Raw genomic sequence first — 55,960 nt, 5'->3', positions numbered from 1 at the left:
ATCTATCGGAATTATCGCAGGTGCAACGAAAGGTATCGATGAAAATCAATCAAATGTTGTATCATCATTTGGTCTACGCCTTGTGTACGGTGCGACATTAGTAAGTATTCTATCAGCGATTATCGTTGGTGTTATGTTATAAAAAAAGATGGTCCTAGCTCATAGCTAGGGCTATTTTTATGGTAAATTTGCATGAAAAAACCAATTAATTAGGAATATATTAACATATAAAAATCTTTTAAAATTTATATTGCATTTCGTCTAGATAACGCTTACAATTTGATTTGTAGGTGGTATCAATTTCAGACTTTCAATTATGGTAGGAGAGAAGAAGCTACCTTTTATAAATTGCAATTTATGTAAACGCTTACTGATTTTAGATGACAGTTGAATAGTTTTAGGGGTTTTAAATTTTTTTAACAACAATGGTCAGACGTCATTCGTTATACGTTATACGACCAATAACTCGTGGGAGAAGTGGAGGATTCACATATGAAGTTCGTAATGTTTCTAGTCGGTTTACTTGTAGTGTTTGTACTAGGTTTCCTTATCAGTTCAGATCGTAAGAAAATTAAATATAAACCAATTGCACTTATGCTTGTCATTCAATTGGTACTTGCGTATTTCTTACTAAATACAAAGGTCGGATTCGTATTAGTAAAAGGAATCGCAGATGGATTTGGCGCTATTTTAAAATTTGCGGAAGCTGGGGTTAATTTCGTATTTGGTGGTCTAGCAAACGATGGACAAGCACCATTCTTCTTAACAGTATTATTACCGATTATTTTCTTAGCAGTATTAATCGGGATTCTGCAACATATTAAAGTTTTACCGATTATCATTCGTGCAGTCGGTTTCCTATTAAGTAAAGTTAACGGTTTAGGAAAACTAGAATCATATAATGCGGTAGCAGCTGCAATCGTTGGTCAAGGGGAAGTATTCATTACAGTAAAAGATCAACTAAGCAAATTACCGAAAAATCGTTTATACACACTTTGTGCATCTTCAATGTCTACAGTATCGATGTCAATCGTCGGTTCTTATATGAAAATGATTGATCCAAAATATGTAGTAACAGCACTAGTATTAAACTTATTCAGTGGATTCATTATCGTTCATATCATTAATCCATATGAAGTAAAAGAAGAAGACGATATTTTAGAATTACAAGAAGACAAGAAACAAACATTCTTTGAAATGTTAGGCGAATATATTATGCTTGGTTTCTCAATCGCTGTAACAGTAGCGGCGATGTTAATCGGTTTCGTAGCATTAATTACAGCAATTAACGGTGTATTCGATTCAATTTTCGGAATCACGTTCCAAAGCATTTTAGGATATATCTTCTCACCATTAGCATTCGTAATGGGTATTCCAACATCAGAGATGCTACAAGCAGGACAAATTATGGCAACAAAATTAGTAACGAACGAATTCGTTGCAATGCTTGACCTTGGTAAAGTAGCTGGTGATTTATCAGCTCGTACAGTAGGTATTTTATCTATCTTCCTTGTATCATTTGCGAACTTCTCATCTATCGGAATTATCGCAGGTGCAACGAAGAGTATCGATGGCAAACAAGCAAACGTTGTATCATCATTCGGTTTAAAACTTGTATACGGTGCAACGTTAGTAAGTATATTATCAGCGATTATCGTTGGGGTTATGCTTTAATAAATTAAGAAAAGCAATGAGCGTAGGCTCATTGCTTTTTTGTTTAACTTGCTTTATCCAAGTCTCTTTTAAAACGTGGTTTCTCTAAATAAGTTCCCAGTCTCCACGCATATTCCACTGGCCCCATTCGGTATTTTTGGAGCCAATAGGTGCTAACGAATAATTGAATCGTATAAATTCCGATGGTTAAAAGAATACCAAAGAAATAGCCAATTTTCTCGTATAAGCCAAATCCATATGCGTAAAAAATGGTTGTTGCGATAATAGATTGCGCTAAGTAATTACTAACGGACATTTTCCCCATGTTCGCCATGTATGTTAGTAGACGGGTTGCTTTTTTGTAATGGAATAATAAAATGATTGTGCTTCCGTAAAAGAAGGTCATAGTTACTGGTGTAAGGCCATCTTGTAACATAATTAAAAGCGGGTGCTTTACGAACATAGCTAAGATTTTAATTGTAAAAGAAAAGAGACCGGTGGCAAACCATATTTTTTTGACAGCAGGTATATGTTTATTGACCTCAAATAGCCAGCCTTTTTTCCCTACATACATTCCGAGTAGAAACAGTGGAGACATAAAAATTATTGCGAAAACTGATATGAAAAATAATCCGAATGCACCGTCAATTCCCATGTAATCAAAAGGATTTTCAGTCAATCTAAAGTTGACGTGATCCATATAGCTTCCAGTTTGATGGACTTTATGTTCTTTTTCAGTATAAGGTGCAAAATCATTTATATTTGTAGATGGATCAGTTTGATAAGACATAAGTGTAATAAGTGCGAGTAGAATAATCGCCCAAATGAGCAAAGTTTTCGGTTTTCGATTGATGAACATCATTAAGAAAATCCCAATTATTCCGTATGCAAATAAAATATCTCCCTCCCAAACAAAAGTGCCGTGAATGTAGCCGAGTAGTAAAAGAATGATAATACGTCTTATGTATGTGGGGAAGAATTTTTTTCCTTTTGCGATAATACTTTTTTGTAACAAAATAATGCTAAGCCCAAATAGAAAAGAAAATAGGGATATAAAGTTATGTGTGCCGAAGAATTGAATAAACCAATTAGCGCCTTTATCAAGATCGCCGAATAGATAAGTTGGTTTTTCACTGGTGAAGAACCCGAATTGAATTAATGTCATATTGACTAGTAAAATGCCAAACAAAGCGAAACCACGAATTGCATCAACAGCTTCTACACGTTGATTCATTTTTCCTCTCCTCGTATATTCGTTTTTATATTGAAAATAATACCATTTTATAGCTGGCACTATGTCAAATATGAGGAAATTTAAGGTGATTTTAAGATAGAGAGCAAACAAAAAAATCACCTCAATACATGTATTAAGGTGATTGAAATATTATTCAGCTGGAGGCGTAAATGTACGTTTCTCTAATTCAGCATCTAGCATAAACAGTGCGTTTGAATCGCTTGTAATACGTTTTAATTTTTGAATGATGCTATCGAATGAAGCTTCTTCTTCAACTTGTTCGTCAACGAACCATTTTAAGAATGTAATTGTTGCATGTTCACGCTCGTCCCAAGCGATATCAGATAAGTTATAAATACGTTTCGTTACTTCACGCTCGTGCTCAAGTGCGACTTCAAAAGCGTTTAATACAGATTCGTATTCGTTATTTGGATTATCAAATCCAGTAATAATAGCGCGTTCTCCGCGGTCATTAATATAGTTGTAAAGCTTCATTGCGTGGAAACGTTCTTCTTCAGCTTGTACAAGGAAAAAGTTAGCGAATCCATCATAGCTCTCAGCTGTACAGTAAGCAGCCATTGCCATATAAGCATGGGCAGAGTAAAATTCAAAGTTCATTTGTTCATTTAATGCGTCGTGCAATTTTTTTGATAACATAAAATCCCCCTTAGTATTGTGACAAGAATATTATACCATAATTGATAATATTCTCATTTAGATACTTCGAACCTTTTCGAAAGCTTTGTGACGTGTGCATCCATAATGTCTTGTAAGTCTAAATCATATTTTTGCGAAAGAATAATAAGGTTAGATAGTACATCGCCAAGTTCTTCTTTTAGTTCTTGTTTTAGCTCTTCTTCTGTTTTCGCATCTTCATCAGGGCGATCGCGGCCAATTTCAATAGCACGAACGACTCGTGAAACTTCCCCAACTTCCTCGGTTAAGAAATTTAAGCGAATAAAGGCATTATACTGTGACCAGCTTCGTTTTTCGTAAAATTCCTCAACCCATCTTTGAAATGCAACGATATCCATTTCTTCCTCATCTCCTCAATATGTTGTACAATGTTCATTGTATCATAACAATATATAGTTTCGGGGTGTAGGGATGAGAAAGATTTGTGTGTTTGCAGGTTCTAATTTAGGGGAGAGACCAGAATTTAAAGAGCAGGCAATTCAGTTAGGTAAAATGTTTGTTGAGAACGACTATGAGCTCGTATACGGTGGTTCATGTGTCGGATTAATGGGAGAAGTAGCAAACGAAGTTCTTCGTTTAGGTGGACGTGTAACAGGTGTTATGCCGCGCGGTCTATTCCGAGGAGAAATTGTGCATACAGGATTAACAGAATTAATTGAAGTAGAGACGATGCACGAACGTAAAGCTAAAATGGCAGAGCTTGCAGATGCTTTTATTGCGCTTCCAGGCGGATACGGAACGTTTGAAGAACTATTTGAAGTTGTATGTTGGTCACAAATTGGTATACATAATAAGCCGGTTGGTTTATTAAACATAAAAGGTTTTTATGGACCAATTTTGCAAATGGTTGAACGTGCAGCAGAAGAAGGATTTATGAATCCATCAAATAAAGAATTGATCGTTTCAGCAGAGACAGCAGATAAACTAATTCATGCAATCCAAAATTATGAGCGTCCTGTTTTGGGAACGAAGTGGAAGCAACTATCATAGCAAATACGGAAACACATGTCGTTTTAATTTAAGATGGCATGTGTTTTTAATTTGGTTAAATATGTTAATTTTTAGATGTAATGTTTTTGGAAAAGGAGAAAGAGATGGAGGAGTTTGTGTATTTAAGACCGGTTTTTAAAAGTATTTTAGCAGCATCTATTCTTGTTATGCTAATTGTTTTGAGACAGAAGAAAGAGTTGATTAATGAATTTTCACTTTGAGTTATCTCGGTATTGTGTATCGGTGTTTCCGCGATAACGTTGTTTATGTCTGGATTCATCGTTGATGAGTATAATCTAGCCGGAGATGTGCAGAGTTTTAACATGTTTATTGCGATTGGTTGTATTAGTGGTCTGAATTTCATTATTTATTACAGAAGGCAATAAAAAGAGGCATTCCATATTACTTTGGAATGCCTTTATCATTTTGATTGCTTTGTTTTTTATACAGGTACCAGCCACCCCAGCCGCCACCAATTGCTACGACAACGAGGAAAGCATAGTCCTTAACCTCGACACGTATATTGAAAATATTAGCTATAAGTAAGAGAATCCCAACTGTTATTAACGCAAAAAATGCTCTAATTAAGTAGTCTTTCAACTGAACCACTCCCGTCATTTAAGTAGTAAATGATGAATTTGGAAAAGCTAAAGGGTGTTGCCTATATTTTAACATAGATGAGATTGTAATATATTGATAAAAGTAGGGGAGAGGGGCGTGTTAATATTGTCGTGATTTGTCGATAAGTCGATATAATTGAAAAATCGCTGATATATTGGATGGAATCGCCGATATAATTGGAAAATCGCTGATATGTTGGGGGGAATCGCCGATATATTGGAAAAATCGCTGATATAAATTTCATGTACCAGCATGCGCGATCAATCTATAGAAAAAAGCGACTCTGAACGAGCCGCTTCCGCTTTAAATGATATCCAGCTCCGGTAGCTAGAATGTTCGGTGGCTTCGCTTTTTCCTGCGAGGCAAAGAGCGCCTCTACGTCAAAAGCTCCATCCCCCTCACATTCTGAGCGAGCCGCTTCCGCTTTTAAGTGATATCCAGCTCCAGCGGCTAGAACAGTCGGTTGTTTCACTCCTTCATTCGAGGCAAAAAGCGCCTCGTAATCAGGAGTTCCAACACCCTCCTGTTCTGAACGAGCCGCTTCCGCTTTTAATTATTATTGATTCAAGAACGCACGTAGCATCCAAGCGTGTTTTTCTAGTTCTGTGTAGATGCCTAGTAGTAGGTCAGATGTCATTTCATCGTCAGAGTCTTGAGCGATTTCCATGCCTTTTTTCAGTTCGACTAGCATCATTTCGTAGTCTTTCATGATTGCTTCGACCATCCCTTCTGCAGTTTCTCCGTATGCTGCTTCTTGAATAGAAGATAGTTCTAAGTATTCTTTCATTGTTGCTACTGGTTTGCCGCCAATTGCTAAAATACGTTCTGCAATTTCATCGATGTGAGTAGCTGATTCTGTGTAAAGTTCTTCGAATTTCTCGTGTAATGTGAAGAATTGAGGTCCTTTTACGTACCAATGGAAGTTGTGAAGTTTTGTGAATAAAACGCTCCAGTCTGCTACTTGTTTGTTTAATACTTCGATTACTTGTTTGTTCATTATGATCAATCTCCTTTTGAGTTGTTATGTGATATCAATTACTAATTTATAATAATTATAATCTAGTAATCTCTATAAATCAACCCTTTTGCTGGAATTAATTTGAACAAATTATGAACTGTTGTAAATAAAAGGCCCTATTACGGTGAAGTAATAGGGCCTTTGTTTGTTAAACAGCCTTTTGTTTTTCTTCTACATCTTGCCCATCCCAGCACTCTGTATTCTTTAAGCCAGGGATAGAGTTTGCAACGAAGACAGGATCTTTTCCTTGTTTCTTTTGCTTCAAATAGTCTACTAATGCAGCATAAGCAAATTTGCTAAGGAATGAGATGGCAATTAAGTTTGTGAATACCATTAGTCCCATGAATAAATCAGCTAAACTCCAAACTGTTTTAAGAGCAGCGATTGATCCGAAGAATACCATTCCGACAACTGCAACACGATAAATCATTAACCATGTTTTACTTTCTTTAATGAATGCGATATTTGTTTCACCATAATAGTAGTTTCCTAGAAGTGAACTGAAAGCGAATAGGAAAATAATAATCGCTAAGAAAGTGCTTGCCCACGGTCCAATTTGTGAACTTAATGCGTTTTGTGTTAATTCGATACCTTCTAAATTTGATCCTTTGTAAAGTCCAGAACATAATACGATAAATGCTGTTGATGTACATACTAAGAATGTATCTACGAAAACGCCTAATGCTTGAACAAGCCCTTGTTTTACAGGGTGAGATACATCAGATGTTGCGGCTGCATTAGGAGAGCTACCCATTCCTGCTTCTGTAGCGAATAAACCGCGCTGAATTCCGAACTTGATTGCTGCTCCAATACCACCAGCGATGGCTTGGTCTAAACCGAATGCACCATTAAATATTTCTATAAAAATGCTTGGTAACATACTGAAGTTGTTAATAACGACAAAAATAGCCACGCCGATATAAACGATTGCCATTGGCGGAACAATCATTTCTGTAATACGTGAAATGCTCTTAATGCCACCAAAAATAATAACTGCAACTAATAAGGCTAATAGAGCTCCTACGATTGTTCGCTCTAGTCCAAAAGCATTTTCAAACGCTATTGTTACTGTATTCGCTTGCACTGAATTGAAAATTAATCCGTACGCAACTGTAATAAGAAGTGAGAACCAGACGCCCATCCAGCGTTTGTTTAACCCTTTTTCCATGTAATATGCTGGTCCACCACGGAACCTACTGCCATCTTTTACTTTATAAATTTGCGCAAGTGTACATTCTACAAAACTAGTAGCTGCTCCGATAATTGCGATAAACCACATCCAAAATATTGCGCCAGGTCCACCCATTGAAATTGCTAATGCTACACCAGCTAAGTTTCCGATACCGATACGTGCTGCTGCACTTAAGCAAAATGCTTGGAATGGTGAGATGCTATCTTTCTTTTTTTCTTTTCGATTAAACCCTTTACTAATTAAGCTGACCATCTCACTGAAATGAGTAATTTGGACAAATTTTAATTTAAAAGAGAAGTAAAGACCGAAGCCGATTAGCATTGCAATAAGAATATATGACCATAAAATATTATTCGTTACCTCAAGGAATCTGCTAAAGATATCAACCATATAATACACTTCCTTTTTTTCGTAATAAGAAAATTATATGCAAAAAATATACGAGAATCAATTTTTCTAAAAAATTATGTTACTTAAAACTTTTTTATGTTATGATTATGTTACATCGTAATATTTTTAGAATTATTTACATTTTAAAAAACTAAATTTAAAGCGAGAAGGTGGGGATAATTTGAAAGAAGATTCTTTATGGAAAGTAAGCCTTCAGAGTTTGAAAATGAGAAGTAATATATTTTTTATCATTACATCTTTAAGTATCTTTTTAGGGTCCACTTATTATTACAATAAAAGATTTCCAAATCACAAATATCCTGAGTGGTTAGAATTTCTAAAGTTGATTGGATGAATAAAAGACAGAAAAACAGAAAATTAAAATAAATAAGTTATGGAGGAGCTAAAAATGAATATTAGAGAAAGTGAACTTCCGGGTATTGGTTATAAGTTTCAAATCGTTACGAAAGGTAATGAAAAGATGGTAATTGTCATTCATGATGATGGTCGTAGAGAAATGTATCATTTTGATTCAGACCATGAAGAAAGCATCTCAAGTATTTCACTACGTGACTCAGAGGCAAGACAAATCGCTGCAATATTAGGTGGAATGGTATATAAGCCTAGGGCGTTAGAAAATGTTGAGATGGTTTTTGAAGGTTTAGCGATTGAGTGGTTCAAAGTGGAGAATACAGCTCCAGCAATCGGAAAAACAATTGGCGATCTTGAAATAAGAAAAACATATAGCGTAACAATAATCGCGGTTATGAAGAAGAACATGAAGAAGCTATTTAATCCAGGACCAGAAACAGTAATTGAAGAAGGAGATATGCTTGTAGTTTCAGGTGAGAGAGAAGAAATTAAAAAAATCATTAATGAATTACTTTCAAATAGGGGGGACTGATTAGATGGATACGTTAATTTTTGAAGTTGGTACAGCTTTAGTTTTAGTGGCAATTGCAGCAGTAATTGCTGGAAAATTTAAATTCTCAGTAATTCCTTTTCTAATCGTTCTTGGAATGTTAGTAGGACCGCATGCACCGACAATAGGTGTTATCGATCTCAAATTTATTGAAAGTGCAAGTGTAATTTCCTTCCTTGGACGGATTGGGGTTCTATTCCTTCTATTCTATCTAGGATTAGAATTTTCAATGAAAAAACTAATTAAATCTGGACGCTCTATTGCGATTGGTGGAACGATTTATATTTTAATTAACTTTTCACTTGGTTTGTTATACGGATTTATAATGGGATTCCCATTACTAGAAATCTTAATTATTGCGGGTATTATTACGATTTCTTCTAGCGCTATCGTTGCTAAAGTGTTAGTGGACTTAAGAAGAACTGGTAATAATGAAACCGAATTAATTTTAGGAATTATTATGTTTGAAGATATATTCCTTGCTGTATATTTATCAGTTGTTTCTGGTTTAGTACTAGGGGATCACGCTTCCTTCTTAGGTGCCCTTACTTCAATTGGAATTGCTTTAGGATATATGCTTCTATTCTTTATAGTAGCTAGAAAGGCTACGCCGTTATTAAATAAATTGCTCAATATTAGCTCAGATGAAATCTTTATTATTGTAGTATTTGCTTCGTTATTCTTCATTGCTGGTTTTTCAGAAACAATTCACGTTGCAGAAGCAATTGGAGCACTTCTTCTAGGATTAGTTTTCTCTGAGACAGAGCATAGTGACCGAATTGAACATCTTGTTGTTCCATTTAGAGACTTTTTCGGAGCTATTTTCTTCTTCAGCTTCGGGTTAAGTATTGATCCGTTCTCATTAGGCGGAGCGATATGGTTAACGTTAGGTGCTGTCCTTCTTACAATAATCGGCAACTTTGTAGCAGGAATGATTGCAGGAAGACAAGCAGGATTATCTCATAAAGCATCAACAAATATCGGATTAACAATCGTTTCAAGAGGAGAGTTCTCCATCATTATGGCTAATATTGGTATCGCCGGTGGTTTAATGTCAGTCTTGAAACCATTCTCAGCACTATACGTGCTTATACTATCCATTTTAGGCCCACTTCTGACAAAGGAGTCGAAGAATGTATATAAATTCTTAAATAAAATCTTTAAGTGGGATATGAAGAAGAGCTGAATTTTTTTAAATCAAAGTACAAGATATTTATGAAAAAAGGGATTTATGTCGACATAGATCCCTTCTTTATTGGCATTTTTTCAAGGATGAAAGAATACGTTTAATATTTACTATATTGTGGCATACATATAGAAAAAGGGAGTTTGGAAAGGGGAATAAAGAAAAATGGAACTCCAGTTTCAAAATGTATATCAACAGGTAGAGAATTGGTATGTGTTGGATTCGGAGCTTCCTTGGGATGTCAAAAAGCTGAGAGAGGATTTGTGTTCTCTTATTGAAGTATGTAAAACACCCGTTATTTTTTGTGATACGTGTGATGCAAATGATGTACTTCTATCATTAGGGGAAGAGGAAGAAGAGTTCCTATTCCCAGTAGGTGGTTTTTATCATAAAGAAAAGAAATTAATTTTCGTTTGTATGTGGGAAGAGTATGAGCAAGTTCTCAAAACGCTACTGCATGAATTTCGCCATGCGATGCAGCATAAGAGAGATATATTGTATGTGGGAAGTGAACGGTACGAAGAGCGGTGGATTGAAAAAGATGCGAGGAAGTTCGCGGAGAGGAAATTGGATGAATATAAGAGTAGAAAGTTAATGTAAAGCATAGTGGAGAAATAGCGCTGTGCTTTTTATGCTTATTAAAAATAAGTATTTGACTTTTATTAAGTTTAGTTCTAAACTAATGATATGAAACGAGCGAGGTGATGAAATGAAAACAGAAGATAGACTAGGGCTACTATTATGGTTTCGTTTGTCACGCTTTTATAATAAGAGTATTCGTGAGACGAATCAGCATTTGAAAAAATGGAATATATCTGCCGCCCAGTTTGATGTGTTAGCTCAAGTTGGAGGACATAATCGTTTAACGCAGCAAGAACTTGGAAATAAGCTATTTGTTACGAAAGGAAATGTAACGCAGCTTTTAAATAAAATGGAGCAGCTTGAGTGGATTTTGCGTGAACAAGAGGGTACTACGAAATATATTTCTTTAACAGAAAAGGGAAGAGCTTTATATGAGGAAATCGTCCCACCTCAAGAAACGTTCCAAGCAGAGAAGTTTCATAATTTAAATATAGAGGAACAAAAGCAATTATTAACACTACTAAAAAAGTTACAGTAAGAAAAAAATCTTGAAATAAATCTCGAATTCGAGATAGTATGAGGTGAAGGATATGTTTAGAAAAGTTGATTATAAAAATATGGGCAGAGCAAATCATGGTTGGTTAAATACACATTTTCATTTTTCTTTTGCCAATTACTATAATCCAAATAACATGAACTTCGGAGCGTTACGTGTTATTAATGATGATCTAGTAGCGGCGCAAACTGGTTTTGATATGCATCCACATCGTGATATGGAGATTATTTCTTACGTTGTAGATGGTGCTTTAACACATGAAGACAGCATGGGAAATCGTGGAACGATTGAGCGTGGACATGTTCAATATATGAGTGCTGGCACGGGTGTATTTCATAGCGAGCATAATTTAGGCGATAAAACGCTGCGTTTATTACAAATTTGGATTTTACCAGACCGTGCAGATCATAAACCAAACTATGGTGAGTTTAAATTTGATTGGAGCAAGCGTGAAAATGAATGGTTCCATATGGTATCTTCAGTAGAAGGAAATGCACCAATTCAAATTCACCAAGATGCGAATTTATATTCCTTATCATTAAAGGCTGGAAAAGAAATTCATTTTCCAGTGAAAGAAGGCCGTCAATTGTACCTTGTACAAATTGAAGGAAGCAGTGTAATCAATGGTGAAAATCTTGTTATGCGTGATGCAGCAGAAGCGGTAGAAGAAGATATTCATATTGAAGCAAAAGAGCAATCTCATTATTTAGCAATTGAATTGAAAAAACAATAAAAGGTTTATAGAAAAGAGGACATCCGATAGATGTTCTCTTTTTTTGATTGGAATTGTCTGAAAAATGTTTCTCAAAATTTTGGTAGAGGTATCGGCTGGGAAAATAAGAATTGTATAAAAGTGTCAAAAATCTTTATGGGAATGGGGAATGTTATAGTGAAAAAGCAAGTCATTTCATCAGCATTAGCGTTAACTGTTATCGCAGGGGGATTTGGAGCGTTTGGGGCAACGACAACGAAAGCGGAAGAACAAAAAATTCAATATCATCAAGAATTTAAAACACCTGCATACATAGGTGAAGAATGGAAAGCACCGGAAGGACTAGATAAAAAAGAGACAGTCTTTCAATACTTAGAGAGTAAGAAAGATATGTTTAAATTAGCAGGAAATATTGAAAAGCATTTTAATATCGTTGGGGAAGAAAAAGACGCTGAATCTGATACGACACATGTGAAGCTAGTTGAAAAACATAATAACATTCCTGTGTACGGTTCTGATCAAACTGTTACACTTGATAAAGAGAATAATGTAAAAGCATTCTTCGGACAAGTTATTCCGAATTTAGATGATAAAAATATTCCTGCAGCTGCAAGCATTACTGCGGAACAAGCAGAAACGATTGCAAAGGCAGATATTGAGAAAGAAATTGGTAAAGTAAAGAGTTATGACGGTGTGAAAAAAGATTTATTTGTATATGAAAAGGACGGTAATTACTATCTTGCATACTTAGTTAAGGCATCGATTTCAAAACCAGCTCCAGGATATTGGCATTATTTTGTTGATGCAACGAATGGAAATGTTATTGAGAAATATAACGCTGTAGATAACATTACTGGATTTGGTTACGGAGTATTAGGTGCTAGACAATCATTTGAAATTGCTCAAGATACGAAAACAGGACAATTCAACTTGTTTGATGGTAAACGAGGACAAGGTGTTCATACATTTGATGCAGAAAATATGGACGAGAACTGGTTTAATTTATTCTCACAATGGCTTGGATATACAGGAGAAGAAGTTGAAAGTAAATCTAAGTTCTTCGAAGATAAAGCTGCAGTTGATGCGCATGTAAATGCGGGAAAAGTATATGATTACTACAAAAAGACATTTAATCGTAACTCTTTCGATGATAAAGGTGCGAAGCTTATTTCAACTGTTCACGTAGGTACAGCTTGGAATAACGCAGCTTGGAATGGTGTGCAAATGATGTACGGTGATGGCGATGGAAAAACATTCATTCCATTATCTGCTGGACTTGATGTTATCGGTCACGAATTAACGCATGCTGTAACTGAACATACAGCAAACCTTGTTTACAAAAATGAGTCAGGGGCGTTAAATGAATCGTTATCTGACATTATGGGTGTTATGGTTGAGAAGAAGAGCTGGGATTTAGGTGCTGACATTTATACACCTGATAAACCAGGCGATGCACTTCGTTCATTAAAAGATCCAGCGTCTATTCCAAACCCATTAAAACCAAGTGAAGGTTACCCAGATCACTATAGTAAACGTTATACTGGAACAGCTGATAATGGCGGCGTTCATATTAACAGTAGTATTAATAATAAAGCTGCTTATTTAGTATCTGAAGGCGGAGATCATTACGGCGTGAAAGTAACTGGAGTGGGCCGTGAAGCAACAGAAAAAATTTACTACCGTGCGCTTACGAAATATTTAACTGCAAACTCTGACTTCAAAATGATGCGTCAAGCGGCACTTCAGTCAGCTGAAGATTTATACGGTAAAAACTCTAAAGCTGTACAAGCTGTAACGAAAGCTTATGATGCAGTAGGTGTAAAATAATAAGAGAAAAGACCTGACGTCCTAGTCAGGTCTTTTCTTTATCCCGCTATCCGCAAATGATGAAATTTCCACTTTATTTAGTCGCGAATACCTAATGCGATTTTTGCCATACGTGACATACGTTCTTTCGACCAGGGCGGATTCCAAACGACATTTACTTCTATTTCATTAACTTCAGGTACGTTTGTTGATAATACTTTTTTAACGTCTGATACGATTTGCCCAGCCATTGGACAACCGATAGAAGTCATAGTCATCGTAATGACAGCATTATTATTTTCATCTGCTGTAACGTCATACACTAATCCAAGATTAACGATATCAACACCTAGTTCAGGGTCAATAACAGCTTCTAAATTGGCAAATAATTTATTTTCAAATGCTTCTTGTGACATAAGCAGCCCCTCCTACACTTTAATGATATCGATTCTCATTATAACGGAAATGAGCATAATGTGCAGGAAATGAGCTCAAAAAAATATCCCTCTTTCAAAGAAGGGATATTTTTGAACATCTATTCTGTTTTAAAATGAGATACGAGTTGATCTAACTCTTCAACTGTTTGTTTCATTTTTCTAGCAGTTACTGTCATTTCATTCATAACAATAACTTTCTGTTCAGCAGATTGTGCCGTTGCGGCAGTTTCGCTGGATACTTCAGTAGAGATAGAAGCGATGTTATTAAGTGAAGCATTCATTTCTTCAGCACTTGCAGCCATTTCTTCAGCAGTTGCTGATATATCTTGCATTTGAGTAGATACTTTATTTACTTGTTCCACAATTGTTGTGAAAGAAGTACCAGCTTCACGAATAACATTGATACCTTCAAATGCTTCAGAACGGCCTTGAGACATCATAGAGCTAGCAGTTTCTGTATCATTTTGAATTTGATGTAGTAATTGATTAATGTCTGTTGCAGCTGTTTTAGATTGTTCAGCAAGTTTTCGAACTTCGTCAGCTACGACAGCAAATCCTTTTCCGTGCTCGCCAGCACGAGCTGCCTCAATAGAAGCATTTAAAGCAAGTAAGTTTGTTTGCTCAGCAATATTAGAAATAGATTGTACAGCAGTATCAATATATTTCGTATGGGTGATTAGACGTTCAACCACTTCTGACGTAGCATTTACAGCTTTGTGTATTGTTGTCATTTGTGAAACAGATTTTTGGATAACCATACTTCCATCGCTAGCATGTTCAGATGTGGCAACAGCAAGTTCCGCTACAGATGAAGCAGATTCAGCGATGCGCTGAACACTTACTGCCATATCATCCATTGCAGTTGAACTTTCTTCCATACTAGAAGTTTGTGATTGAATACTTGCATTTAAGTTGGACATCGAGCTTTGTACTCTTAATGTCGCCTCACGTGATGTATTCGTTTTTTCTAGCATATTTTCAGAAGCGGTTTGTACTTCCACTGATGTTTTTTGAACACGATTAATGATATGTTGTAGGTTTTCTAACATTTTATTAAATGATGTTGCGATAGCACCTATTTCATCGTTGCTATTTACTTGTAGACGTGCCGTTAAGTCACCTTCTTGAGACGCTAATTCTTTTAGTTTCGTGTCAATTTGTTGAATTGGTTTCACAAGTTTACCAGAGAACCACCATGCAAGAATAATTGCAGCGACAATACAAATAACAAGTGATAAGAAAATAACATATTCAATTAAGAGTGCAGATTGGTCAATTTTTTCAATAGATTGTTCACGTAATTTAGCTTGTTCATTACTGTAATTTGTGAAGTCACCAATTACTTTATAGACCGTTCCGTTTTCTGAAGAAGCTACTTGTAAAGCTTCTTCCCATTTTTGTTCTTTTGCAAGAGTGAATACTTTTTCTTCAATGAACTTTCTCCAAGTAGACCCTAATTCCATTGTGCTTTTTACGGACGAAGAAAGATTTGGATTAGAAAGAAGTTTATCTTTTGAATCTTCAAGACGTTTACTCATCTGATTAAACTTGTCTAATTCGACTTGATCATGTTGTAGTAAATAACCCCTTAAAGCAGATAGCTGTACTTGATAAGCGTCTCCACGTTCTTTCAATTCTGTTGCCAGTGGAGAAATTTCTTTTTGTAATGTTTCAGCTTTACGAGATTGGTCAATAGCAAAAAATAAAATAAAAGCTAAGGCGATGCCAAATAAAGCGCAAATCGTTCCCATCATGAACATAAGTTTTTTTCTGATACTTACAAAATTCATATAATTAAAAGCCTCCTTTGTGAAATCTTAGTATTAGAATTAATAAATGTAAAAAATTGAAAGAAAGCTTTACTCCAGTTGGAATAAAGCTTTCTTATTTCCTTTAGGAATTATAGCAGACGGAATGAGAGATAGAAAGAGATATTTTAAAGTGAAAAAGGAGAACCTGTAAAACTTTCTTTCCTATACCTTTGAGCTTGTGTCATTTTCACTTTAAGCGTTTGTTTTGAAATGAGAGACGAGAACTTCAAGTTCTTGTACGATTGTTTTCATTTCAGATGATTTGTTAGCCACGATACTCATTTTGTTTACTTGATCACCAGCTGAATGTGCTGTTTGTAATGTTTCTGCAGCAACTTCATTTGAAATAGAGGCGATATTATTTAAAGCTGCGTTCATTTCTTCAGAGCTTGCAGCCATCTCTTCAGCAGTTGCAGACATTTCTTGCATTTGCGTAGAGACTTTGTTAATGTGGTTAACAATTTCTGAGAATGAAGATCCGGCAGTACGAATAACAGTAATTCCTTCAGAAGCTTCTGCTTGACCTTGTGTCATCATGTCATTTGCTATTTTAGTATCGGCTTGAATTTGATGCAGTAAATGGTTAATGTCAGTTGCGGCTAGTTGAGATTGTTCAGCAAGTTTTCGAACCTCATCAGCAACAACAGCGAATCCTTTTCCATGTTCACCAGCACGAGCTGCTTCAATAGAAGCATTTAAAGCGAGTAAATTTGTTTGCTCGGCGATATTCGAAATAGATTGAAGTGCAGTATCGATATGATTTGTATGTGTAATGAGTCGCTCAATTACTTGTGATGTAGCGTTAACAGCTTCGTTAATTGTGTGCATTTGTGTAATAGATTTCTCAATGACTTTATTCCCATCATCTGCTTTTTCTGAAGTTGTGACAGCTAAACTAGTAACAGAAGAGGCGGACTCAGCGATACGCTGAACACTTGTTGCCATGTCATCCATTGCAGTTGAACTTTCTTCAATGCTAGAAACTTGTGAACGAATATTGTGTTCAAGAGCATTCATAGTTTCTTGGGTCCTTGCGGTATTTTCCATAGAAGCAGTCGTTTCGATAAATACATTTTCGGAAGCTTCTTTTACACTTGTTGATGTTTGTTGAACTTGTTTTATTATATGCTGTAAGTTAGTGAGCATTTGATTAAAGGAATTTGCAATGTCACCTATTTCATCTTTACTTGTTACGTGTAATCTAGCCGTTAAATCTCCATCTTGAGAAGCTAATTCTTTTAACTTCTCATCAATTTGTCGAATTGGTTTAACGAGTTTACCAGAGAACCACCATGCTAATAAAATAGACGTTAATGTACATGTAATGAGTGAGAAGAAAATAATATATTGAATAAGTGATGAAGAAGACTCGACGTCAGCAATTAATGCGTCACGTTTCTCATTCTCTTCATTTGTATATTTATTAAAACGATCTAAAAGATCATTTACATAATCTGTTTGTGCTAAAGCAATTTTGGATGCTTCGTCCCATTTTCCTTCACGAGCAAGAGGTAGTACCTCATTATCTATGACGCTACGCCATTTTCCCCCCATTAAAATAGCTTCTTTCATTCCTTCTGGGAGCTTCTTGTCACTTGTTACTTTCTCTCTAGTATCAGCTAATTTTTTCCCTTCTCGGTTGAACTTATCTAATCCTTTTTGATCATGTGATAGTAAATATTCTTGTAAACCAGCAACTTGTGCTTGGAACCAATCGCCACGTTCTTTTAAAATCGTCGCTCTTTTTGATACATCATTTTTTAACGTTTCGATTTCACTTGCTTGATTCATGGCGAATGAAAGAATAACTATAAGAGCAATGCTAAATAAAGAAGAAATGCTTAAGAGTGTGAACAGTAGTTTTTTTCGAATACTAACATATTTCATCGTTACCCCTACCCTCATTTAAACTGTTTATTATGATTTATGGATATTCAAAACGAAATTAATAAAAACATTATTATGAAGTTATTAATCTGTTCAATGAAAATTATAGCAGATAATGGAAGGAGTCAGATTGGTATTAGAAAAAGTTCTTAAAATGTATACATTTGCATATCATAAAATTCATAAATAAATATTAGAAATGCTATTGAAATTTGAAATGACATCATGTATACTTCTAATTAGTTGATAACGATTATCAGTATCAACTAAAACATTACTCTTCGTTATGTTGGTCATACCCCTTTTTGACGACGTAAGTCAGAGACGAAATGTTGAAATATCTTGTGTCCTATTCTACAGAATTATGGTAATCTCCAACCTCAACTTATATGCGTGAGCATGCAAAAAGGATCCTATCCGTGAAGGGATCCTTTTTTGCATGCTGTCGTAATTATTGTATATAGACCAGGGATACGTTCTTCGATTCCTTCCGGTGCAGTAGAAGGGAAGAGCCATCTTTGATGAGGTCCGTGTTCTTCAACTAGTTTTTCAATTTTAAAATGTTCTTCCGCGAGTGTTGTAATAATTTCTCCTAACGTCCAGCGACGGATGGTTGTTTTAGGTAGCGATTCTTTCTGTGCTTCTGTAAGAAGGATGCTATAAGCAACATCATCTTCAATTAATTCTTCATCGAAATAATTTCCACTTGCTCGAAATGATGGATGGTCTACTCCTAATAGCTTTGTGTATATTGGATGGTAATCGCGAAGGATAAGTATTCCACCGGGCTTTAGTAGTTGAGAGATTGTTATAAAAAGTGGCTTTAAATCTAGAAAGTAATGAAGTACACCAAGTTCCAGTAATACGATATCAAATGATTTGGAGAGATTTACATCTAGTACATCAGAAACGATGTAATGAATAGAGACGCCTGCGGCTTCCGCAAGTTCATTTGCATATTTTGCATTACTTGCTGAAATATCAACAACTGTTACGTCAGCTCCTAAAAGAGCGAGTGCGACAGCTTTATTTCCTTTTGAGCCGAGTAAATTAATAATACATTTTCCTTTTGGAGATTGTATGTAAGGTAAATAATGTGCTACTTCGCGCGTGGGATCTTTCATGATTTTTTTCGCATAATCAGCTGGTGCCCCGTGGTGATTCGTCCAAGCTTCATAAGCAGCTGTATTCCAGCTTTTTTCATTTATAGTGCTTAGTTGTTTTTGGTTCAATGTTATCACTCCTTTTGTGAACGTATAGTTATTCGGCAGAGGGATGGGATTTCCTTTTCTTTCTGAATAAAAGTTTGATTTTTCTGTTATTAAGTCGTACAATACTTTTTATACGTAAAAGCGTTGAAAAGGAAAAGTAGGATGAACACATTCTTTCCAGAGAGCTTCGGTAGCTGAGAAGAAGCAAGAATATTCATTTGAACAATGGCCTTTGAGCTTCGTCCTGAACTTATCAAATGATAATAGTAGGTGGCGACGAGAGTTGGTACTCGTTATCAAAACCACAGTATAAGAGCATATAGCTCCGTACTTGTTAAGGCTAATTATGTGAGTAATTGGCGAAATAAGGTGGTACCGCGACTGTTTATACAGCCCCGCCCTTATCTTTTTTAAGATAAGGGCGGGGCTTTTTATATTTAAAAGGAGGAATGTAAGATGAGTATTTTTATTGGAGGCGCTTGGCCGTATGCAAATGGTTCGTTACACCTTGGCCATATTGCGAGTTTGTTACCTGGAGATATTTTAGCGCGTTATTACAGGGCAAAAGGTGAGAATGTGCTGTATGTTTCAGGGAGTGATTGTAATGGAACACCGATTGCAATTAGGGCAAAACAAGAAGGTGTGACAGCGAAAGAAATTGCTGATAAGTATCATGAAGAGTTCCAGCGATGTTTTCGTAGCCTTGGTTTTACTTATGATTGCTATACACGTACAGATAGTGAGCACCATCATGAAACGGTTCAAAATGTTTTTTTACGTTTATTAGAAGAAGGACATATTTATAAAAAAACAGTGGAACAAGCGTATTGTGAAACGTGTACGCAGTTTTTACCGGATCGTTATGTAGAAGGAATATGTCCACATTGCCATGAAGCAGCAAGAGGAGATCAATGCGATGCGTGTTCAGCTATTTTAGATCCACTCGATTTGTTAGAAAAGAAATGTAAGTTATGTGGTAGTACACCATCCGTACAGGAAACAGAGCATTTCTATTTTGCGTTGCATACATTTCAGCAGAAAATTAAAAAAGTTGTAGAAATCGCAAAAGAAAAAGGAACATGGCGTGATAATGCAATTCAATTAACAGAAAGATATGTAAAAGAAGGGTTACAAGATAGGGCAGTATCAAGAGATTTACCAATCGGGGTACCAATTCCAGTAGAAGGGTATGAAGATAAGAAAATTTACGTATGGATTGAAGCAGTGACAGGCTATTATTCAGCGAGTAAACATTGGGCTGAAGAAACAGGGAAAGATGATCAAGAGTTTTGGGATAGCGAAGCGAAAACATATTATGTGCACGGAAAGGATAATATTCCGTTTCATTCCGTCATTTGGCCAGCGGTATTACTTGGAATAGGGGAGGAAGCAATCCCGCGTCATATCGTTTCGAATGAATATTTAACAGTTGAAAAAAGAAAATTATCTACAAGTAAAAACTGGGCAGTATGGGTGCCTGACATATTAGAACGCTATGATCCAGATTCTATTCGTTACTTTTTAACTGTCAACGCACCAGAAAATCGCGATACTGATTTTTCATGGCGGGAATTTATTTACAGTCATAATAGTGAATTATTAGGTGCATACGGGAACTTTGTGAACCGGACATTAAAGTTTATCGAAAAATATTATGGTGGTATCGTGCCGAAGGGAAGTATTGAGGTAGAGCTGAAAGATAAAGTAGGAGGATTATATAAGCGTGTAGGAGAGGCGATTGAGCAAACTAAATTTAAGGTGGCGCTAGAAACAATATTTGATACAGTACGTTTTGCAAATAAATATTTTGATGAAAAGCAGCCTTGGAAACAAAGAGAAGATGATCCAGTTTCATGTGAAGAAACGATTTATAACTGTGTGTATCTTATCGCTAATTTTGCCCATCTCCTTGAACCATTTTTACCATTTTCAAGTGAAAGAGTTCGAAACACATTGTCGATTGTGAACCGAAATTGGGAACCACAAAATACGTTGCCAAGTAGAATTGATAGCGTGCAGCCATTATTTGAGCGAATCGATGTAAAACAAATTGAGCATGAGATAGAGAAGCTGTATGGAGCGGTAAAATGAGATAGAGAAAAAGACCTTTCAAGTAAATGAAAGGTCTTTTGTTATGCAGTATGATTCTCTTTCTTATCTTTCAAAAAGAAAAGTACAGCAAGGATTACAAGAATAATAGCTGCAATATCATACGTTATTTTAAATGTAGTATTAAAGTTTAAGTACTCTACGAAAGGAGTTTTCACTGCTCCTGCATATATACAAACGGGAATGAGAAGTAAATCGTAAAATTTCTTTTCTTTCATATATCTTATTAGGAAGAAGATACACATAATAGCAAAAAATATGATGCTTAAAATAGTCATTTATACCTCCAGATAAATTTACTTATTTTAATTGCAGTTATATCTTTTATATAAATTCTGTATTTTTTCAAGCGCTATGCACGCGATTGTGTTTCCTTTCTTTCCTAGCCGTAAGCAGCTGAGGAGTGAAAATCCCAACCAATATAAAAATAATACCAATCCACTGCATGAATGTTACGACTTCATGTACAAGTGTAATAGAAGCGATAATAGCAGTTGGTAATTCAGCTGCACCTAATATTGTACCAAGCCCTGTTCCAACCTTTGGTACACCGATTGAAAAACAAATGACAGGTACAACAACGCCGAATAATCCGAGGAAGAAAGCATATTTCCATAGGCCAGCTTGCAAAGCACCGTCTGTTAAAAAGGTTGGCGGAAAGAATAGGCATACGATAAGAGTAGCACTTGTTGTCATAAGAAAGCTTTTCGTATAAGGCGGAACATCCGTAGCGACGCGCCCGCTTGCAAAAACATAGAATGAAAAAGAGACCGCAGCTAATAGCCCAAAGATAATCCCTTTCGTAGAAAAACTTTGTCCGAGGCCTTCAAATACACCACCTGCAAACAATGTACCAGCAAATAAAATAAGGATAGATATGATCTTATCGCGGCTTGGAAATGTTCGATTTGCAATGGCTTCGATAATGACACCAATCCAAGTGAACTGAAAGAGTAGGACGACAGCGATAGATGCGGGTAGTTCTTCTACAGAAATAGCGTAAAAAATCCCAGTCATACTCATTGTTGTTCCGACGGTTAGTAATGAAAAAAATTGTTTTTTTGTTACTTTATGTTGTGAAAAGAAAAGAACGAGTAGAAATAGTCCAATCCATCCGAAGACATATTGTCCCCCTAGGAGTTGATGTGCTGAAAATCCATTTATGAATCCGAGTTTGAAAATAGTTGAAAGTATGCCGTAGCTGCAAGCACCGAATAAAACGAGCAATGAATATTTAAACTTTTCCATAAAAAATCCTCCTTTTAAGTAATAAAAAACGCCCGCTATCCAAATAAGGATAACGGGCGAACGAAACAGAGTAAGACACTCTACAAAATTCCGCCACTCACACATGAAGTATGAGTTTGGGATATGTAATTATAGTGAATGTTACATTGCTTTTGGGAATACAATGGAGCATTTTACACCTTGAGCTGTGTTTTGTATCCCGTAAGGAAACTGATGTTTATCTAATATTTGTTTCACGATATATAATCCAAGACCACTACCTTGTACTAAACCGTGTTTATCAGGGTTTGCGCGATAAAAAGGCTCAAATAAATGAGCAAGTTTATCTTCATCAATTTGTGAACCTGTATTTAATACTTCTAATGCGTAACCATTTGGTTTTTCATAAAGCTTTATATATACGTGCTGATGGTCAATTGTATAATGAATTGCATTTGAAATAATGTTAAAAATAGCAGTTTGAATAAATTTAGGATCAGCTAAAATTTGTACGTCGTGTTTAATATTAGATTGTACATTTAATTGTTTTACAGATACAAAGTAATCTACTTTCTTCATAACATCCTCAATAATATTAGATAAAGAAATGACTTCTAAATTCGGTTTAAATTGAGGGTTTTGTATTTTGGATAATTCCGACATTTTTTCCGTTAATATGTTAATGTCTTGCATCATCTCGTAGGAACGTTTCAAATACTTATCTCTATCTTTATAAGCTCCAATTCCGTGAATCATGCCATCTAGTTGTCCCATGACGGCTGCGATTGGTGTTTTTAATTCATGGGACACCATAGACATAAATTCTTTACGAGATTGTTCTAATTGTTGTTCCTTCTTGAGCTCGTTTCTTAAATCTTGATTGCTTGCATGTAAATTCTTCACAATATTTGGTACTTGTGAAGCAGCTACTTGCAAATTAAAATCTGTTTGATCTGCATTTTTGTTAAGTAGCTTTTTATCGGAGAAATCAAGATTCATAATATCTTTTAAAGCATCACTCATATATTGAAAAGGTTTGGCAATTAGTTTTGTATAAATTAATGATCCGAGTAGTGATAATGCAAGCATTGTCGCGCCAATATGTGGAGCTAATTGCTGCAACGCATCTGCTAACTTTGGATTATCATTTGTATCATTTGTTTTACTTGCTGCATTTTGTGTATGTAAGGCATCATTATTAGCGGCTTTCTTTTCTGCTTCTGTAGGCGGATTAGAAGTGCTATTTTTCCCCGAAAGATTTTGTGTATGTTCTTTTGCCTTTGCAGTTTGGCTAGGCTGCAAAAGGTGATTGATAGCTGTAGAAAGAGATTTATAATCTATAATAGAAGATTGGAAATTAGAAATACTCCCCTTTGACACAGCTTTATTTTGCTTCGTTTTACTTCCGTCGTTTTGCTTATCTGAATCGGCCTGTTCTGTAGTCGGCGTTCCATTTTCTTTCGCAAAACGTTCTTTATCGTAGTTTGAAGCTAGAAAGTAAATAATTTGATAAAGACAAAGTGATAAAAGAATACAAAATAATAAGGTTTTGATGAAAATATTTTTGGTGATGTTGTCTTTGCTACGATTCGATTTTGTAGCCAATGCCTTTCACCGTTTTAATATAAGGAATTCCTAATTTTTTTCTTAAGTTTTTAATATGTGTATCTATAACTCTTACATCACCATAATGTTCATAGCCCCATACCTTATTCAACAAATCACTTCTTGATAATACTTTTCCTCGATTTTGCAGTAAAGTATAAATAATTTCAAATTCTTTTGTTGTCAATTCAATTTGATTACCATGAACATAAGCTGCATATGCTGTAGAGTTTAACATCAATTCATGGAATTGTAGTATAGTTGCAGCTTCTGCTTCCTTCGTTGCTGCCCTTCTTAATACAGCCTCTACACGCTTAATAAATACAGTGTAATGGAACGGTTTCGTAATATAGTCATCAATACCTAACTCAAATCCTTTAATTTCACTTTCTTCATTATGTAAGCCTGTTAACATAATGATTGGTACATCAGATTGTCCTCGCATAATTTTACAAATACTATAGCCATCTATATCTGGTAACATTACATCGAGGAGGACAAGATCGTATGAATTTTTTTGGAAAAGAAGAATACCTTCTGTTCCGGCACCAACTACATCAACGGTAAAGTTTTGTGCCATTAGAAATTCACGAATCAGTTCTTGTATATCTGGGTTGTCTTCAATCACCAGTATATGCGTCATAGTAACACCTCCTAAATAACGCTTTTTACTGCAATATTCGAATTCATCATTTTTCGAGTGACTCAGATTGTTTATACATATAATAAGCCCCCGCTATAAAATAATCATGAAGGTAGCAAGGGGAATAGTTTAGTGTTACTGAATAATTCAGAATTACAGTAGTTCTATTATAGTATGTATTATAAAATTTATAAAATATTATAACTGTATAATTTTAATATCTACGTTTATCAATGTTTAGATATTAGCTAATCAAATCTATTCCTATTATATATGTAAATACAGTTGTTTTGCTACTGTAAATGAATAAATAAAATAAGCCAAGACATAAAATTCTTGGCTACACATAAATCTTGTTTTTAGGCTATTTTACAGTGACAGTAGCTTGCTGCTGAACGCGCTCAAATAACCAGTGTATATCATTGTTATACATACGAATACAACCAAGTGTTGTCCATTTGCCGATTGCTTGATTATTGTTAGTTCCGTGAATCGCATAAGTTGTTCCGTAAGTTCCTGCCATATTTAATCCGAGCCAACGGTCACCAAGTGGATTACGTGGATCGCCGCCTTTAATTTTGCCTGTATAATAAGGGCGGTTTTTAATTTTATTTACGATTTGAAAAGTGCCTTTAGGTGTAGGTGTTGCAGCTTTTCCAGTAGCGACAGTAAAACTTTTTATAAATTTTCCATCCTGATAATAATCCATTTTATTTAACTGAGTGTCTACGATTAATTGATCTTTCGTTGTAGCTGCCTCTGCACTAGCGAATGGAAGAGTTAAAAATCCTAATGATAATAGTGCGCTTAATAATAATTTTTTCATTGTTATTCTCCTTTTACTATCGTAATAGTCTTACATACAATGAAGTTGTAATCCTCGTAATGCTTTATTTACATTTTCATCTAATGTTTCAAAGAATGTAGTGATTTTGCTGTTGTGTTTGTTGTTATCAATAAGTAATCTTTCATTTAATAAAAGCTCACCACGTAGGCCAAAACTTTGAACTTGAATATTTAGCTCATCTTCATTTTCAGAAATGATTGGTAAGAAATAGTGAAAAGCTTTTGTTGGAATGATGTAGCTTTTGCCAATCATGCTTTCTTGATTTGAATTAATCCATTTTTTCGTGACAATTTTAATATTCTTTTTTGAAACGATAAAAGATAGTGTTGTAGATTTTGTTAAACTTACGTCAAATTCACTTGTTTCACATATTTGTAAATTAAAAACGGTTTCATTTTGATGAGATTCAACATTTGTATTAATAAAATCGTGCATTTTATATGCTTCCATTTCGTATTCACCCTTTTTTCAATTTCGAAAAACGACTTATATTTATTCAAATTAATGCTTAGTCATATATTGGTTAAATTTTTCAACAAATTCCGATATAATCTTACAATACGTATATGAAGCTAATATGAAGTTAGCATGAGTTTGTGATGGTTTTTTATTGAGAACAAAATAAGAGAGCTTTTTTAGTGCTAAAAAATGGATGAAATCTGCATGTTATTAATGCGTCTTTTCGCTATTTCGACTTGGAAAATAATTTTTACTATTTAATAAAGAACGAAAATCATTAGTGTGACCCTTACAAAAATGTAATAAAAATGTAAGCTATTGTGATAGTTATTTCGACAATTTTTTTATACAATAATAGTAAGAAGTTGTACGGGATTGAAAGGAGAGATGACATGGAATGGATTCATGAATTATTTCAGCAATACGGGTATTATGTTGTACTTGTCGGCTTGCTGTTAGAATATATTGCACTTCCGTTTCCGGGAGAGCCAACATTAGCATATGCGGGATTTTTAGCACATAAGGGTGATTTAAGTTTACCGATTTTAATTATTCTATCCTTTATTGGGACAAGTGTAGGAATGACGATTCAATACTTTTTAGGAAATAAATTAGGTATGCCTTTCATTCAAAAGTATGGGAAATACGTATTTTTAACACAAAGAAAAATTGACTTAACGAGAATGTGGTTTGATAAGTATGGGTACTTCCTAATTTTTATTGGTTTCTTTATTCCTGGTGTACGTCATTTCACAGGATACTTTGCAGGAATTATTAATTTACCATTCCGTCGTTTTGCCATTACAATTTATTCAGGCGCTCTATTTTGGGTATCATTCTTCTTAATCGGTGGTTACTGGTTAGGTGGAAACTTACATGATATCTTTGGAGTGCTAGAAGGTCATATCGGTAAAATTATTTTTGGAGTTATTGTGATTGTAGCGGTTACGTTAGGTATTCGTTTCCGTAAGCAGTTAAAACGAGTATTACTACAAAACGCAAGTTAATATGAAATCCATTCTATGTCAGAATTTAGGAAGGCAGTGCAAAAGCACTGCCTTTTTTATTTTATTTTTAAGGCTATGTTTAATGCACATTTTACATTCTTTATAGGAATTTGATACAAGATAAGAAATAAGTATCTTGTCAATTATTATAGTCGTAATGACAATTATAATTGACAAATATAAGGATATTATTTACAATTTTAATTAAATAAATGAAAAAGAGGGAAGACATGAAGCTTCAAAATCGAGTGAGGGAATTGCGAGCAAGGCATCGTTTATCACAAGGGGATTTAGGGAAAGCGATTGGATCATCACGGCAAACGATTAGTTTAATTGAGCGTGGGGATTATGCACCATCTATCGTATTGTCGTTAAAAATTGCACAAATTTTCAATGTACCGGTGGAGGAAATATTTACGTTAGTAGAGGGGGAAGAGGACGATGAAGAGTAAGCGAAAAAAACAATTTGATTCTGTGGGGAAAATAGCATTAAGTATGATAGGAGGATTTTTAACGTCTTATATAGCTTTAAATTTACTCTCGGATGAACCGAGAAAATTATCATCCAATACATTTATAGGTATATGTACTATTTTTGGAATTTTAATGATGTACTATACTTGGAAGAATACACGTATGTTAGCAGAGGCACGCGATGAAGAAGAGAGCGTACAAGGCAGAAAATTAGGCATTATAAGTATATATTTACGTGTAGGTGATATAGTTACGCAGGCATGGTTTGTATATGCGGTTATTACATGTAGACGTGCACTGTTGCAGGATACAAATGTTTCATTTGCGGTGTGGAATTTAGTAGCTTCTATTGCTTGTTTAACTACAGTAGTAATTATCGGACTCATAACAAAAAATCGTTATAATAAGCTATATCCTGAACAAGGTGTAACGTATATGGAATCTATGAAAATGTGGACGAAAAACGCAGATGAAGGATTAAAGCACATTGTGCATGAGGCTGGATATAAAGCATATGAATTTACGAATACAATATTGGCATATGTATGGTGGGCTGCCGTTATATATACAGCTGCTAGTAATATCGATTTTGTATTAATTGGCTTAATCTCATTTATTTGGATATTGCATCTTGGGAAGTTCATGTACGAAATGCAGAGGAAAATGATTTATTAAGGGGAGAAAAAGGTGGATATTTTAAGAAGGCCAGCTGGCTCAATGACAGTGGCGCTAATTTTGTCCATTTTATACGGAGTAATCCGAACTGGGAAATTAGAAGTAATTTTGAACCTATGGGCAATAGTTGGAATTTTTTTATTAGTGTTAGCCATTCATGAGCTAGGACATGTAGTATTTGGTGTAATAGGTGGTTTAACATTTAAATTTATGACAGTAGGACCCATTACTATTCAAAAAGAAAAGGGAAAATTACGCATTCGAGAAAATAAATTATGGGCTTACTTTGGAGGCGTTGCAACACTAGTACCACCTTCTATAGAGACACCGAATCTTTCGAAAAAGTGGGCATGGCTCACTTTAGGTGGACCGATTACGAGTTTACTGTTTGGTATTACTTCCGGTTACATATACATGGTGAGTTATTATCAATATCTTTTATATTTTTCCTTTTTCCATTTTGCAATCTTTGCGGTTACAATTGTGCCGATAAAAGGAACGCTTATGAGTGATGGGATGCAATTTCTTATTTTAATTAAAGATGATGAAAGAGCTAGAAATCATTTATATGAGATTCAAATATCGAGTGAGTTATTTAGTTATAAAAGACCGAAAGATTGGGATGAAAGATTAGTAGAATTGAGTGAGGAGAAAATAAAAGAGAATAAAGGGATAAGAGAGATAATGAGTAGACTTATGCTTGTCTTCCTTGCTCGTGCAGATCAAGAGGGAATGAAAAGAGCGATACCGTATATAGAACGAATTGTTCAATTACCTGTAACGAAAGAAAATAAGTTTTTCGTTAGTAATTTTCATAGTTGGTATCTTTTATATAAAGCCCTTTATGAGATGGATAGTCTTTCTTTGCAAGAAGCAAAGGAACATGCAAAGGCTATTACAAAAATGGACTTAAACGGATATTATCGTACACAAGGAATTATCAAATATTTAGAGAATGATCTAGAAGCTTCCCATACTTATATGAAGAAAGCTGATAAAGAATTAAAGAGCGCCGAGAAGAGTGAGATGGGATATTTACAATTAGAAAGAGAATGGTTTGAGCAGTTGAAGGTGAGGGTATCTTACGATGGGTGAGGTATCCTCTTTTTTCTATGTCGCCTTATGCCGTTCCATAAATAGCCCGGGGCGAGTAAAATGAGATAAGAAGAGCAAAGCTTGGAGGAAGTAAATATGGAAATTTTATCAATTATTTTGATAGTCTTGCTCATTTATGTTGTTTTTAAAGTGGCATATGTAGCATTAAAGATACTCGCGATCTTATTAATTATCTTTTTAATCGTAGAGTTCGGCAGTAAGTTGCTTGGGGGATAGGGTATGTTGTGCGTTTCGAGTGTCGAAAGATGTCGTTAAATCGATATCTTGTGTTGAACCGTCGATATAATGAAAAAATCGCTGATATAAGTGGAGAAATCGCCGATATATTTGAAAAATCGTTGATATAATCCGGTTGGTACTGGATGGGGTATATGGAAAAGAAGTTGCCGTGAGGGTAACTTCTTTTTATCGTGATGCGGGGATATGCAAAACAATATAAAAAGCTGGAAGAGTATCTTCCAGCTTAAGAGTTACTTTCAATTTGACGACCGCTATCTTCTTCAGTGTCTTGTAATAGGTTGAATACGTCTGCTAGGCAGAATGCAATGAACCAAGTCCATAGACCGTGGAAGAAAGCTGAGCTTAATTGAAGTGGTAATGTATAGTTTGTCATTGAGTAGGAAATACATCCACCAACGATTCCGATCATTGTTAATAACATTGTTTTTTGAGCATTTTCTTCTGGATTGAAGAGGAAGTAAATGTATCCGCCTAAAATTGAAGCGCTTACAAGTGTTTCGATTCCATTAAAGATGATATTCTCTCCAAGCTGAGTGTTTGTCCAGAAGCAGATTGTTCCGCCGATAATAGCAAACAGGACAGCTATTGTATATCGTATATATTGATTCATATGTTCATCTCCCTATGTAATAAGATGATTTGGAAGTCAAAAAGGTAGGTATAGTATATTGAAGTGAGTTTTAATTGTACGTATCTTTTTATAAAAAGATCATTGAAGAGTAACTAAGATGATCGGTTGTTTAAACCGTTACGTGTATGGTGTCTGAAATATACCCGACTGCTCGTTTCTTTTTGCTTGTAAAATAAGAGAAACTTCCAAGTCTATATACTCTTTTTTGTGAGTCTGCTTTCATTATAACACATTTAGGGACATAATGATAGAATTATCTGATTTTGTAATAAGTGTAAAAAATAAAAAGCGTAAGGAAATACCATTAACGGTGCAGTTTAGTGGAAGAAGGATTTTAATTTATTATGATGAAATATGTAATCAAGGTGAGATCTAAGAATGAGGCCTAAATACTATAAAAAATGTTTTATAGCATGAATGTAAGGGAGGAGAGCTAACTTGGAGTTCACAACAGAAAGATTAATAATTAGACCTTTTAAGAGTACTGATTTACAGGATGTATTTGCTATTTATAATAGTGATGATACATGTAAGTTCCTATTACATAATAAGTGGACTCATGAAGACATGCAGAAAAGATTTAATAAGAAGCTAGCAAATAATGTACTTACTAAAGAAACAATATTAAGTTTGGCAGTTATATACAAAACTAAAGTAGTTGGTGATTTATCCGTATGGTACACAAATATGAAAGACACTGTTGAGATTGGTTATAGTTTTTCAAATGAAGTAGCTGGGAGAGGTTTGGCAACAGAAGCAGTAAGTAGTTTGGTATTGAAATTATTTAATGAATGTAATGTACATCGTATACAGGCTAATCTTGATGCACGTAATACAGCTTCACAAAAATTGTGTGAACGAATAGGCATGAGAAAGGAAGCCCATTTCATACAAGATTTTTGGAATAAAGATGAATGGACAGATAGTATTGTATATGGAATGCTATCCTCCGATTTGTAGTAATAAACTTAGTGATTTTATTATGCTAAAAGGTACGTTAGTTGAATAACAAAGGGCATAACATATATGACTAATATGTTATGCCCTTTAATTTATTAACCTGTTTTATATGCGTTTGAAACGGCCGACAATTTCAACTGTTTCAGTAATGTTCATAAATGCTTTGTTATCCACTTGACGGATAATACGTTTCATTTCGCCTAACTCATAGCGAGTCACGACAGTGTAAATCATTTTTTTCTTATGGTTTGTATAGCCGCCGACAGCGTCTACCATTGTCACCCCGCGTATGCCGTGATGTAGTAGTGCGCTTTTTATTTCCTCGCCTTTTTCTGTAATAGTCATTATCGTTAATTTAATATGTTTCGTATGCACAGCGTCGATAACTTTGCTGACTACAAATCGACTAATTAACGTATAAAGTGTAATATCCCATCCGAAAATAAAACCTGCTGCTACAAGTAAGATTAAGTTGAATACAAATATGATTGCTCCAATTGAAACATCTCGATATTTCGCTACAATCAATCCAACAACATCAAAACCACCTGTTGAAGAAGCAAATCGGAATATAATTCCTGAAGCTGCTCCGCAGATAACACCACCGAATACAGAAGAAAGTAAAATATCGTCTGAAACTTGGTGTACCGGGATAATGTTCATCGCTAACGATGAAACAGCTACAAAGTACGCTGTTAAAAAGGTTGTCTTCTTTCCTAAGTAAAAGTGACTTAAAATAAGAAGAGGAATGTTTAGTAAAAAGATAAGTGCACCGATATTGTAGTGCATTAAATAACCGATAATCATCCCTACACCAGCGAATCCACCGCTAATCATATTATGCGGGATAAAAAACATATTCATAGAAATTGCATACAAAATAGAAGCTATAAAAATAACAACCAACTGTATCATAAATTCTAAGTGAAATGTTTTAGCTGCTGGGAAGGATAAAAAGGCGGTGTCGGGAACGTAATCGGCGTCTCCTAGTTGACCCATAGTATGTTTCATCTCCATATTCATTTTTGATTACAAGAAGAGAATAAAGGTTTTTTCAAAAACTGGCAATAGTTTTATTATAATGCAAAAATTTTATAAATTTCTAATAAATCAAGCCTATTCATTGATGTGTGTGAATATGCTAAAGAAAGCGAATACAACGTTTCTTAATTATTGTTTTCTTGAGAAAATATGCAAAATACTTTTTTTGAAAATAAAAGGAAATAGAGAATATTTGCCCGATGTGCTAAAATGACCTTATTAAGGATGTGAAGCGATGGAATTTTTATTGCAGGATGCAATTCTATATATATCGTTTGTAACGACAGCACTTTGTTTATTAGAAGTTTTCTTCCTTGCTAATGTTTCTCGCTTTGTGCGTCAACAAGCATCAAGCGGTAGACAAAGAGCTTTTGCGTTAGTTGATACATGTGAAGATAGTGCGGGAAATGTACCGCTATTTTCAATTTTTTATAAATATGGAATGATTCGTTCCGTACGCAGACAAGAATCAAGTGAAGAGAATGATGAGGTTGGTCCGTATACACCAATGTTTCGCTAAATAATTACGAAACATTGGAGGAATGAACATGTTAAAATCATACCGAGCTGCGCTCATTAGTTTATCAGTAGTACTTGTTTTTGTTTTATCTGGCTGCAGTAATGCAGGCACAATTGATTCACATAGTACGGGAATATGGAACCATTATTTTGTATATCCAATCTCGTATATGATTCAATTTGTTGCTCATCATATACCGGGAGCTAGCTTCGGGGTTGCTATCATTATTATGACGCTCGTTATTCGTTCAGCCATGATTCCATTAGCTATTTCGCAATATCGCAGCCAAGCGAAAATGAAGAAAATGCAACCTGAATTGCAGAAGCTAAAGAAAAAATACGGTGATGTAAGCAAAGACCTTGAAAAACAAAAGCAGTATCAAAAAGAAATGTCAGAACTAATGAAATCAGGCGGTTGGAATCCACTTGCTGGTTGCTGGCCAATTTTTATACAAATGCCGATTTTCTCTGCTTTGTATTATGCGATTAGCAGAACGGAAGAGATTCGCACATCTTCGTTTTTATGGGTGAACCTAGGACATGCAGATCCATATCATATATTACCGATTATTGCAGCGTTAACGACATTTATTCAGATGAAAGTTTTCCAATCGAATATTACACCTGGAGAACAAGTACAGATGCTAAAGATGCAGCAAATTATGATGCCAGCAATGATTCTATTTATGGGGTTTGCGGCGCCATCAGGACTTGTGTTGTACTGGATAACAGGTAACTTATTTACAATGACACAAACAATTGTATTAAGAAAAATAATGGAACGTGAAGAGTTACAATTACAAAAAGCATAGAGAAACACCGCTCATTACGAGCGGTGTTTTTTATTTGAATCGTTAAGGAAATTTTAAGAAACCAATATTACTATTGGCGTTGTATACGAAAGTGTACATGCTTTAGAAATATGAAGGAGGAAATTTCCTATGAAGAAGAAAACAGTTGGTTATTTAGCGATTGCAGGTGCTTTATCATTCGGAATCATTGGAGGAGTCGGTGTTCCGGCATTCGCGGCAACAAATACTCCAACAGCTGAGCAAGCGACAAAAACAGCGAAAAAAGATTTAGATGACGCTACAAAACAAAAAGTAAAAACGATTATGGACGATACAAAGAAACAGTTACAGGAACTAGGTGTAAAGCTTCCAGAAAAAGAAAAACGTAAAGAAATGTTTGCGGGATTAGATGAACAAACAAAAGAAACAGCGAAATCCATTTTAGAGCAAGAGAAATCTGGAAAATTAACACGTGAACAAGCAAAAGAGGAATTGACAAAGCTAGGCGTAAAAATGCCGGAGAAAGGTAAGCGTGGAGACATGTTTGCTAACTTAGATGAGCAGGCGAAAGAGAAAGCGAAGTCGATTTTAGAGCAAAAGAAATCTGGAAAATTAACGCATGAGCAAGCAAAAGAGGAATTAACAAAGCTAGGCGTGAAAATGCCGGAGAAAGGTAAACATGGAGACATGTTTGCTAACTTAGATGAACAGGCAAAAGCAAAAGCAAAGTCAATTTTAGAGCAAAAGAAATCTGGAAAATTAACGCATGAGCAAGCAAAAGAAGAATTAACAAAATTAGGTGTGAAACTTCCAGAGAAAGAGAAGCATGAAGACATCTTTGCAGGATTAGATGAGGCAACAAAAACAAAAGCAAAAGCGATTTTAGACAATGAAAAGAAACAATTAGAGGAATTAAATGTGGATCTTCCGCATCACAAGTTTTTTATGAAAAAAGAAGATAAATAATTGATTTATGTATCTTTCGTGGGGCAACCGGAAGGCACGTGCGAGGACCGATTTCTGTCAGCAGAAATCGGTCCCTTTTAATGATTTAATAAAATTTTTTTCATTGTTAGTATGTATCCAAAGACGCAGTAGAAGATTGCAAAACCGATAAATACTTCTGTATATTGATATTTACCTAATACATAGAAGGAAACAGCTGGTATAATAGCTACCGCTAAAATGCTATAACCAGGATATTTGTGCCGATGCATGATGGCGAATAGAACAGAAAGAAATGTAGCGATGATACAAAAAACAGCAATCATTATTGATGCACCTCCTATATAAATTATACCAATTTTAGGGAATTAGAGAAATATTACAGCTTCTGTTATAATATAAGAAGATAAATATTTCCTATGTTATATAAAAAATATATTGATTTTTTCTAACAATTCAATATAATGAACAATAACTACAAAATTCGACATCAAGAAGTGATGATGAGGACACGATCAATTTTTTACGATTCTCAGAGAGGGAAGTCTTTGGCTGTGAGCTTCCTAATACGGAAAAATGGATTACCACCTCTGAACTGCAGCAGTGAACGAGCATCTAGTAATTGCTTGCCGGCAAAAACCGTTATTTAGACTTGAGAAATTGGTGAAGTGTGTTACTTTACGAATTGAAACAAGGGTGGAACCACGAATACAACACTCGTCCCTTTTTTAGGGAGGAGTGTTTTTTTATTTCATTTTTGCATCACACTAGGATTGGAAGGAGGATACGCAGCATGCATCATGATGAGAAGAACAAAATTGGTTTAACAGTAGCACTTTCTATCGTAGTAGGAACGATTATTGGATCTGGTGTGTTTATGAAACCAGGGAGCGTATTAGATTACTCGGGGAGTTCTAATATGGCCATTCTTGCTTGGGTAATTGGTGGTCTGTTGACGCTAGCAAGTGGTTTAACAGTTGCTGAAATTGGAGCGCAAATCCCGAAAAATGGTGGGTTGTATACGTATTTAGAGGAGATTTACGGAAGTTTTTGGGGATATTTATCAGGTTGGATGCAAACAATTGTTTATGGACCTGCTATTATCGGAACATTAGGTTTATACTTTAGTTCTTTAATGATTAATTTTTTCTATTTAGATAAAGTGTGGAATTTACCAATCGCAATTGGAACGGTTGTGTTCCTTGGCGTTGTAAATAGTATGGGAACAAAATACGGAGGTATCGTTCAAACAATCACGACAATTGGGAAGATGATTCCGATTGTGTTAATTGTTGTGCTAGGTTTCTGGAAAGGGAATAGCGATATTTTTAACGTAGTTGTGCCGATATCGGAAAATCAAAGTATCGGTATGGCAATTTTAGCAACGTTATTTGCTTATGACGGCTGGATTTTACTTGCTTCGATTGGTGGAGAAATGAAGAATCCAACAAAGTTATTACCGAAAGCAATGACAGTAGGGATTTTAATCGTAACGGCTGCTTACGTATTAATTAACTTGGCATTATTAAATGTATTACCAGCAGCGAAAATTGTAGACCTTGGAGAAAATGCAACAGCGACAGCTGCAGGCATGTTACTTGGAGAATATGGCGGAAAAATTATTAGTATTGGTATTATCGTTTCTATTTTCGGCTGTTTAAATGGAAAGATTTTAACGTTTCCACGTATCCCAATGTCTATGGCAGAGCGTGGACAACTTCCATTTTCTAAGTTTATTGCAAAGGAAAGTCCGAGATTTAAAACACCAGCAAATGCGATTACTGTTGAAATCATTTTAGGAATTATTTTAATGATTATTAGTGATCCGAATAAGCTATCTGAGATTTCCGTATTCATTATTTATATTTTCTATGTAATGACGTTTATTGGTGTCTTCATTTTAAGAAAACGTAATAAGAATAAAGAGCGTGCATATAGTGTACCGTTATTCCCAATCGTACCAATCGTAGCGATTTTAGGTTCGTTCTTTGTAATTGGTAGTGCGATTATTAATGATCCAGTAAGTTGTTTCTTATCGATTGGAATTGTATTTACGGGACTTCCGGTGTATTGGTATTTAAATAAGAAGAAAGAAACAGAATGATGAAAAGGTAGGCGTATAATACGCCTACCTTTTTTACTGTAAAAAAATTGTACTTGCGTCCATTTTCCATTTTGGTTACTATAGTCGTAGTAACCAAAATGGAAAGCGTGGGGAAAGACTTGAATTTTCGTGTTTATATTTTAGCTATCGCGGCTTTTGTAGTCGGAACGGTTGAGCTAATTATAGGAGGAACGCTCGATTTAGTTGCCAATGATTTAGGAGTATCTATTAGTGCAGCTGGTCAGCTTATAACAATATTTTCGGTAGTATTTGCTTTGTCAGGTCCAGTTTTATTAGCTTTGACAGGGAAGTTTGAAAGAAAAACATTGTATGTTGGAGCATTATCGATTTTCTTAATCGGAAATATTATTTCGGCATTTAGTGTGAATTACGGAATGCTGATGTTCTCAAGGGTTATTTGTGCGGCGAGTGGTTCATTAATTATTGCACTATCGGTAACACTTGCTTCTAGTGTAGTAGAACCGCATTTTCGTGCGCGTGCAATTGGAATCATTTTTATGGGAATTAGTGGATCACTTGTACTTGGAGTACCGCTTGGTCTTGTACTCGGAAATGCATATGGATGGCGTGCACCATTTGTATTAATTTCGGTATTAACAGTTATGGCAATTGCTTGTATTTCATTATTCTTAACGAAAGTACCACCGACATCGGTATTATCAATAAAAGAACAACTTACTACTTTAAAAGATAAAAAAATTGTAAGTGCACAGTTAACATCATTTTTGTTTTTAACAGGGCATTTAACATTGTATGCATATTTAACACCGTTTTTAAAAGATGTCATGCATGTTGAAGCAAACTGGATTAGTGTGTTTTACTTTATTTTCGGAATCGCAGCAGTAATTGGTGGCGGATTCGGTGGATGGCTTGCTGATAAATGGGGATCGAAGAAAAGTATTATTTCCATCATTATCGTATTTGCATGTGCAATCTTCATACTGCCATTAATGACATTCTCATTCCCGCTCTTCATCATTATGATGGGACTTTGGAGTATGCTGAGCTGGGCGATTTCACCAGCGCAACAAAACTATTTAATTGAAATTGCACCAGAATCAGCTGGTATTCAGCAAAGTTTAAATAACTCTGCCCTTCACTTAGGAATTGCACTTGGTTCAACAGTAGGCGGAGTTGTTATCGAAAAATCATCTGTTATATATAATGCTTGGGTAGGCGGTGGCTTTATTGTATTAGCACTGCTTTGCGCGATTTTCTCGATTACGAGAGGACGCTCTACTCAGTTCGTGAAAGAAGAATCTATCGTTTGATAGGTTCTTTTTTTATTTGTAAAAAATTGCAGGTTTTAGTAGAAAGGTGGAGAATTTGTATGTAGCGAGGTGATGTATATGTATACGAATTTTTCAATTATTGGTCTTCTAATTTCAATGCTCCCCTTGTTTCTTATTATTCTTGCACTTAGATGGGTTCGTTTCATCTATAAAAATTCAGAGAAACAGGTAGAGCAAAATGAGAAAATCATTGAGCTGTTGATGGAGATAAAGGAACAAAACGAAAAGGAGTCTAAGTGAAAAACTAGACTCCTTTTTATTATTTAATTAGTATCTTAATTTCATTAACAAACTCTTAATTTCCTCATCTTCCATAAAGAGGTCATGGTGTTTCTGGGTAATCTTTGCAAGTGCAACGTCATGATAGAAAAATTCTGTAAAGAACTTTACGAAAGGTTGTGACATTGTTTTCATCGCTTGCCATGACTCTTGTTCTACGCCAGCAAATAAAATTTCACGATCGTCAACGATGAGTAGCAAGTAGCGCTCTAATGCATTAGGTTCTTCAGCTGGGATTAGAAAATGCATGTTTTCTAAGTCTGTTTCTACTTCTCCAACAATAAGGGATTCAATTTGAACACCTTGTTTTGCTTTTTGTTCTAGTAAAGGAAGATATTCTAAAAGAGTATCATTCCAAGCTGAAATACGGATTGATTCTTTTGCACTTTCAATGAGTTCCTTACTTTGAACTCGAATAGAAGATTGCATCTTTAAGCTCCACACACGGTCATCTGTAAATGATTTTTTTGATATATTTGTTTCCAGTTCTTTAATATTTGATTGGAATTCTGTCGTTAATTTTTCAATTGCTAGCTTTAGTGGTAATGCTGTATACAGTTTTTTCTTTTCTGAAACAGAATCCATTACCATTCCTTTATCGATTAGGCGTGCTAGCACTTCATATATTTTTGCTTTTGGAACACCTGAATGCTTCACAATTGTTGTAGCATCTAATGGTTCATTGCTTGATACGACAACTTCATAAGCTTGGCTTTCATATTGTGAGAAACCGAATTTTTGTAACATAGTTCCCTCCGAACGAATGAGATTATATTTTAAGGATAATGAACTATTTGTTTTTGCACAAGTGGTAGTCCGTTTTCTAATTGTATTAAGGTGAGAATTAATTTCAATTTTTTAATTTTATCTATTATACTTAATATAATGATTAATAAGATTTTAATTTAATGCGAAGGGGATGCTGGGGGGAAGATGTTAAGAAGTTTACGTTTAAAAATTGCGGTAGTGTTTTCAGTTCTTATTTCTATGATGTTCGTAATATTGGGTACAGCTGTGTATCAATTACAGAAAGAAAAGGAAGTGCGTTCCTTAGACGAGTATTCTCAAAATGCGATGGATCTTGTAACAGAGCAACTTACGACATTTGTTCAAAGAACGGATGAAGATATGGGGTATTACGCGAACAGTGAGATGATTCGTAATATACTTCAAGGTGGGGTTACTCCAGAAGAGGAAGCGTTTTTAACGAAAGAGTTTGCGGAGTATAAAAAGAATCATCCTGGTATTTTAGATTTATATATTGGTACGAAAGATAAAAAAACATTAAGTGCCAATCTTGCTGAAGGTGGGCAAGTGCCAGAAGGATACGATCCAACGACAAGACCATGGTATAAAGATTCAGAGGCTGATGTAAAAAAGGTCCATTGGGGACAACCTTCTTATGAAATTGCAACAGGAAAGTTAAGTGTAGGTGTTTCTAAAGCAATTACAGCTCAAGATGGATCTGTATTAGGCGTTGTTGCGATGGATGTATCGCTTGGGACGATTCAGAAGTTGCTTCACAATATTCAATACAATAATGACGGAGAAATGTTTATTATAAATGATAAAAATATGGCTCTTGTTTATCCAGAAAAGATAGGGAAAGATGTTTCTAAAGAGCCACTTATAAAGAGCTTAAATAAAGAGGTAACAAAATATGCGGTCACTACAATAAAAGGTGAAGATGTAGTTGTTTATAGTCAATCATTTGATACGATGAAATGGACGATAGGAATCTTTTATCCGAAAGAAACGATCGATGGGCTATTAAATAGTACAAGAAATACAGTTATTATAATGGCATGTATTAGTTTATTAGTTGGAATCGTAGCTTCCTACTTGTTCTCAAGAAGATTAGCAAGACCACTGCAACTATTAAAGAATCACGTGCAAAAAGTAGCAGAAGGCGATTTAACGCTGCGAATGAAAGTGACAAGTAAAGATGAAGTTGGAGAGTTGACTAAGCACTTTAATGATATGGTTGAACAAATGAATGAAATGGTAAGTAAAATTAAAAACAGCGTATCAACGGTGCAACAATCAACGAATAGTTTACACTATTTAACGAATGAAACAGTAGCGGCTAGTAGAGAAGTTTCAGGAGCAATGGATGATGTGAGTGGAGGAGCTTCTACTCTTGCGAATAGTGTGGATGAAGTTTCAGCTCAGCTCGAGAATATGGCGGAGTCAGTGGAACAAATGAATAGCTCCGTTGGTGAGATAAAAGGAGTGGCTGGCAAAGCGGAAGAGGCATCTAAGCAAGGATTAAATACAATGAGGAATTTAATCCGTACGAGGGGACAATCATCTTCGATTGTTGTTCATACAGAAGAAGCATCGGATAAGTTAGAACAAAGAGTTGGATCGATTCAAAATGTTGTTGAGCTTATAAAAGGCATTTCAGATCAAACAAATTTACTTGCTTTAAATGCATCGATTGAAGCTGCCCGTGCAGGTGAGCAAGGTAAGGGATTTGCGGTTGTTGCTGAAGAGGTTCGGAAATTAGCGGAACAATCAAAAGAGGCAACTGGAGAAATCACAACGATGATTGGTGATGTACAAGTAGAAGTAAAAAGGGTTGTAGAAGTTGTAAGTAAATTGAAAGACATTGCAGATGTGCAAAATAAAGTGACGACAGAGGCGGAAATGGAGTTCCGCACAATTATGTCAGTCGTAAATACGATTAGTACTTCAGTTGAAAAAATTGTAGAAGAGGTACATAACATAGGTTACGAGCAAGGGGAAATTACAGCGGTAATGCATACAATTGCTGGTACGAGTCAAGAAAGTGCAGCTGTTTCTGAAGAGGTACATGCTGCAACGGAATCACAGGTGAATCATTTAGAAAAGGTAGCTCACACGATGGAAAGTTTGACAGAACATATGAGAGATTTAGAAAGATTAGTCGAGCAGTTTAAAGTGGAAGAGTAACATATTAGTAAAATGATGAGGATTTCGGTAAAATAGACAATGGATATATAAGAAACGATTATAGGAGGAAGACTACTATGGCAATTGTTGATGTATCGATTATTCCAGTAGGAACAGGTAATCCAAGTGTTAGTGAATATGTAGCAGAAGTACAAAAGGTGCTAGAGAAAAATGCGGATCGCGTGAAGTATCAATTAACACCGATGAATACAATTATTGAAGGAGATCTTCCTGTCATTCTAGAAGTAATTCAACAAATGCATGAAGTTCCATATACGAAAGGTGCGCAGCGCGTTGCAACAACAATTCGTATTGATGATCGTCGTGATAAAGTAAGCACAATGGAGAAAAAATTAAACTCTGTTCGATCAAAATTATAAAGAAAAGCAGCGATTTTCGCTGCTTTTTTCATATAGGAGGTAAATAAGATGAGTGAAAAGTTTAACGAACAATTTGACGGGTTGTTAGAGAAATACACGGAACTGTTACTTGGAGAGAGCAATGAAGAGAGAAAAGAACAGGTACAGAAGTGGGCACTTTATTCTTACATAGCGAAGACGATGCCAGCTTTAGTGAAGCATTGGAATGAGACGTATCCCGATGCGAAAGAAGAGATGGTGCAGTTAATTACGGATATTAAAAGGCTGAATGAAGAGAAGCGAAATGAGCAATAAAAAAACTTGAGGGAAATATAATCGTAAGTTTTCTGTATTAATATCCTTATATAATTTACATGGAATATTAAGGGTTTTATAGGCATGTCGAATATTTTCGACATGCCTATTTTATGCCTAGTAAACTCCATTTTTCTAAATGTCGAAAAATATTTCAGGTATATTTATAAGCGGAAATATAGGGTTTTAAATGTTTTTATAGTATTTTATAAATTATCTAAATAATTATTTGTATCCAATAATTTTAAACAATGATATAATTTTGAAGAGGGGTAAAAAACAGATAAATCAAGTCATAGGGGTGAATTACATGGAACAATTAATGCGAAATTCGTTTCTTTTCTTATCTAAAAATAAAGCGCTAACAAAACTGGCTAAAAAGTACGGTTTACGCTTTGGTGCAGGTCGCTTTGTCGCAGGGGAGACAATTGAATTAGCGACAGCAGCTATTAAGCAATTGAACAAGCAAGGACTTTGTGTAACAATCGATTATTTAGGGGAATTCGTTGATAATGAAGCGGAAGCAAATGAAATGGCTAACCAATCGATTGAAGCAATCCGTGCAATTGGAAGAGAAGGTCTTGATTCGCAGCTTTCTTTAAAGATGACTTCTATGGGATTAGATATCTCTGATGAAATCGTAATGAACAATATGCGCCGTATTTTAGAAGCGGCGAAAGAAAATGGTGTGTTCGTTACCATTGATATGGAAGACTATACACGCTGTGGTAAAACAATTGATATCTTTAAACAATTAAAATCTGAATACGATAATATTGGTACTGTTATTCAAGCTTACCTATATCGTACAGAAAAAGATATTGAAGATTTAAATGCTTATAATCCTAATTTACGTCTTGTAAAAGGTGCTTATAAAGAACCTGAAGAAGTGGCATTCCCAGACAAGAAAGATGTAGATGACAATTATAAAAAAATTATTAAAATGCACTTATTAAATGGAAATTATACTGCAATTGCTTCACATGACGAAGCGATTATTGAATATACAAAAAAACTTGCTGAAGAACACAACATTCCAAGGGATCAATTTGAATTCCAAATGTTATATGGTATTCGTAATGAGCGTCAACTTGAGCTAGTAAAAGAAGGCTACAAAATGCGTGTTTACGTACCTTATGGAAACGACTGGTATGGATATTTCATGCGTCGTCTAGCAGAGCGTCCAGCAAACGTTGCGTTCGTATTAAAAGGTATGGTTAAAAAATAACCAAGGAGAAAATACTCCTTGGTTATTTTAATTGCTGAAATGCATAATGTGCCATTTTCTTCGTATCAGGATACAGTTGCTTGCGGGTAGAAGATAATACAACATTAATGACACGTTTACCGTCTTTTTCATCCACTGTTACGACTGTATATTTGCCAAGTGCTGATAGACCGCTTTTACTTCCAATCGCATATGGATCGTCATATAGTTCTTCTCGTCCGTAGTTTGCGATGTTTGGAGAGCGTTCTGAAGTATGTAGAGTTGTACGCGTTGAATTCATATATTCTAAAACAACTGGATACTTTAATGCTTCTTTCGTAATAATAGCAATGTCATATGGTGATACTTTATTCCCAATTGCATCAGCACCACTTGCGTTTTTGAAAGTCGCATGCTTTGTACCAAGTTCCTTCGCTCTAGCATTCATCATTTTCACAAATTCATTTTTTGATCCTGCAATATGTTCTGCAATTGATTCAGCTATTGGATCTGCACTAATGATAAGCATAAGTTTTAATGCCTCATCACGCTTTAATTTTTCTCCAGCACGAAGTTTAATTTTCTTGCTTTGACTTTCTGTTTTAATTGCGTTTTCTGTAACCGTAATTTCTTCATCTTCTTTTACATTCTCTAGTAAAAGAAGGGTTGTCATCATTTTGGCTATACTAGCCGGATAAGAGCGTTCGTCTTCGCGTTTCCCATACAAAATTTCACCTGTGTTTGCATCGATTGTAACCCCATATTGCCCAGTAATGTTGGGTTGATCAGCTCTTACAGCTTGTTGTCTTTGTGCATAAGAGAAGAAAATCATCCCTGTAAATAGTGTGGCAATCATTACAATCATAACTATTGTTCGTTTCATTATAATTCCCTCATTTGTTACAAATAAATTGGGCAGAAAAAGCAGCCATTAATCATTATGCCACGTTCTCTGCCCAAAAATATAGCGTTATTTTTCGCCCATATTATGCTTTTTATATTGTTGGTTATTACCTTGACGTCCTTTTTCCACGCCGTGGTTATGCGGACCTGCGTTTCCAGTTACACTAGCTGCACTAATTCCAGCCTTTGAAGGGTTCTTCTTAAGTTTTGCCATATATATTCCTCCAGTTTCGTCAGATTATAAAAAGGGAAAGTGTATTTTAGTGAAGAAAATACATATATAGCATGGCCAAATGAAAGAAAAATATTTATTTCAGAAAATTTTATCAATAAATATATTGCGAAAATTTAAACAGTATCATATATTTATTAGTAGAGGCTCACTCATTGATTGCGACTTATGTCGAAAAATTGAATGAGCATTCATTCAAGAATAGGGGGAGAATTGGATGTTCCAAATTAAAAAGGCTGCTGTTCTAGGTTCAGGCGTAATGGGTTCGGGAATTGCGGCACACTTAGCTAATATTGGTATTCCGACATTATTGCTTGATATTGTACCACCTGCGCTTACGAAAGAAGAAGAAGCGAAGGGACTTACATTAGAACATAAAAGTGTGAGAAATCGTTTTAGTAATACGGCTGTGCAAAAACTATTAAAGCAAAAACCAGCTCCTCTGACAGTGAAAGGAAATCTAGCACTGATTGAAGCAGGTAACTTAGAAGATGATCTTGAGCGTCTAGCTGATGTAGATTGGATTATTGAAGTAGTAGTTGAAAACTTAGATATTAAAAAGAAATTATTTGAAAAAGTAGACGCTGTTCGTAAACCGGGCTCAATTGTAAGCTCGAATACGTCAGGCATTTCAGTTGAAAAAATGGCAGAAGGTCGTTCAGACGACTTCCAGAAGCACTTCTTAGGCACACACTTTTTTAACCCACCACGATATTTAAAACTTCTAGAGGTAATACCGACGAAAGAAACAGATCCACAAGTATTAAGCTTCATGAAACTATTTGGCGAAGACGTTCTTGGAAAAGGCGTTGTTATCGCAAAAGACACACCAAACTTTATTGGAAACCGCATCGGTACGTACGGTTTATTAGTAACTCTTCAAGAGATGATAAAACGCGGCTACAGCATTGGGGAAGTTGATTCTGTAACAGGCCCACTTATTGGTCGTCCGAAGAGCGCAACGTTCCGCACATTAGATGTTGTCGGTTTAGATACATTCGTACACGTTGCAAATAACGTATATGAAAATGTGCAAGAAGAAGAGCGTGATGTATTTAAAGTACCAGCTTTCATGCATGACATGCTTGATAAAAAATGGCTTGGAAGCAAAACAGGTCAAGGCTTCTTCTTAAAACAAGGAAAAGAAATTTTAGAATTAAATCCTGAAACGATGGAATATGAAGCGCGTAAAAAATTAAAAGCTGCATCCGTAGAGTTAAGTAAACAAGAAAAAGGATTAGCGAATAAATTGAAAGCGCTTGTATACGCAAAAGACCGCGCAGGAGAGTTATTATGGAACATCATTACACCAACTCTTTTATACTCTGCAAAACTTCATAAAGAAATTGCTGACGATATCGTTGCAATTGACCAAGCGATGAAGTGGGGCTTCGGCTGGGAGCAAGGACCGTTTGAAGTGTGGGATGCAATCGGCGTTGAAAAATCTGTTCAAAAGATGGAAGAAAACGGCGTAGTTGTTCCTACTTGGGTGAAAGAAATGTTAGAGAAAGGTTTCACTACTTTCTATAAACATGATAACGGCGATAGCTACTATTACGATAATGGCGAATATAAGCTAATCGAGCGTAATAAAAAAGCAATTTCTCTTAAGCAATTAAAAGCGAAAAATGGTGTATTAAAGAAAAATAGCGGAGCGAGCTTAATTGATTTAGGCGACGGCATCCTTTGCTTAGAGTTCCATTCGAAGAGCAATGCAATTGGTATGGATATTACGCAAATGATTAACTACGCTGTTGATGAAGTAGAAAAGAATTATAAAGGTCTTGTTATCGGTAACCAATCGAAGAACTTCTGCGTTGGTGCGAACCTAGCAATGATCTTAATGGAAGCACAAGACGACAACTACTTTGAAATTGAGTGGGTTGTGAAAAACTTCCAAGATGCAATGACGAAAATTAAGTACTCTTCTAAGCCAGTTGTAGCAGCACCATACGGTATGACGCTTGGCGGAGGTACAGAAGTTTGCTTACCAGCAGCGAGCATTCAAGCTTCTAGTGAAACGTATATGGGCTTAGTAGAAGTTGGTGTTGGCTTAATCCCTGGCGGAGGCGGTAATAAAGAGCTATACATTAAACACTTAAACAAAATGGCAAACGGTGTAGAGTTTGATCTGCAAAAAGTTGCAAATAAAGTGTTCGAAACAGTCGCAATGGCGAAAGTTTCAACTTCAGGACAAGAAGCAGTTTCTCATAACTTCTTAGGTGATAAAGATGGTATTAGTGTGAATGGTGATCACTTACTATACGATGCGAAACAGAAAGCACTTGCTTTATATGAAGCTGGTTATAAAGCGCCGATCCGTAAAAAGATACCAGTTGTTGGGGAAACAGGATATGCAACTCTTGCACTTGGTGCTGAAGCAATGCATTTATCTGGTTACATTTCAGAGTACGATCTTCACATTGCTAAGAAACTTGCATATGTCATTGCGGGCGGAAAAGTGCCGTACGGAACAGAAGTTGATGAGCAATATTTATTAGATGTAGAACGTGAAGCATTTATTAGCTTAGTAAGTGAGATGAAATCACAAGCAAGAATGCAGCACATGCTTGTAAAAGGAAAGCCATTACGTAACTAATAACGAGGGGAGATATCGTTCATGAGAGAAGCTGTCATTGTTGCGGGAGCAAGAACACCAATTGGAAAAGCAAAGAGGGGTTCATTAAAAACAGTTCGTCCTGACGATCTAGGGGCGTTAGTAGTAAAGGAAACGTTAAAGCGTGCGAATTATGAAGGACCAATCGATGATTTAATTTTCGGTTGTGCGATGCCAGAAGCAGAGCAAGGTTTAAATATGGCTCGTAATATCGGCGGATTAGCAGGACTTTCTTACGATGTTCCAGCTATTACGATTAACCGTTACTGTTCTTCAGGTTTACAAAGTATCGCTTACGGAGCTGAGCGTATTATGCTTGGTCACTCTGAAGCTGTATTATCAGGCGGAGCAGAATCAATGAGTTTAGTTCCAATGATGGGACACGTTGTTCGTCCGAATAGTCGCCTTGTAGAAGCGGCTCCAGAATATTATATGGGTATGGGACATACAGCAGAGCAAGTTGCTGTGAAATATGGAATTTCTCGTGAAGAGCAAGATGCATTTGCAGTAAGAAGTCATCAACGTGCTGCGAAAGCATTAGCGGCAGGAAACTTTGTTGATGAAACAGTACCTGTAGATGTGACGTTACGCTCGGTTGGATCAAACAATAAACTTCAAGAAGAAACAATCACTTTCGCACAAGACGAAGGTGTAAGAGCAGAGACAACGCTAGACATTTTAGGGAAATTACGTCCAGCATTTAACGTTCGCGGTTCTGTAACAGCTGGTAACTCTTCACAAATGAGTGACGGTGCAGCATCTGTACTATTAATGGATCGCGAAAAAGCAGTGAGCGATGGCATGAAGCCACTTGCGAAATTCCGTTCATTTGCAGTAGCTGGCGTACCACCAGAAGTAATGGGAATCGGCCCAATCGCTGCAATTCCGAAAGCGTTAAAACTAGCTGGCTTAGAGTTATCTGATATTGGCTTATTCGAACTAAATGAAGCATTTGCTTCTCAATCGATCCAAGTTATTCGTGAACTTGGTTTAGATGAAGAAAAAGTAAACGTAAACGGTGGTGCAATCGCACTTGGACATCCACTTGGCTGTACAGGAGCAAAACTAACACTATCTCTTATTCACGAAATGAAACGTCGCAACGAACAATTCGGTATCGTAACAATGTGTATCGGCGGCGGAATGGGAGCAGCGGGAGTATTTGAATTACTATAAAAAAAGTGCAGGTGGCTTGCTCAGAACAGGAGGGCGTTGGAAGCCTTGACGAAGAGGCGCTCTTTGCCTCGTAGGAAGAAGCGAAGGCACCGAACATTCTAGCCGCTGGAACTGGATTATAAAAAAATGGAAGCAACAAAGGTTTATAAAAACAAAAGGGAGAGCCAGCTTCTTTCAAAAAGAGAGAAGCGGCTCATGAAAATATGAAGGAGGAAATTTTCATGGAAAAAACAGTAGGAAATGCGGTTAAAGGCGGTAGCTTTTTAGTAGATGAGATTACGATTGATCAAGTGTTTACGCCAGAAGATTTTTCATCTGAGCATAAAATGATTGCAAAAACGACAGAGGACTTTATCGTAAATGAAGTTCTTCCAGAGCTTGAATATTTAGAGCAACATGAGTTTGATCGCTCAGTTCGTCTTTTAAAAGAAGCTGGAGAACTTGGTTTATTAGGCGCTGACGTACCAGAAGAGTACGGCGGAATTGGTCTTGATAAAGTAAGCTCAGCGTTAATCGCAGAGAAATTCTCTCGCGCTGGTGGCTTTGCAATTACTCACGGTGCTCACGTAGGTATCGGATCTTTACCAATCGTATTATTCGGTAACGAAGAGCAAAAGAAAAAATATTTACCATTACTTGCAACTGGTGAAAAATTAGCTGCATATGCATTAACAGAGCCAGGTTCAGGATCTGACGCATTAGGCGCAAAAACAACTGCACGTTTAAATGCAGAAGGTACACATTATGTATTAAACGGTGAAAAACAGTGGATTACAAACTCTGCATTCGCTGACGTATTCGTTGTATATGCAAAAATCGATGGAGAGCACTTCTCAGCATTTATCGTAGAGAAAGACTACGCTGGCGTATCTACAAGCCCAGAAGAAAAGAAAATGGGTATTAAATGTTCTTCAACTCGTACGTTAATTTTAGAAGATGCGTTAGTACCGAAAGAAAACTTACTTGGTGAAATCGGTAAAGGTCATATTATCGCATTCAACATTTTAAATATCGGTCGTTATAAATTAGGTGTTGGTACAGTTGGATCTGCGAAACGTGCAGTAGAAATTTCAGCACAATATGCAAACCAACGTCAACAGTTCAAACAACCAATCGCTCGCTTCCCATTAATTCAAGAGAAACTTGCGAATATGGCAGCAAAAACATATGCAGCTGAAAGCTCTGTATATCGTACAGTAGGTTTATTCGAAAGCCGCATGAGCACATTATCTGAAGAAGAAGTAAAAGACGGTAAAGCAGTAGCAGCTTCTATCGCTGAATATGCAATCGAGTGCTCTTTAAACAAAGTATTCGGTTCTGAAGTATTAGACTATACAGTAGATGAAGGTGTTCAAATTCACGGTGGTTACGGATTTATGGCAGAATACGAGATTGAAAGAATGTATCGTGATTCTCGTATTAACCGTATTTTTGAAGGAACGAACGAAATTAACCGCCTAATCGTACCAGGTACGTTCTTACGTAAAGCGATGAAAGGTGAATTACCACTTCTTCAAAAAGCACAAAAATTACAAGAAGAGTTAATGATGATGATGCCAGAAGAAGTGGGCGATGAGCCATTGGCACTTCAAAAATATTTAGTAACTAATGCGAAGAAAATCGGCTTAATGGTAGCTGGATTAGCAGCTCAAAAATACGGTAAAGCATTAGATAAAGAGCAAGAAATTCTTGTGAATATCGCTGACATCGTAAGCAACCTATACGCAATGGAGTCAGCTGTTCTTCGTACAGAAAAAGCAATTAAAACAACTGGTCTTGAAAAGAATAAACAAAAAGTGTTATACACTGAAGTATTCTGCCAAGAAGCATTCAACGAAATTGAAGCAGATGCGAAAGAAACACTTATCGCAGTTGAAAACGGCGACATGCTGCGCATGATGTTATCATCATTACGTAAATTAACTCGCCACACACCACTTAACGTAATTCCGAAGAAACGTGAAATCGCTGCGAAAATTTTAGAAGATGAGCGTTACACAGTTTAATATCTTTAAAGAACAGTAGTCGTTTATACGGCTACTGTTCTTTTTTTTTTTGAAAAAAGAAATTTTTTAGTGACACAAAACTAATACCATTAGTATAATGAAACTAATGGTATTAGTTTTCGTGAAAAGGGAGATGGAAATATGAGAATAATACATGAACAAACGGTATATCAATTGTCATTTTTGCCAAGAGTGTTTCCTGTGAATTGTTACTTTGTGGAGGAAGAAGATGGTTTAACTTTAATTGATGCGGCTTTGCCATATAGCGCAAAAGGTATTTTACAGGCGGCTGAGAAAATAGGAAAACCAATTACTAAAATTGTATTAACACATGCGCATGATGATCACATCGGTGCATTAGATGCATTAAAGGAAGTACTTCCTCATGTTCCAGTCTATATTTCTAAGCGGGACGCAAAGCTGTTAGAAGGAGATACGACGTTACAAAAGGATGAACCGAATATACCGATAAAAGGCGGTGTACCTAAAAAAGTAAAAACGGTACCTGATGTTTTATTAGAAGATGGCGACCGAGTTGGATCGCTTCTTGCAATTATGACACCGGGACATACACCAGGATCCATGTCGTTTCTTGATGTACGGAATAAAGCTCTTATTGTTGGGGATGCATTCCAAACAAGAGGAGGTATGGCTGTTTCGGGACAAATGAAATTTTGGTTTCCGTTTCCTGCGATGGCAACGTGGAGCAAAGAAATATCATTACAAAGTGCAGAGAAGTTAAGCGAATATGAGCCTTCCTTACTTGCGGCAGGGCATGGGGAAATGATAAAGAATCCAGGGACTGTCATAGAGCTTGCTATTAAGGAAGCGAAACGGAATATAGAAAGTAAGAAAGAGGGTTAATTTATGTCACCGAGAATCGGACTTACATTACAAAAAATTGTAGAAACAGCGGCAGAAATTGCAGATACAAATGGAATACAAGAAGTAACGTTAGCTTCATTAGCGCAAAGGTTAGGGATACGTTCGCCCTCACTATATAATCATGTAAAAGGGTTACAAGATGTACGGAAAAATCTTGGTATTTACGGAATAAAACAGCTGCATAACAAACTGGAAGAAGCGGCCGAGGATAAACGTATGGATGAAGCAATTCATGCATTAGGAGAAGCGTATGTAGCATTTGTCCGAAAACATCCTGGACTATATGAAGCAACTTTTTTACGAGATGAAGAAGTAAGAAAAGCAGGTGACGGAATTGTAAAGCTTTGTCTTCAAGTATTACAACAGTATGGCTTAGAAGGAGAGAATGCACTTCATGCGACACGCGGATTCAGAAGTATTTGTCATGGATTTGCTTCGATTGAACAGCAAGGCGGATTTGGTTTGCCGTTAGATCTAGATACAAGTTTACATGTATTATTGGAAACGTTTATTAAAGGGTTACGTGAATAAGAAGCAAGGTAAACAAAAACCTTAGAAGTGATTCTAAGGTTTTTTAGTGCATATGATTCGAAAAGAATGGTAGGCTTTTTCTTATGAAATGATATTATTTTGCAGGTTTGAAAAATGTATATATCGCTAAGAAAAAGCAAACGAAACTGAATACGATGGGGTCTTGATAGGGACTAGGCTCAGAGCCCTTCTGGATTTCTGTAAGGAAGTCATGTGTTTTCATATTTATTGCTCCTTTATATAAGAATACGTTTAATGAAACTAATACTTACTAATAGAGTTGCACTAATAACTACTAAGAAAAACGTAGTATTACGGTCTTTATAGTTGTTAAGCGCAATGAATAAAAAACAAATGAGAAATAACATATGTAAAGGAATAGAAGTGAGTAATGGCTTTAAAGTTAATATATCAATCAACAGTTTTACATAGAGGATTGCGTAAATGATAAAGAAGATAACTTTAACATATTTTTGTATGAGCACACCTTCCTACCATGGTTTGTTTGAGGATTATGCTGTTATTATAAGGGTAGCTTTTGAATGTTTGTATTTTTCTGTAATTATAACATTTTTTTGTATTTATAAATAGATGTGACTGATTTGAAATGTAAGAAAGCTTTTTCATGAATACGATTTAAAAAGAACAGAATACTAAAGGAGAATGAAAGAAGAAAGGTAGGAGTATTCCATGCAAAATTTAACAGAGCTTGAAGTAGAAAACTTACGTCATTTAATTGGTGGACATGCAACAATTATTAACAAGTTGGAGCAGTATGCACAAACGTGTACAGATCCACAACTGAAACAAATGCTACAAAAGGATGCACAAGATGCACGAAATACGAAGCAACAATTAATGACTTTTTTAGGATAGGAGGAAGCGGAACATGAATGAAAAAGATATGGTAAATGATTATTTAGCAGGATTAAATGCAAGTTTAACAAGCTATGCAAATTATATTGCTCAGTCTGATAATGAGCAGTTACATCAAACGTTAATTCAAATTCGTAATCAAGATGAGATGCGCCAACGTAATATGTATGAGTACGCAAAGCAAAAAAGTTATTACAAACCGGCAGCACCTGCGAATCCGATGATTGTGCAGCAATTAAAAAGTCAATTAAGTGCGGAATAACGGGATGACAAAAAACGGGCGAATGAAGTCGCTCGTTTTTTGTTTTGAGCATGTCAATAAATATAAAATAAATATTTTTCCAGTTGTAACAAATATGACGAAAATGGAATATAACAATTCACAAAAAGGACAAATACTTTGTTCAATATTTCACAAAGTATCCATGGTTTCTATCGTGGGAACCTCTATAATTAGGAGTGTAAAGAGCAAAAGAAATAGATTATATGATCAATTAGGAGAGATTGCTATGAAAAGACATACAAGAAAAATTGCAATTATCGGTACTGGATTAGTTGGATCAAGTTGTGCGTATTCCATTGTAAATCAAGGAATTTGCGAAGAGCTATTATTAATTGATATAAATCATGAACGTGCAGTTGGGGAAGCAATGGATTTATCACATTGCATTAACTTTACAAATACAAGAACAAAAGTATATGCAGGAAGCTATGAAGACTGCAAAGATATGGACATTGTTATTATTACAGCAGGGCCAGCACCAAAAACTGGACAAAGTCGCTTAGATACTTTAGGAGCGAGTGCGAAGATTATGGAAAGTGTTGTTGGCGGCGTAATGGAAAGTGGATTTGATGGTATTTTCTTACTTGCATCGAACCCAGTTGATATTATTACATATGAAGTGTGGAAATTATCTGGATTACCTAGAAATCGCGTAATCGGTACTGGTACATCACTAGATTCTTCTCGCTTAAGAACAATTTTATCTGAAATGCTACATGTAGACCCTCGTAGTATCCATGGGTATTCATTAGGAGAACATGGTGATTCTCAAATGGTTGCTTGGTCTCATGTAACTGTTGGTGGAAAGCCAGTTCTGCAAATTTTAGAAGAACAAAAAGAACGATTTGGTGAAATAGATTTAGATGAAATTGTTGAGAAGACTGCAAAAGCTGGCTGGGAAATTTATAAACGAAAAGGTACTACTTATTACGGAATTGGAAATTCTCTAGCATATATTGCGAGTTCAATCTTTAATGATGATCACCGTGTTATCGCTGTATCAGCCATTTTAGATGGTGAGTACGGTGAATATGATATTTGTACAGGAGTACCCGCTATTATTACTAGAGACGGTATAAGAGAAGTTGTAGAACTCAATTTAACAGAGGATGAAGAATCTCGATTCGCAAAATCAAACGATATTTTACGTGATTATATGAAAACAATTGGTTACTAACTTATAGAAGAAGGTGAAACGAATGAAGGAATATATAATGTCTCGTGTATTTAAAGCATCTGCTGGAATCGCACAAGGTATTTTCGTATCCCTCGGAATTGGTTTACTGATCGAAAATATAGGAAGAATTGTTGATATACCATTACTTATTACAATCGGAGTTGTTGCAAAATCCCTTATGGCACCGGCGATTGGTGCCGGCATTGCTTTTATGCTCGGTGCAAACGGTCTTGTAATCTTCTCGGCGATGGTAGCCGGAGCAATTGGTGCCGGATCCATTTCAATTACTGAAGCTGGTCTAATTATTAAAACAGGTGAGCCAATCGGTGCATTATTAACAGCAACTTTAGCTGTATATATTGGTAAACGTTTAAGCGGAAAAACTGCGTTAGATATGATGCTCGTTCCATTTGCAGCAATATTAGGTTCTGGTTTAGTTGGTATTTGGTTATCTCATAATATTACTCCTGTTTTAAATGCAGTTGGAGCGTTTATTAAAGATAGCTCGGCTGGTAGCCCGTTTATCGCTTCTATCGTCATTGCAGTAGTTTGGGGGCTATTACTTATCTCTCCAGCTTCATCAGCTGCGTTAGCAATTGCACTTAGCTTAGACGGTGTTGCAGGTGGTGCTGCTCTTGCTGGATGCGTCGCTCAGTTTATCGGATTCTCTGTCATCTCAGCGAAAGAAAACAATTTAGGTGGCATATTAGCTCAAGCACTTTGTACTCCGAAAGTACAGTTGCCAAATATCACTAAAAACCCAATGATTCTCGTTCCAACTGTCGTCGCCAGTGCTATAGTCGGTCCAGTATCAGCATTAATTTTCCAACTGGAAGCAGGAAAGGAAATTGCAGGTCTTGGATTAAGTTCTCTTATCGCACCAATTAATTTAATTTCCAGCCAAGGGTGGGAAGTTCTCCCGGCGATGGTAATTACTTATATCGTCATTCCAGTAGCTGTTTCTTATATACTTTACATTGCTCTAAAAAAAGCAGGTCGTATTCACTCTGGTGATATGACTGTACCGCAATCTTAAGTTGAAAATCTCCTTAATAATATATAAAAGCAGACTGAGAAGCCACAGTCTGCTTTTTTGTCATGCTACATTCTATGATTTTGTTTTACTGGAACTCTTATCGGTTCTTTGGCCAATAAGAGCTGAACGCCGAAGTAAAGTATACTTGCAAGCGTCATTCCAGAAATGGCATCTACAAAGGCATGCTGCTTCGTAAATAGCGTTGATAAAATAATAAGTGTACCGAAGAAAGTAAGGATGTAATATTCAAAAGCATGCTGTTCTCTACGCTTAAAGGCAGCTAACATAATTACGAATGTAGTAAGAACGTGAATGCTAGGGAAACAGTTTACAGGTTGATCGATACTATAAATATAGCGAACTAGTTCAGAAAATACATCTGTCCCAACGACAGTCGGACGCGGTACAGTTGTTTGCCAAAAATAATAAATAGAAAAACAAGCAAGCTTTCCAAAAATAATACTACTTAAAGTGACATAATATTGCTTTCGGTCTGCAAAGCAGTAATAAATAAGTGCGCCGTATAAGTATGGAAACCAAAGTAAATAAGGAATAATAAATGCTTTTACAAATGGAATCCAATCATCTACTACAGTTGTAACGTCTACTGCGTGAACAGTCGATTTATTTAATACGTCGTAAAGGGGACTTACGAGTACGAGTAGAAGTATATAACTTAACGGAAGAAAAGATGAAAGTTTAAATTTCTTCATGTTGATCTCCTATGTTTAGTAATGTAAGTAAATTCAATTGATTATAATATAGAAACGTGAATTGGGCTATCGATTTTACTTACATTTTCTTGAATTAACCTTACGTTTTTGTCACTTGACTAAAAAGAAGGGAAGGGTGCTAAATGAAGCGTTTATCGTATTTCTTATTTTTTATATTGATATGCCTAGTTGGTGCTGGGTGTGCAAAGGATAAAGAAGGAGAGAAATTAGAATATAACGGAAGAGCACTCGTAATTGGAGTTGTTGGAGAAAAGCCGAAAGATACGTTTAGGAATGTAAAGTTTGAGGAAATGAAGTTAGAGGCACTGGAAAAGAAATCTAAGGAAGTGGATGGTTTTCTAATAATGAAAGATCACTTTCAAGAAGCCTCAACAGAGCAGTATAAAAATGTATTTTCATCGCTAAAGAAACCAGTGTTTTTTATCGGTTTACAAGATAAATCATATTCAATTTTTATTACAAAAGGGATAGAGTATAACAGTGCACGAAAAGATGTAAATGCGATGTATACGCAAGGTTTTGCGAATATCGGAAGTGGTGAAGGGCAACAATGGGCAATTGGTTTATCAAATGGTGGAAACACAGAAGAAAGTATTCATAATATGTATATCGTAGTATTTCAAACAATTGCAGATTATTTGAATAGATGATGAAGGAGCCTGTAAAAGAGGCTTCTTATTTTTTTAAATAAACGTTTGTTTAAGCTGTATGTTCGGTAGGAAGAAACCGATGTAACTCAAGGGTTAACAAAGAGAAATGGAGAATTAATCAAACGTTTGTTTAAGCTGTATGTTCGGTAG

The 55,960-nt window shown here is 35.7% G+C and carries 59 protein-coding genes, 2 pseudogenes and 2 other annotated features; of the genes and pseudogenes, 37 read left to right on the top strand and 24 right to left on the bottom strand.

Annotated elements, in window-relative coordinates:
* A pseudogene (locus HMPREF2590_RS29410) lies at window positions 1-142 on the top strand (nucleoside transporter C-terminal domain-containing protein); the annotation flags it as partial.
* A 350-nt stretch (window positions 143-492) separates the two neighbouring features.
* Entirely contained in the window at window positions 493-1,674 is a 1,182-nt protein-coding gene (locus HMPREF2590_RS21935) for a NupC/NupG family nucleoside CNT transporter (RefSeq protein ID WP_000673874.1), read from the top strand.
* A 43-nt stretch (window positions 1,675-1,717) separates the two neighbouring features.
* Here the strand turns inward: HMPREF2590_RS21935 and HMPREF2590_RS21930 are convergent, their stop codons facing one another.
* From HMPREF2590_RS21930 to HMPREF2590_RS21920, 3 genes are all read right to left on the bottom strand, one after another.
* The gene (locus HMPREF2590_RS21930; RefSeq protein WP_001076354.1) at window positions 1,718-2,887 is read right to left on the bottom strand and encodes a DUF418 domain-containing protein; all 1,170 of its coding nucleotides are present in this window, start codon (window positions 2,885-2,887) and stop codon (window positions 1,718-1,720) included.
* A gap of 150 nt (window positions 2,888-3,037) precedes the next feature.
* Window positions 3,038-3,544, bottom strand: a complete 507-nt coding sequence (locus HMPREF2590_RS21925) for a ferritin (RefSeq protein WP_000949403.1) — start codon at window positions 3,542-3,544, stop codon at window positions 3,038-3,040.
* A 53-nt stretch (window positions 3,545-3,597) separates the two neighbouring features.
* Window positions 3,598-3,921: a MazG nucleotide pyrophosphohydrolase domain-containing protein gene (locus tag HMPREF2590_RS21920; protein WP_000355749.1), complete on the bottom strand. Its 324-nt coding sequence runs from the start codon at window positions 3,919-3,921 to the stop codon at window positions 3,598-3,600.
* Window positions 3,922-3,994: 73 nt separating this feature from the next.
* Between HMPREF2590_RS21920 and HMPREF2590_RS21915 the strand changes: the two genes are divergently transcribed.
* Entirely contained in the window at window positions 3,995-4,573 is a 579-nt protein-coding gene (locus tag HMPREF2590_RS21915) for an LOG family protein (RefSeq protein WP_001225751.1), read from the top strand.
* 104 nt (window positions 4,574-4,677) lie between these two features.
* Window positions 4,678-4,959: pseudogene (locus HMPREF2590_RS21910) on the top strand (hypothetical protein).
* A gap of 16 nt (window positions 4,960-4,975) precedes the next feature.
* Here HMPREF2590_RS21910 and HMPREF2590_RS21905 read toward each other — a convergent pair.
* The 4 genes from HMPREF2590_RS21905 to HMPREF2590_RS21890 form a co-directional block, all read right to left on the bottom strand.
* Window positions 4,976-5,173 carry a hypothetical protein gene (locus HMPREF2590_RS21905; protein ID WP_000656312.1) on the bottom strand — a complete coding sequence of 66 codons (198 nt, stop codon included), beginning with the start codon at window positions 5,171-5,173 and terminating at the stop codon, window positions 4,976-4,978.
* Window positions 5,174-5,459: 286 nt separating this feature from the next.
* A complete protein-coding gene (locus HMPREF2590_RS21900) occupies window positions 5,460-5,666 on the bottom strand; it encodes a hypothetical protein (protein ID WP_000813003.1) in 207 nt (68 codons plus the stop codon).
* 84 nt (window positions 5,667-5,750) lie between these two features.
* Window positions 5,751-6,191, bottom strand: coding sequence for a Dps family protein (locus tag HMPREF2590_RS21895; RefSeq protein WP_001041895.1), 441 nt, complete (start codon window positions 6,189-6,191; stop codon window positions 5,751-5,753).
* A 169-nt stretch (window positions 6,192-6,360) separates the two neighbouring features.
* Window positions 6,361-7,794, bottom strand: coding sequence for an alanine/glycine:cation symporter family protein (locus HMPREF2590_RS21890; protein ID WP_000227589.1), 1,434 nt, complete (start codon window positions 7,792-7,794; stop codon window positions 6,361-6,363).
* 409 nt (window positions 7,795-8,203) lie between these two features.
* Here HMPREF2590_RS21890 and HMPREF2590_RS21880 point away from each other — a divergent pair, with 409 nt between their 5' ends.
* From HMPREF2590_RS21880 to HMPREF2590_RS21855, 6 genes are all read left to right on the top strand, one after another.
* Complete coding sequence (locus HMPREF2590_RS21880; RefSeq protein ID WP_001026075.1) at window positions 8,204-8,698, top strand: cation:proton antiporter regulatory subunit; 495 nt, start codon at window positions 8,204-8,206, stop codon at window positions 8,696-8,698.
* A gap of 4 nt (window positions 8,699-8,702) precedes the next feature.
* Window positions 8,703-9,902 carry a cation:proton antiporter gene (locus tag HMPREF2590_RS21875; protein ID WP_000380222.1) on the top strand — a complete coding sequence of 400 codons (1,200 nt, stop codon included), beginning with the start codon at window positions 8,703-8,705 and terminating at the stop codon, window positions 9,900-9,902.
* 165 nt (window positions 9,903-10,067) lie between these two features.
* Window positions 10,068-10,502 (top strand): DUF3920 family protein, encoded by a 435-nt coding sequence (locus HMPREF2590_RS21870; protein WP_000422795.1) that lies wholly within the window; start codon window positions 10,068-10,070, stop codon window positions 10,500-10,502.
* Between the two features lie 109 nt (window positions 10,503-10,611).
* Complete coding sequence (locus HMPREF2590_RS21865; protein ID WP_000845467.1) at window positions 10,612-11,022, top strand: MarR family winged helix-turn-helix transcriptional regulator; 411 nt, start codon at window positions 10,612-10,614, stop codon at window positions 11,020-11,022.
* A gap of 52 nt (window positions 11,023-11,074) precedes the next feature.
* The gene (locus HMPREF2590_RS21860) at window positions 11,075-11,773 is read left to right on the top strand and encodes a pirin family protein (protein ID WP_000488966.1); all 699 of its coding nucleotides are present in this window, start codon (window positions 11,075-11,077) and stop codon (window positions 11,771-11,773) included.
* Between the two features lie 156 nt (window positions 11,774-11,929).
* Window positions 11,930-13,579, top strand: coding sequence for a M4 family metallopeptidase (locus HMPREF2590_RS21855; protein ID WP_033685825.1), 1,650 nt, complete (start codon window positions 11,930-11,932; stop codon window positions 13,577-13,579).
* Between the two features lie 77 nt (window positions 13,580-13,656).
* Here the strand turns inward: HMPREF2590_RS21855 and HMPREF2590_RS21850 are convergent, their stop codons facing one another.
* From HMPREF2590_RS21850 to HMPREF2590_RS21835, 4 genes are all read right to left on the bottom strand, one after another.
* Window positions 13,657-13,974, bottom strand: coding sequence for a metal-sulfur cluster assembly factor (locus HMPREF2590_RS21850; RefSeq protein WP_000076418.1), 318 nt, complete (start codon window positions 13,972-13,974; stop codon window positions 13,657-13,659).
* Window positions 13,975-14,093: 119 nt separating this feature from the next.
* Entirely contained in the window at window positions 14,094-15,785 is a 1,692-nt protein-coding gene (locus HMPREF2590_RS21845; RefSeq protein ID WP_070861526.1) for a methyl-accepting chemotaxis protein, read from the bottom strand.
* Between the two features lie 213 nt (window positions 15,786-15,998).
* Window positions 15,999-17,693 (bottom strand): methyl-accepting chemotaxis protein, encoded by a 1,695-nt coding sequence (locus tag HMPREF2590_RS21840; protein ID WP_000878437.1) that lies wholly within the window; start codon window positions 17,691-17,693, stop codon window positions 15,999-16,001.
* A 413-nt stretch (window positions 17,694-18,106) separates the two neighbouring features.
* Window positions 18,107-18,925 carry a class I SAM-dependent methyltransferase gene (locus tag HMPREF2590_RS21835; protein WP_001072240.1) on the bottom strand — a complete coding sequence of 273 codons (819 nt, stop codon included), beginning with the start codon at window positions 18,923-18,925 and terminating at the stop codon, window positions 18,107-18,109.
* 114 nt (window positions 18,926-19,039) lie between these two features.
* Window positions 19,040-19,310 (top strand) — a binding site (T-box leader).
* Window positions 19,311-19,360: 50 nt separating this feature from the next.
* Here HMPREF2590_RS21835 and metG point away from each other — a divergent pair.
* The gene (gene metG / locus HMPREF2590_RS21830) at window positions 19,361-20,995 is read left to right on the top strand and encodes a methionine--tRNA ligase (RefSeq protein ID WP_000021561.1); all 1,635 of its coding nucleotides are present in this window, start codon (window positions 19,361-19,363) and stop codon (window positions 20,993-20,995) included.
* Between the two features lie 41 nt (window positions 20,996-21,036).
* Here metG and HMPREF2590_RS21825 read toward each other — a convergent pair whose 3' ends face one another.
* From HMPREF2590_RS21825 to HMPREF2590_RS21800, 6 genes are all read right to left on the bottom strand, one after another.
* Entirely contained in the window at window positions 21,037-21,291 is a 255-nt protein-coding gene (locus HMPREF2590_RS21825) for a hypothetical protein (RefSeq protein ID WP_000154123.1), read from the bottom strand.
* A 67-nt stretch (window positions 21,292-21,358) separates the two neighbouring features.
* Complete coding sequence (locus HMPREF2590_RS21820; protein WP_000410478.1) at window positions 21,359-22,261, bottom strand: EamA family transporter; 903 nt, start codon at window positions 22,259-22,261, stop codon at window positions 21,359-21,361.
* 141 nt (window positions 22,262-22,402) lie between these two features.
* Entirely contained in the window at window positions 22,403-23,845 is a 1,443-nt protein-coding gene (locus HMPREF2590_RS21815) for a sensor histidine kinase (protein ID WP_000201959.1), read from the bottom strand.
* On the bottom strand, window positions 23,823-24,488 hold the full coding sequence (locus HMPREF2590_RS21810; protein ID WP_000148833.1) for a response regulator transcription factor: 666 nt from the start codon (window positions 24,486-24,488) through the stop codon (window positions 23,823-23,825). Before HMPREF2590_RS21810 ends, HMPREF2590_RS21815 begins: the two co-directional genes overlap by 23 nt.
* A gap of 364 nt (window positions 24,489-24,852) precedes the next feature.
* The gene (locus HMPREF2590_RS21805) at window positions 24,853-25,314 is read right to left on the bottom strand and encodes a L,D-transpeptidase (protein ID WP_000735058.1); all 462 of its coding nucleotides are present in this window, start codon (window positions 25,312-25,314) and stop codon (window positions 24,853-24,855) included.
* Window positions 25,315-25,344: 30 nt separating this feature from the next.
* On the bottom strand, window positions 25,345-25,785 hold the full coding sequence (locus HMPREF2590_RS21800; protein WP_000388768.1) for a DUF3978 family protein: 441 nt from the start codon (window positions 25,783-25,785) through the stop codon (window positions 25,345-25,347).
* 401 nt (window positions 25,786-26,186) lie between these two features.
* Here HMPREF2590_RS21800 and HMPREF2590_RS21795 point away from each other — a divergent pair, with 401 nt between their 5' ends.
* The 5 genes from HMPREF2590_RS21795 (at window position 26,187) to HMPREF2590_RS21775 (ending at window position 29,282) form a co-directional block, all read left to right on the top strand.
* Window positions 26,187-26,801: a DedA family protein gene (locus tag HMPREF2590_RS21795; protein WP_000454754.1), complete on the top strand. Its 615-nt coding sequence runs from the start codon at window positions 26,187-26,189 to the stop codon at window positions 26,799-26,801.
* Between the two features lie 230 nt (window positions 26,802-27,031).
* Window positions 27,032-27,253: a helix-turn-helix transcriptional regulator gene (locus HMPREF2590_RS21790; protein ID WP_000776175.1), complete on the top strand. Its 222-nt coding sequence runs from the start codon at window positions 27,032-27,034 to the stop codon at window positions 27,251-27,253.
* The gene (locus HMPREF2590_RS21785) at window positions 27,243-27,950 is read left to right on the top strand and encodes a DUF3169 family protein (RefSeq protein WP_000837712.1); all 708 of its coding nucleotides are present in this window, start codon (window positions 27,243-27,245) and stop codon (window positions 27,948-27,950) included. Before HMPREF2590_RS21790 ends, HMPREF2590_RS21785 begins: the two co-directional genes overlap by 11 nt.
* Window positions 27,951-27,992: 42 nt before the next feature.
* On the top strand, window positions 27,993-29,045 hold the full coding sequence (locus HMPREF2590_RS21780) for a site-2 protease family protein (RefSeq protein WP_002097959.1): 1,053 nt from the start codon (window positions 27,993-27,995) through the stop codon (window positions 29,043-29,045).
* 96 nt (window positions 29,046-29,141) lie between these two features.
* Window positions 29,142-29,282 (top strand): DUF3985 family protein, encoded by a 141-nt coding sequence (locus tag HMPREF2590_RS21775; RefSeq protein ID WP_000404758.1) that lies wholly within the window; start codon window positions 29,142-29,144, stop codon window positions 29,280-29,282.
* A 247-nt stretch (window positions 29,283-29,529) separates the two neighbouring features.
* Here HMPREF2590_RS21775 and HMPREF2590_RS21770 read toward each other — a convergent pair whose 3' ends face one another.
* Window positions 29,530-29,916 (bottom strand): DUF3938 domain-containing protein, encoded by a 387-nt coding sequence (locus HMPREF2590_RS21770; protein ID WP_001077776.1) that lies wholly within the window; start codon window positions 29,914-29,916, stop codon window positions 29,530-29,532.
* Window positions 29,917-30,375: 459 nt separating this feature from the next.
* Here HMPREF2590_RS21770 and HMPREF2590_RS21765 point away from each other — a divergent pair, with 459 nt between their 5' ends.
* Window positions 30,376-30,897 carry a GNAT family N-acetyltransferase gene (locus HMPREF2590_RS21765; protein ID WP_000397307.1) on the top strand — a complete coding sequence of 174 codons (522 nt, stop codon included), beginning with the start codon at window positions 30,376-30,378 and terminating at the stop codon, window positions 30,895-30,897.
* A gap of 105 nt (window positions 30,898-31,002) precedes the next feature.
* On the opposite strand, the gene HMPREF2590_RS21760 is transcribed toward HMPREF2590_RS21765, so the two are convergent.
* A complete protein-coding gene (locus HMPREF2590_RS21760; protein WP_000530044.1) occupies window positions 31,003-31,896 on the bottom strand; it encodes a YitT family protein in 894 nt (297 codons plus the stop codon).
* Between the two features lie 277 nt (window positions 31,897-32,173).
* Here HMPREF2590_RS21760 and HMPREF2590_RS21755 point away from each other — a divergent pair, with 277 nt between their 5' ends.
* The 3 genes from HMPREF2590_RS21755 to HMPREF2590_RS21745 all read left to right on the top strand — a co-directional run bounded on the left by HMPREF2590_RS21755 (window position 32,174) and on the right by HMPREF2590_RS21745 (window position 34,214).
* Window positions 32,174-32,458, top strand: a complete 285-nt coding sequence (locus tag HMPREF2590_RS21755) for a hypothetical protein (protein WP_000394930.1) — start codon at window positions 32,174-32,176, stop codon at window positions 32,456-32,458.
* A gap of 28 nt (window positions 32,459-32,486) precedes the next feature.
* Window positions 32,487-33,269, top strand: coding sequence for a membrane protein insertase YidC (locus HMPREF2590_RS21750; protein WP_000920518.1), 783 nt, complete (start codon window positions 32,487-32,489; stop codon window positions 33,267-33,269).
* A 129-nt stretch (window positions 33,270-33,398) separates the two neighbouring features.
* Window positions 33,399-34,214: a hypothetical protein gene (locus tag HMPREF2590_RS21745; protein WP_000730881.1), complete on the top strand. Its 816-nt coding sequence runs from the start codon at window positions 33,399-33,401 to the stop codon at window positions 34,212-34,214.
* Window positions 34,215-34,291: 77 nt separating this feature from the next.
* Here the strand turns inward: HMPREF2590_RS21745 and HMPREF2590_RS21740 are convergent, their stop codons facing one another.
* Window positions 34,292-34,519 carry a hypothetical protein gene (locus tag HMPREF2590_RS21740; protein WP_000562238.1) on the bottom strand — a complete coding sequence of 76 codons (228 nt, stop codon included), beginning with the start codon at window positions 34,517-34,519 and terminating at the stop codon, window positions 34,292-34,294.
* Window positions 34,520-34,684: 165 nt separating this feature from the next.
* Window positions 34,685-34,921, top strand: a binding site (T-box leader).
* A 65-nt stretch (window positions 34,922-34,986) separates the two neighbouring features.
* Between HMPREF2590_RS21740 and HMPREF2590_RS21735 the strand changes: the two genes are divergently transcribed.
* The 3 genes from HMPREF2590_RS21735 to HMPREF2590_RS21725 all read left to right on the top strand — a co-directional run bounded on the left by HMPREF2590_RS21735 (window position 34,987) and on the right by HMPREF2590_RS21725 (window position 37,850).
* Window positions 34,987-36,297, top strand: coding sequence for an APC family permease (locus HMPREF2590_RS21735; protein ID WP_000546311.1), 1,311 nt, complete (start codon window positions 34,987-34,989; stop codon window positions 36,295-36,297).
* Window positions 36,298-36,344: 47 nt separating this feature from the next.
* The gene (locus HMPREF2590_RS21730) at window positions 36,345-37,589 is read left to right on the top strand and encodes an MFS transporter (protein ID WP_139884019.1); all 1,245 of its coding nucleotides are present in this window, start codon (window positions 36,345-36,347) and stop codon (window positions 37,587-37,589) included.
* 78 nt (window positions 37,590-37,667) lie between these two features.
* A complete protein-coding gene (locus HMPREF2590_RS21725; RefSeq protein ID WP_000288473.1) occupies window positions 37,668-37,850 on the top strand; it encodes a hypothetical protein in 183 nt (60 codons plus the stop codon).
* Window positions 37,851-37,877: 27 nt separating this feature from the next.
* Here HMPREF2590_RS21725 and HMPREF2590_RS21720 read toward each other — a convergent pair whose 3' ends face one another.
* On the bottom strand, window positions 37,878-38,636 hold the full coding sequence (locus tag HMPREF2590_RS21720; RefSeq protein WP_000939479.1) for a TrmB family transcriptional regulator: 759 nt from the start codon (window positions 38,634-38,636) through the stop codon (window positions 37,878-37,880).
* 186 nt (window positions 38,637-38,822) lie between these two features.
* Between HMPREF2590_RS21720 and HMPREF2590_RS21715 the strand changes: the two genes are divergently transcribed.
* The 4 genes from HMPREF2590_RS21715 to HMPREF2590_RS21700 all read left to right on the top strand — a co-directional run bounded on the left by HMPREF2590_RS21715 (window position 38,823) and on the right by HMPREF2590_RS21700 (window position 42,725).
* The gene (locus HMPREF2590_RS21715) at window positions 38,823-40,823 is read left to right on the top strand and encodes a methyl-accepting chemotaxis protein (RefSeq protein ID WP_003314395.1); all 2,001 of its coding nucleotides are present in this window, start codon (window positions 38,823-38,825) and stop codon (window positions 40,821-40,823) included.
* Between the two features lie 77 nt (window positions 40,824-40,900).
* Complete coding sequence (locus tag HMPREF2590_RS21710; RefSeq protein ID WP_001018860.1) at window positions 40,901-41,203, top strand: MTH1187 family thiamine-binding protein; 303 nt, start codon at window positions 40,901-40,903, stop codon at window positions 41,201-41,203.
* Window positions 41,204-41,251: 48 nt separating this feature from the next.
* Window positions 41,252-41,497 carry a YusU family protein gene (locus HMPREF2590_RS21705; protein ID WP_001290594.1) on the top strand — a complete coding sequence of 82 codons (246 nt, stop codon included), beginning with the start codon at window positions 41,252-41,254 and terminating at the stop codon, window positions 41,495-41,497.
* Window positions 41,498-41,807: 310 nt separating this feature from the next.
* Window positions 41,808-42,725, top strand: a complete 918-nt coding sequence (locus HMPREF2590_RS21700; protein ID WP_000436772.1) for a proline dehydrogenase family protein — start codon at window positions 41,808-41,810, stop codon at window positions 42,723-42,725.
* A 22-nt stretch (window positions 42,726-42,747) separates the two neighbouring features.
* Here HMPREF2590_RS21700 and HMPREF2590_RS21695 read toward each other — a convergent pair whose 3' ends face one another.
* Window positions 42,748-43,587, bottom strand: coding sequence for a D-alanyl-D-alanine carboxypeptidase family protein (locus HMPREF2590_RS21695; protein ID WP_000831466.1), 840 nt, complete (start codon window positions 43,585-43,587; stop codon window positions 42,748-42,750).
* A gap of 87 nt (window positions 43,588-43,674) precedes the next feature.
* Complete coding sequence (locus HMPREF2590_RS21690) at window positions 43,675-43,821, bottom strand: YuzL family protein (protein WP_001096344.1); 147 nt, start codon at window positions 43,819-43,821, stop codon at window positions 43,675-43,677.
* Between the two features lie 235 nt (window positions 43,822-44,056).
* Between HMPREF2590_RS21690 and HMPREF2590_RS21685 the strand changes: the two genes are divergently transcribed.
* From HMPREF2590_RS21685 to HMPREF2590_RS21645, 9 genes are all read left to right on the top strand, one after another.
* Window positions 44,057-46,438, top strand: coding sequence for a 3-hydroxyacyl-CoA dehydrogenase/enoyl-CoA hydratase family protein (locus tag HMPREF2590_RS21685; RefSeq protein WP_000486368.1), 2,382 nt, complete (start codon window positions 44,057-44,059; stop codon window positions 46,436-46,438).
* Between the two features lie 21 nt (window positions 46,439-46,459).
* The gene (locus tag HMPREF2590_RS21680; RefSeq protein ID WP_001206346.1) at window positions 46,460-47,632 is read left to right on the top strand and encodes an acetyl-CoA C-acetyltransferase; all 1,173 of its coding nucleotides are present in this window, start codon (window positions 46,460-46,462) and stop codon (window positions 47,630-47,632) included.
* A 221-nt stretch (window positions 47,633-47,853) separates the two neighbouring features.
* Window positions 47,854-49,638: an acyl-CoA dehydrogenase family protein gene (locus HMPREF2590_RS21675; RefSeq protein ID WP_000416291.1), complete on the top strand. Its 1,785-nt coding sequence runs from the start codon at window positions 47,854-47,856 to the stop codon at window positions 49,636-49,638.
* Window positions 49,639-49,779: 141 nt separating this feature from the next.
* The gene (locus HMPREF2590_RS21670; protein ID WP_001220135.1) at window positions 49,780-50,502 is read left to right on the top strand and encodes an MBL fold metallo-hydrolase; all 723 of its coding nucleotides are present in this window, start codon (window positions 49,780-49,782) and stop codon (window positions 50,500-50,502) included.
* A gap of 3 nt (window positions 50,503-50,505) precedes the next feature.
* A complete protein-coding gene (locus HMPREF2590_RS21665) occupies window positions 50,506-51,054 on the top strand; it encodes a TetR/AcrR family transcriptional regulator (protein ID WP_000074938.1) in 549 nt (182 codons plus the stop codon).
* A gap of 690 nt (window positions 51,055-51,744) precedes the next feature.
* Complete coding sequence (locus HMPREF2590_RS21660) at window positions 51,745-51,930, top strand: hypothetical protein (protein ID WP_001180555.1); 186 nt, start codon at window positions 51,745-51,747, stop codon at window positions 51,928-51,930.
* A gap of 13 nt (window positions 51,931-51,943) precedes the next feature.
* Entirely contained in the window at window positions 51,944-52,192 is a 249-nt protein-coding gene (locus tag HMPREF2590_RS21655; RefSeq protein ID WP_001002987.1) for a spore coat protein, read from the top strand.
* Between the two features lie 247 nt (window positions 52,193-52,439).
* Window positions 52,440-53,390, top strand: coding sequence for an L-lactate dehydrogenase (locus tag HMPREF2590_RS21650; protein ID WP_000820662.1), 951 nt, complete (start codon window positions 52,440-52,442; stop codon window positions 53,388-53,390).
* A gap of 22 nt (window positions 53,391-53,412) precedes the next feature.
* Window positions 53,413-54,426 (top strand): PTS sugar transporter subunit IIC, encoded by a 1,014-nt coding sequence (locus HMPREF2590_RS21645; protein WP_000666172.1) that lies wholly within the window; start codon window positions 53,413-53,415, stop codon window positions 54,424-54,426.
* Window positions 54,427-54,491: 65 nt separating this feature from the next.
* On the opposite strand, the gene HMPREF2590_RS21640 is transcribed toward HMPREF2590_RS21645, so the two are convergent.
* Complete coding sequence (locus HMPREF2590_RS21640) at window positions 54,492-55,139, bottom strand: phosphatase PAP2 family protein (RefSeq protein ID WP_000713762.1); 648 nt, start codon at window positions 55,137-55,139, stop codon at window positions 54,492-54,494.
* 143 nt (window positions 55,140-55,282) lie between these two features.
* Between HMPREF2590_RS21640 and HMPREF2590_RS21635 the strand changes: the two genes are divergently transcribed.
* Complete coding sequence (locus HMPREF2590_RS21635) at window positions 55,283-55,810, top strand: hypothetical protein (RefSeq protein ID WP_000826876.1); 528 nt, start codon at window positions 55,283-55,285, stop codon at window positions 55,808-55,810.
* Window positions 55,811-55,960: the final 150 nt, after the last annotated feature.

This window comes from Bacillus sp. HMSC036E02 (assembly GCF_001836235.1).
Lineage (GTDB): Bacteria > Bacillota > Bacilli > Bacillales > Bacillaceae_G > Bacillus_A > Bacillus_A cereus.
The sequence above is the reverse complement of the archived record's forward strand: the minus strand, read 5'-3'. Positions and strand labels throughout refer to the sequence as shown.

What these genes read in the sequence shown, in the direction of transcription:
- HMPREF2590_RS21785 (WP_000837712.1), top strand. Translation starts at nt 27,243, where the DNA reads ATGAAGAGTAAGCGAAAAAAACAATTTGATTCTGTGGGGAAAATAGCA.
- HMPREF2590_RS21690 (WP_001096344.1), bottom strand. Translation starts at nt 43,821, where the DNA reads ATGGCAAAACTTAAGAAGAACCCTTCAAAGGCTGGAATTAGTGCAGCT.
- HMPREF2590_RS21720 (WP_000939479.1), bottom strand. Translation starts at nt 38,636, where the DNA reads ATGTTACAAAAATTCGGTTTCTCACAATATGAAAGCCAAGCTTATGAA.
- HMPREF2590_RS21670 (WP_001220135.1), top strand. Translation starts at nt 49,780, where the DNA reads ATGAGAATAATACATGAACAAACGGTATATCAATTGTCATTTTTGCCA.
- HMPREF2590_RS21930 (WP_001076354.1), bottom strand. Translation starts at nt 2,887, where the DNA reads ATGAATCAACGTGTAGAAGCTGTTGATGCAATTCGTGGTTTCGCTTTG.
- HMPREF2590_RS21645 (WP_000666172.1), top strand. Translation starts at nt 53,413, where the DNA reads ATGAAGGAATATATAATGTCTCGTGTATTTAAAGCATCTGCTGGAATC.
- HMPREF2590_RS21640 (WP_000713762.1), bottom strand. Translation starts at nt 55,139, where the DNA reads ATGAAGAAATTTAAACTTTCATCTTTTCTTCCGTTAAGTTATATACTT.
- HMPREF2590_RS21770 (WP_001077776.1), bottom strand. Translation starts at nt 29,916, where the DNA reads ATGAATCAATATATACGATATACAATAGCTGTCCTGTTTGCTATTATC.
- HMPREF2590_RS21790 (WP_000776175.1), top strand. Translation starts at nt 27,032, where the DNA reads ATGAAGCTTCAAAATCGAGTGAGGGAATTGCGAGCAAGGCATCGTTTA.
- HMPREF2590_RS21735 (WP_000546311.1), top strand. Translation starts at nt 34,987, where the DNA reads ATGCATCATGATGAGAAGAACAAAATTGGTTTAACAGTAGCACTTTCT.
- HMPREF2590_RS21745 (WP_000730881.1), top strand. Translation starts at nt 33,399, where the DNA reads ATGAAGAAGAAAACAGTTGGTTATTTAGCGATTGCAGGTGCTTTATCA.
- HMPREF2590_RS21775 (WP_000404758.1), top strand. Translation starts at nt 29,142, where the DNA reads ATGGAAATTTTATCAATTATTTTGATAGTCTTGCTCATTTATGTTGTT.
- HMPREF2590_RS21860 (WP_000488966.1), top strand. Translation starts at nt 11,075, where the DNA reads ATGTTTAGAAAAGTTGATTATAAAAATATGGGCAGAGCAAATCATGGT.
- HMPREF2590_RS21675 (WP_000416291.1), top strand. Translation starts at nt 47,854, where the DNA reads ATGGAAAAAACAGTAGGAAATGCGGTTAAAGGCGGTAGCTTTTTAGTA.
- HMPREF2590_RS21750 (WP_000920518.1), top strand. Translation starts at nt 32,487, where the DNA reads ATGTTAAAATCATACCGAGCTGCGCTCATTAGTTTATCAGTAGTACTT.
- HMPREF2590_RS21755 (WP_000394930.1), top strand. Translation starts at nt 32,174, where the DNA reads ATGGAATTTTTATTGCAGGATGCAATTCTATATATATCGTTTGTAACG.
- HMPREF2590_RS21705 (WP_001290594.1), top strand. Translation starts at nt 41,252, where the DNA reads ATGAGTGAAAAGTTTAACGAACAATTTGACGGGTTGTTAGAGAAATAC.
- metG (WP_000021561.1), top strand. Translation starts at nt 19,361, where the DNA reads ATGAGTATTTTTATTGGAGGCGCTTGGCCGTATGCAAATGGTTCGTTA.
- HMPREF2590_RS21890 (WP_000227589.1), bottom strand. Translation starts at nt 7,794, where the DNA reads ATGGTTGATATCTTTAGCAGATTCCTTGAGGTAACGAATAATATTTTA.
- HMPREF2590_RS21895 (WP_001041895.1), bottom strand. Translation starts at nt 6,191, where the DNA reads ATGAACAAACAAGTAATCGAAGTATTAAACAAACAAGTAGCAGACTGG.
- HMPREF2590_RS21700 (WP_000436772.1), top strand. Translation starts at nt 41,808, where the DNA reads ATGGAACAATTAATGCGAAATTCGTTTCTTTTCTTATCTAAAAATAAA.
- HMPREF2590_RS21740 (WP_000562238.1), bottom strand. Translation starts at nt 34,519, where the DNA reads ATGATTGCTGTTTTTTGTATCATCGCTACATTTCTTTCTGTTCTATTC.
- HMPREF2590_RS21865 (WP_000845467.1), top strand. Translation starts at nt 10,612, where the DNA reads ATGAAAACAGAAGATAGACTAGGGCTACTATTATGGTTTCGTTTGTCA.
- HMPREF2590_RS21780 (WP_002097959.1), top strand. Translation starts at nt 27,993, where the DNA reads ATGACAGTGGCGCTAATTTTGTCCATTTTATACGGAGTAATCCGAACT.
- HMPREF2590_RS21810 (WP_000148833.1), bottom strand. Translation starts at nt 24,488, where the DNA reads ATGACGCATATACTGGTGATTGAAGACAACCCAGATATACAAGAACTG.
- HMPREF2590_RS21870 (WP_000422795.1), top strand. Translation starts at nt 10,068, where the DNA reads ATGGAACTCCAGTTTCAAAATGTATATCAACAGGTAGAGAATTGGTAT.
- HMPREF2590_RS21660 (WP_001180555.1), top strand. Translation starts at nt 51,745, where the DNA reads ATGCAAAATTTAACAGAGCTTGAAGTAGAAAACTTACGTCATTTAATT.
- HMPREF2590_RS21795 (WP_000454754.1), top strand. Translation starts at nt 26,187, where the DNA reads ATGGAATGGATTCATGAATTATTTCAGCAATACGGGTATTATGTTGTA.
- HMPREF2590_RS21915 (WP_001225751.1), top strand. Translation starts at nt 3,995, where the DNA reads ATGAGAAAGATTTGTGTGTTTGCAGGTTCTAATTTAGGGGAGAGACCA.
- HMPREF2590_RS21880 (WP_001026075.1), top strand. Translation starts at nt 8,204, where the DNA reads ATGAATATTAGAGAAAGTGAACTTCCGGGTATTGGTTATAAGTTTCAA.
- HMPREF2590_RS21665 (WP_000074938.1), top strand. Translation starts at nt 50,506, where the DNA reads ATGTCACCGAGAATCGGACTTACATTACAAAAAATTGTAGAAACAGCG.
- HMPREF2590_RS21820 (WP_000410478.1), bottom strand. Translation starts at nt 22,261, where the DNA reads ATGGAAAAGTTTAAATATTCATTGCTCGTTTTATTCGGTGCTTGCAGC.
- HMPREF2590_RS21805 (WP_000735058.1), bottom strand. Translation starts at nt 25,314, where the DNA reads ATGAAAAAATTATTATTAAGCGCACTATTATCATTAGGATTTTTAACT.
- HMPREF2590_RS21925 (WP_000949403.1), bottom strand. Translation starts at nt 3,544, where the DNA reads ATGTTATCAAAAAAATTGCACGACGCATTAAATGAACAAATGAACTTT.
- HMPREF2590_RS21650 (WP_000820662.1), top strand. Translation starts at nt 52,440, where the DNA reads ATGAAAAGACATACAAGAAAAATTGCAATTATCGGTACTGGATTAGTT.
- HMPREF2590_RS21850 (WP_000076418.1), bottom strand. Translation starts at nt 13,974, where the DNA reads ATGTCACAAGAAGCATTTGAAAATAAATTATTTGCCAATTTAGAAGCT.
- HMPREF2590_RS21680 (WP_001206346.1), top strand. Translation starts at nt 46,460, where the DNA reads ATGAGAGAAGCTGTCATTGTTGCGGGAGCAAGAACACCAATTGGAAAA.
- HMPREF2590_RS21935 (WP_000673874.1), top strand. Translation starts at nt 493, where the DNA reads ATGAAGTTCGTAATGTTTCTAGTCGGTTTACTTGTAGTGTTTGTACTA.
- HMPREF2590_RS21710 (WP_001018860.1), top strand. Translation starts at nt 40,901, where the DNA reads ATGGCAATTGTTGATGTATCGATTATTCCAGTAGGAACAGGTAATCCA.
- HMPREF2590_RS21875 (WP_000380222.1), top strand. Translation starts at nt 8,703, where the DNA reads ATGGATACGTTAATTTTTGAAGTTGGTACAGCTTTAGTTTTAGTGGCA.
- HMPREF2590_RS21840 (WP_000878437.1), bottom strand. Translation starts at nt 17,693, where the DNA reads ATGAAATATGTTAGTATTCGAAAAAAACTACTGTTCACACTCTTAAGC.
- HMPREF2590_RS21635 (WP_000826876.1), top strand. Translation starts at nt 55,283, where the DNA reads ATGAAGCGTTTATCGTATTTCTTATTTTTTATATTGATATGCCTAGTT.
- HMPREF2590_RS21655 (WP_001002987.1), top strand. Translation starts at nt 51,944, where the DNA reads ATGAATGAAAAAGATATGGTAAATGATTATTTAGCAGGATTAAATGCA.
- HMPREF2590_RS21685 (WP_000486368.1), top strand. Translation starts at nt 44,057, where the DNA reads ATGTTCCAAATTAAAAAGGCTGCTGTTCTAGGTTCAGGCGTAATGGGT.
- HMPREF2590_RS21845 (WP_070861526.1), bottom strand. Translation starts at nt 15,785, where the DNA reads ATGAATTTTGTAAGTATCAGAAAAAAACTTATGTTCATGATGGGAACG.
- HMPREF2590_RS21695 (WP_000831466.1), bottom strand. Translation starts at nt 43,587, where the DNA reads ATGAAACGAACAATAGTTATGATTGTAATGATTGCCACACTATTTACA.
- HMPREF2590_RS21800 (WP_000388768.1), bottom strand. Translation starts at nt 25,785, where the DNA reads ATGGAAGCATATAAAATGCACGATTTTATTAATACAAATGTTGAATCT.
- HMPREF2590_RS21920 (WP_000355749.1), bottom strand. Translation starts at nt 3,921, where the DNA reads ATGGATATCGTTGCATTTCAAAGATGGGTTGAGGAATTTTACGAAAAA.
- HMPREF2590_RS21725 (WP_000288473.1), top strand. Translation starts at nt 37,668, where the DNA reads ATGTATACGAATTTTTCAATTATTGGTCTTCTAATTTCAATGCTCCCC.
- HMPREF2590_RS21715 (WP_003314395.1), top strand. Translation starts at nt 38,823, where the DNA reads ATGTTAAGAAGTTTACGTTTAAAAATTGCGGTAGTGTTTTCAGTTCTT.
- HMPREF2590_RS21825 (WP_000154123.1), bottom strand. Translation starts at nt 21,291, where the DNA reads ATGACTATTTTAAGCATCATATTTTTTGCTATTATGTGTATCTTCTTC.
- HMPREF2590_RS21760 (WP_000530044.1), bottom strand. Translation starts at nt 31,896, where the DNA reads ATGGGTCAACTAGGAGACGCCGATTACGTTCCCGACACCGCCTTTTTA.